We start from the raw sequence: 56,408 nt of genomic DNA, 5'->3' as shown, positions 1-56,408 counted from the left end.
GGGTAGTCAACCGGATCGGTGACGAATCGCGTTGCGTATCGCGCCGAACGACACCGGATAGGTGCCGGCGGAACGACCGGTGGGCTCTGCGCGTATGACCATGTCAGGTCAAGGCTGGATCCAAGCCCACCAGGTCGGCGCTGACGCGCCAGAGTCTGGCTGCCGCGTAGGACGCCGAGCGGGAAGTTTTGGGGCGGCGGTCGACGTGTTAAGCCCGCTGACGCCCTCGACCTCGGCCGCTGACGCCAGGTAGACCGATGTCGCGGCACCCCGGGTGGGGCTTTTCAGGAACGGCCGGACGCTGAACAAGCCCCAGCTCGTCACAGAGAGCCGTGAGGGTACTGAACCAGATCGCCCGGGCTCGGCCGTTCCTGAGCGCCGACAGGTTCGCCAGGCTCAACCCGACCCTGCCGGCCAATGACGAACAGACCCTGACCCCGCACAGTCAGCAGCTGTGTTGCCGCAGCGGGCCGAAAAACGTGCGGACATCGGCCGCGACGAGCCCGGGTTCCTCGTAGGCGAGGAAGTGGCCGCCCGCCGGCAGTGCGTGCCAGTAACGGATGTCGGCGTAGGTGCGCTCGGCGAGTGACCTGGGCATGCCGAGGTCGCCGACCCCGACGGTGATCCCGGCGGGCACGGTGAGCACGGGTAGCGGCAGTTGGTGCGTCCGGTCGAAGTACGGGCGGAACGAGGATCCGATCGTGCCGGTCGCCCAGTAGATCATGATTGTGGTCAACAGCTCGTCCTTGCCGAACCGGCGCTCGACGTCGCCGTCGCAGTCGCTCCAGGCTTGGAACTTCTCCACCAGCCACGCCGCCAGGCCGGACGGGGAGTCCAGCAGAGCCGCCGCGAGCGTGTCGGGACGGGTGGCCTGGATCTCGGCGTAGCCCTCCCCGCCCGCCCATTTCGCGGCCGACCACGCCAGGAACTCCCGCTCGGCGACGGTCAGGTCGGCGCTCCGCTCCGCCGGCGGAAACGCGGCCTGGGCCACGTGGATCCCGATCACCCGGTCGGAGTGCGAAGCGGCGAGCCAGTGGCTGACTCTGCTGCCGATGTCCTCGCCGTAGGTGCCGAAGCGTGCGTAGCCGAGCACCTCGGTCATCAGCTTGGCCCAGATGTCGGCGATCCGCTGAGGCGTCACCGGGCCAAGGCCCGGCAGGGTGGAGTAGCCGTACCCCGGCAGCGACGGAACCACCACGTCGAACGCCTCGCCGGGATCCCCGCCGTGGGCCGCCGGATCGGTGAGCCGCTCCACCAGCGGTAACATCTCCGCGAACGAGTACGGCCAGCCGTGTGTCACCACCAGCGGCAACGGCACGGGACCACCAGCCGCGCGTACACCACGGACGTGTACGAAATGCACCGTCTGCCCATCCACGTCCGCCAGGTACTGCGGAAACGCGTTGAGCCACCGCTCACGGGCCCGCCAGTCGAACCCGTCCGCCCAGTGACCGAGCAGATGGCGAAGGTAGTCCGGGTCCGTGCCTGCGGACCACCGCTCGCCCGACGTACGCGCGGGCAGCCGGGTCCGCGCCAGGCGGACCGCCAGATCGGCGAGTACCGCCTCCGGAACCTCTATGGTGAACGGCGTCATGATCAGCATCATGACACCTGGACCGCCCACCCGCATGACGCGGGCCGGGCCTGCGGCAACCGGCTCGATGACGGGCGGCCTTTCACGCGTTCTCACCGATGATCAACACTGCAAAACGGGCCAAACCTCGACCTATGACCCGTGAACTTGATGCGTTCGTGGGAGGTACTCGGTGATGGTCGAGGATTGCCGATTGTGTTCGTCGACGAGCGCCTCGACGCGATCGGGCTCGGGCCCGCGCCGTGGCCAGGCCCGACGCGTGGCCCGGGCATGTGAAGGCGCTCCGTTGAACAAGCACCTGGTCAGTGTGCCGACTCGGATGGGGTCCGGGCATCAGACGTGGTCGACGCTCGTCGGCGGGTTCGCGGACACGGCGTGCGGCCCGCCCGGCGGTCCGGGAACGGTTCATGCAAGCCAAGAGACGCCTGATGGGGTGAGGCCGGTGCCGACACGGTGGCCCAGAAGTGTTCCCGGCTGGCGACTCGGCCCGGGCGAGGGCAGGTGCGGTGCGTCTGACTTCAACCACCACCTGGTAGAAACCCGGGCTCGGTTCGCCCATGTTCACCGGGCCAGCAGCGCAGGAGCACTGCGACGAGGGGAAGCCGTTGTTGGCCGCCGGCCACGCTCTGCGCGGCGTTGCCGACTCGGGCACTGGACCGGCTGCCGGTGCCGCCATCCGAGGTTCCCGGCAGGTCCGGGGTCGTACCGCTCCGGGTGTCCTGCCGGTCAGGTCAGGAGCTGCCGGGCCAGGACGCCGGCTCCGGCCACGATCACGAAGCAGCCGAAGGCCCGGCGTAGGACCGTCGGGTTCGCTTTGCCTGCCAGGTGGGTGCCTGCGACGCTGCCGGCGACGGCCAGGGCGGTGATCGCGGCGGTGAGTGGCCAGTCGACGGTGGTGGTGTGGAGGTGTCCGGCGATGCCGGCGGTGGAGTTGGCGGCGATGACGAGCAGGCTGGTGCCGACCGCCGCGGGCATGGGCATGGCGGCGAGGATGGCCAGGGCGGGGACGATGAGGAATCCGCCGCCCGCGCCGAGGAGGCCGGTGGCCAGCCCGACGCCCAGTCCGGCGGCGACGATGAGGGGCACGCGCGGCCGGTGGGCCGGGTCTGCGGAGGCCGCCCGGTGGCGTGGCCGGAGCATGGCTGCGGCGGTGAGGACCATGAGGACCGCGAAGCCGGTGAGCAGGAGCTGCGCGGGCACGTGTGCGGCGAGACGGCCTCCGGCGTACGCGCCGATCATGCCGGCGGCGGCGAAGGGCAGTCCGGTGCGCCAGCGCACGTGCCCGGCGCGGGCGTGCGGGACGAGCGCCACGGCGGCGGTGACCCCGACCACGATCAACGACATCGTGACCGCCCCGTCGAGGGGAACACCGGTGACGTAGACGAGGACCGGCAACGTCAGGATCGACCCGCCGCCGCCGAGCCCGCCGAGGGTCACGCCGATGAGCACAGCGGCGGCCAGCGTGGCGAGAACCACGGTGGTCACGGCGTGGCCCCGCGCAATTTGGTGAGACTGTGGGCGATGTCGACTCGACGGCTGGGCCGGTTGTGGGGCAGCTTCGACAGTGCCGTGCCCATCGCGCAGGTATCGGTGAGGGCCGCTACGGCAAGGCCCGCGCCGACCAGCCCCGCCAGGTAGCGGGCCGGCGGCCACCACACACTGGCCAGCACGGCAGTGGCGACGAGACCGCCGGCCAGGAGGCGGACCTGGCGTTCCAGGCCCCAGCGTGCGCGGCCCCGGATGACGGGCGCGTCGGTGGCCGTCCAGGCGTTCATTCCGCCGGCTACGACCAGGGTGTCGGTGAGTCCGCCCGCGGCGAGTTTGCGCTGGCAGGCGTCGGCCCGGGTACCGGCCTGGCAGACGAGCAGCAGGGTGCCGCCGGCGTCGGCGACGATACGTTGCAGGTGTGGATCGACCTGGTCGAGGGGCAGATTGATCGCGCCGGGGATGTGGGCGGTGTCGAACTCGCCGGGAGTGCGCACGTCCACGACGAGCGCGTCGGGGTAGACCTCCAGGAGTTTCAGGGCGGCGGTGACGGTGATGCTGGACATGGCGTATTCCTCACGTGGTGATCGGCTGGCCTGCGGTCCGGTCGTTCGGGCAGCTGACGTCCGGGTGCCGGGGTCAGGCGGGCTTGGAGCCGCGCACCACCCGGCCACCGGCCGCCTTCCACCCAGCCGTGCCGCCGGCCACGGACCACGCGTCGCGGCCGGCGCCGCGTAGGATCTCGGCACCGATGAGGCTGCGCTGCCCGCTGGCACAGATCACGTACACGCGTCCGGCCGGCACCTCCGCGAGTCGGGAGTCCACTTCGCGGAGCGGGATGTGCAGTGCGTCGGGGACGTGTCCGGCCATGTACTCCAGGCTGCCGCGCACGTCGATGACGACGGCACCGGCGGTGTGCGCGGCGGTGAACTGTTGCGGGGAGACCTCGATGTTCAACTGCTCGTCCTTCCAGTTCTCAGGGTCCATACCCCTGGGGGTATGTGGGGATGAGGGTGCGGCGCCTGTCGCCGACCCTGGATCTCAGGTCGCGGACCGGGCGGTGGCCGCGCAGGCCGTCGCCGGGGCGTAGGCGGCGTACCCGCCGATCAGGTCGGAGACATCGGTGTGACCGTGGGCTCGTAGCAGGCTCGCCGCCGTGGAGGAGCGGTAGCCGCCCGCGCAGTGCACGACGGTCGGCCGATCTGTCGGCACGTCATCGATGCGGGCGAGGAGTTGCTGCAGTGGGATGTGCAGCGAGCCGGGGATGAGCCCGCCCTCGCGTTCGGCAGCGCCTCGCACGTCCAGGACGGTCACGGAGCCGGTGGACAGTTCGCGCAGGTGGGCGGCGGTGATCCGGCTCGCGGGGGTGATCCGGTCGACCATCTCCAGGAACGCCGCCTCGGGCCGGGCGAGGTGGCCGGCGACGTGGTCGAACCCCACCCGGGCGAGGCGCACCACCGCCTCGGTCTCGCGGCCTTCCGGCGCGACGAGAACGACCGGCACGTCCGGGCGCAGGACCGCGCCGACGGTCTCGGAGAACCGGCCGTCGAGGCCGACGTTCAGCGAGCCCTCGATGTGCGCGGCGGCGAAGTCCGTGCCGTCGCGCACGTCGAGGACCACCGCCTCCCCCGCGACCTTCAGGAACTCCTCGACCGTCAGAGCCGGCACCACCGTGTCGAGCAGGGCGTGGTGCCGCTGGTTGAGCAACGCGTCGTGGCCGAAGTAGGCCGGGGCCGGGGGCTGGCCGGCCGTGACGAGGGCGACGAACTCCTCGCGCGGCATGGGCCGGCACGCGTAGTTGGTGGCCCGCTGTTCCCCGATCGTGGAGGACAGCTGCGTCGACAGGTTCTTGCCGCACGCCGACCCGGCGCCGTGGCCGGGCAGCACCCGCACCTCGTCCGGGAGCGCCATCAGCACGTGGTGCACGGACTCGTAGAGCATGCCCGCGAGGTCGCGGGCTGCGTGCCCGGCCGACGCGAGGAGGTCGGGTCGGCCCACGTCGCCGATGAACAGGGCGTCGCCGGTCAGCACGGCGTCGGGCACGGTGTCAGTGGCGTGGGCGAACACCAGCAGGCTGATCGACTCCGGGGTGTGCCCCGGCGTCTCGAGCACCTCCACCACCACGTCGCCCAGGCTGATCCGGTCGCCGTGGGCCAGTGCCCGGGTCGTGAACTCCGTGCGCGCGGCGCGCCCGTAGCCGATCCACGCGCCGGTGGCCGCCGCCAGTTCCAGGTGCCCGGAGGCGAAGTCAGCGTGCACATGGGTGTTGATCACCCCTTCGATGCGCACGCCCCGCTCGGCCGCCGCGTCGAGGTACACCTGCACGTCGCGTCGCGGGTCCACCACCAGCGCCCGACCCGTCGTCTCGTCGGCGACCAGGTAGGACGCCTGCGACAGGCAGTCCAGGTACAACTGCTCGACCAACATCGGTCCCCGCCTCTCCACATACCCCCGGGGGTATGCGATCGTGATAAGAAAACGCCCGACCCACGCGGCCGGGCGCTCGTCAGGCCAGCGCCATGAACAGCTTCTCGAACTCTTCCTCGGTCATCGGGGGCTCCTCGCCGCGCTCACGGGCCGCGTTGCAGTGCCGCAGCCCCGACGCGATCAGCTTGAAACCGGCCCGGTCGATCGCCTTGGACGCGGCCGCCAACTGCGTGAGCACCTTCTGGCAGTCGTCGCCGTCCTCGATCATCGCCACCACGGCCGCCAACTGTCCCTGCGCGCGCTTGAGACGCACCAGCGCGTCGCCAGCCAGAGCCTCGGTCATCCTCATGACCCAACCATACCCCCCGGGGTATACGTCCGCCACGAACGTGACCGGTACCACCGATCCGGAATGTCCGGCCGACTGGGCTGACCTCCGTGGATCTCGCAGGGAACTACCAGGAGTTACGCACCGGTTCACGGTTTTGCCCACATAGTGGCAGGGCTCGGGCCGACGGTTGCGGGAGCCAGGTGGTCGGCGAGGGCCTGACCTGCCGGACCTCGGGGCACTGGTTGTTAAACGCCGGACATCGGGCGGATGTTCCGGAACCGCATCGACCCCGGGCCGGGGTGAGCCGGCCGGGCGCGGTGGGCGTCACCCAAGGGCAACGGAGGTCTTCTACGAGAGGCGAGTCAGGCGCAGTCAAACGAGTTGGCGCATGTCCGCGACGGTCGCGAGCGCGCGGTGGTCAGCGCGCCAGCTACTACTGGTGGGTGGCTGCGAGGTAGATGCGGTTGGCGACCTCGCGGGCGGCCTGGGCGAAGGCGCGGATGCGGGGTGAGTTGTTGGCCCGCAGCCAGATGGGGGCCCAGTCGATCGGTGCGGCGTCGGAGAATGGGAGATAGGCGACGTCGGGCCGGGTGTAGAAGCGGGTGACCTGCGCGCCGACGATCATCGCGCCGTTGCCGGCGCCGATGAGCTGTAGGGCCTCCTGGAAGGTCTCGAAGGCGGGGCCGCCGGGTATGGTCCGGCCGCTGGGGGTGTGTTCGGGCCAGCGGTCAGACGGCCAGTCGCCCGGCAGGGCGCCGGCCAGCCGCAGAAGCCGGACGTCGGCGAGATCCTCCATCGTCACGCTGGTGCGGCCCGCGAGGGGATGGTTCGCGGGGACTGCCAGCATCCGGGGCTCGGAGATGAGGACCGGGCCGATGACCAGGTCGGGTCCGGCGATCGGGAGGCTGAGCACGGCGACGTCCACGTCGCCGGCGCGCAGCGTCGCGACGGCACTGGCGACCTGCGCTTCGCGGACCTGAACCAGCCAGCCGGGTTCGCGCTGGGCGAACAGGTCGGCGGTCTGGTGGGCGACCTGGCCGGCTGCGGCGCCGACGAAGCTGACCCGCAACGCGTCGCGGGCCTGGCGGACGCTGACGATCGCGCGGTCAAGGCCGGCCCGGATCTGCTCATAGGCGGGACGGAGGTCCTCACGCAGTTGGTGGCCGAGCGGAGTGAGTCGGACGCTACGGTTGGTGCGGTCAAACAGCGGCGCGCCGACCTGGCGTTCGATCTTCTTGATGGTCTGGCTGATCCGGCCGGTCGTGACGTGCAGACGCTCGGCGGTACGCCCGAAGTGCAGCTCTTCGGCAAGGGTGAGGAACGCCTCCAGCTCCAGACGTTCGAGCATCGCGCGACCTCCTTCTGTGTTGAACCTGGTTAAACACGGGTTTCAGTATCACTCGTTGTTTGGCTGATCTTGGCCGGGCAGGCTGATCACGACGGCGCGGAAGCCTCTGCATTCAGCCGATTGATCCATATTCCGAGGAGCCGGCTGTGAGCAAGATCGTCGCCCTGACCTTCGTGTCGCTCGACGGCGTGACGGACAACCCCACCTGGACCGGCCCGTACTTCAACGCCGACCACGCCCGCTACGCCCACGGTCAGCTGTTCGCAGCCCATGCCCTGCTGCTGGGCCGGGTCACCTATGAGGGCATGGCCGCCGCCTGGCCGCGGATGGAGGAGTCCGAGGGCGAGTTCGCCGTCCGGATGAACACCATCGCCAAGCACGTGGTGTCTGCGACCCTGACCGAACTGGGATGGAACGCCACCGTGGTCCGCGGCGACCTGGCCACCGAGGTCTCCAAGCTCAAAACCCAGGGCGACCTTCTGGTGTACGGCAGTGGCGACCTGACCTGCTCCCTCATCGAACTGGGCCTCGTCGACGAGCTCAAGCTCTGGGTCCACCCCGTCGTCGTCGGCCAAGGCAAGCGCCTGTTCGGCGAGGGCTGCCCGGCCAGCTCGTGGACTCTCGCTGGCACCACGACCTTCAGCACCGGCGCGGTGGTCCTGGATCTGCGCCCACACGGCAAGGAATAGCCGATGTTCCACCAGGACAGACCACGGGTACCCATCGCATACGCGCGCCGAGGACGGGAACCACCCAGGTCACCCTACCCGCAAACCTAACGACCAACTATTCGTACCAGACGAGAAGGCACCACCATGAAACTGACCGCGACCACGTTCGTCTCCCTTGACGGTGTCCTGCAGGGCCCCGGAGGCCCGACGGAGGACCCTACCGGCGGCTTCGACCTCGGTGGCTGGCTGATCCCCTACGCCGATCAGGGCTTCGGCCGGATCGTCGTGGAGTGGTTCGCCGACGCCGACGCGTTTCTCCTCGGCCGCAAGTCCTACCAGTTGCTGTCCTCACACTGGCCGAACGTCACCGACCCGCACGACCCGATCGCCGCGAAACTCAACACCCTGCCCAAATACGTGCCGTCGAGCACGCTGACCACACTGGGCTGGGCGAATTCGCACCTGCTCACCGGCGACCTCGTCGAGGAGGTCACCAAGCTCAAGGCCCAACCCGGCCAGGCGTTGCAGGTGCACGGCAGCGGCCGACTCCTCGGGACGCTGCTCGCCACCGGGCTCGTCGACGAACTGCGATTGCTCACCTTCCCTGTCGTTCTCGGCAAGGGCCAGCGGCTCTTCGAGGCCGGCACCGCCCCAGCCGCATGGCAGCTCACCGACGTCCAGTCCACCGCCGCCGGAGTCATCGCCCACACGTACACCCACGCCGGCAAACCCGCCCTCGGCAACATCGTGATCGGAGCCGACGGCCAGGAAGAACTGGTACTACCGGAAAGCACCAACCAGTAGTGAGACGGGCCGGGCGCCGATGAGGCCGCCCGGCCCATCGGCGTATCGCTCGGGGCTTCGCAATCGGGACGAAACCCTCAGCAGCTGGACAACCGAGGTTCAGTAGAAGGCTCTGACCCCGCCCTATCGCCTTTGGTGTATCAGGTCTACAGCTAGGCGCCCCGGCACTCTCCAAAGCTCCTCGCAATGGCCGTCCGGGCCGTCCCGCAAACACTCAGCACGCTCCACTACCCGTGGCTACCAGGAGCCGGCCCGAATCGAGGTGCTGTTCCGGTCGCTGGTGCCGGCGCGTACGACGCTGAGGGGCTGCTCGCGGTGATCGGGAGTGTCGGTTCGGGCCTCACCGAGGCGCAGACAGATCAGCGGTCCGGACGGCTCGCTGTCGCCAAGCGATACCTCTCCGCTGGACATGTCAGTCGCCGATCTACGCTCGGCCCGGGCATATTGCCACAACCTCTTGCCCTTATCGCTGGTCTCACGGTCGGGGCTTCGCCATTTCCCGTCCACGAGAAGACGTCTTGTCTCAGTCTGGACACTTCAGAGCGCCCATTCCGATGGCGTCAGAACGCTGACTTCCCAGGGACCTGCAGGTCGCTGTCCTGCGCCTGGTCGAGCTGCTCAGCTGTGGCCCGCAACCCGACCGCACCGGCGGGAGAATGGCGTGCCGCACACGGCCTCGCAGTCCCCCGCCACATGGGTGAGGCCTGTAGCCGAGATGGTCGTCCGTCTCGCCCTCGATCGCCTCCTTTGTCAGCCGGGCCAACAATCCGCCTCCTCCGCGTGCCGCAGCCCTCCAGCCCGGGCCCGGTCCGCCAACGGCCGCACCAGCAAGGCATCGGCGGCATTGATCCCGCCAGGTCCGAGTCCAGCTCCGTGAACTTCGCCCATTGTCAGATCAGACATCGGATGCTCCCCCGTTTCTGGCGATCCCCCAGATTCCTCGGGAACCAGCCCCCGGGCTAACGGACCAGATCAAGGGCAGGCGGTGGACGTGTCCGGGAGCGTGCCCGTCTCGCTGGACCCGACGGACCCGGTTGACTTGAAGCCGGGGCCCTGGGGATATACACCTCTCCCGCGGTTTCCGGGGTTCGGCCGGGAACGGCGTATGCGGCCCCACACCACCTGTTGTGGGGCCGCATGCGGGCCGGCGTGTTCCCCGCTGTACGGGTACTTTCTTCAACTCGTCCCACTGGGTTATACCCCAGCAGGCCGGAGTAGTACCTCGGAGGCGGGGTACCGGCGTGGCCCGCTTGTGGCGGGTGAAGATCAGATCATGTCCGTCGGGGTTCGGCGACTACCCCCTCAGTCGCCCTTGTCGTCGAACGTGGTGAGGTAGCTCAGGTCCGCGTAGGGGCGCCGGGCGAACGGGCGGGTTCGGGCGCGGCGCTACAGCCAACCGGCGGGCGCGTTGACCGGATCGACCCGATCCAGGAGAGTCCTGGTCGCGAACACCTCGCCGTGGGCGACGGTGATCACGCACTTTCCATCACCTGACGGTCAGAGCCCCCACTTTCAGGCCGAACCCACCAGTCCGTCAAGAGTGAACCTCAATCCCCCACGGACGTGACGCCCGCGGCCTCCACATAGGCGCAGCCGGCATTCACACCCACGCCCGGCCGTGACCACAATGAACGGCCCGAGCAGGGGCACACATCCCGCGCACATCCTCCGGCCGGCCGCCGTGTAGACCCCCGGCACCCCAGCGGCCCGCCGACTTCGACGAGGCACGGGATTGCGGCGACCGCACGCCTCCCGCGCGAGGGGAACCGGGGTGTATCCGCCGCGTCTCGTAGGCTGACTTATCGACCACAATCGACATTGCGGGAAGGGTGACACATGATCGACGAGGACGAGCCGCGCGAGACCGCCGGGGCCGATCACCAGTTCAACATGATCGACATCATCGACGCGTTCGCCGAGCACGACCATGTCGCGTTGCGGGAGCTGACCCCTACCGCGAGGTCCGCCCAGCTCGCCGCCCGCCAGGCGCTCTACAACTACTTCGACATCTTGTGGGAGGCGCCCAGGTCCGAGACGTTCCACCCGGCCGACGACGCCGACCCCTACGGCGGGATCGCCGCGGTGCGCGACCTGGCCTCCGCCCTGGTGGCCCAGGTCGAGCTGGTCCAGGACGAGGTCGGCGACGACGAGTGAGCCAGCCCCGAGCCTTACGGCACATGTGCCGGCGCACCGGCCGCGGCCGAACGGGGACGACGCCATCGACGGCATGGACGGGCATCGCGTCAGCGCCCGGTCGATCTCACGGGTCCGGCCCTGTTCCACCCGCGCCGAGCGATCGCGACGACCAGATCCTCGCCGCCGTCGACATCGACGACCACCGGAGACGTCAGAGTGTTCCAGTGAGCCGGCTCCCGCCGGGCTGGTGGTTCGTCCGGCGGTTCGCAGCACGGTGACGACCTCCGACAACTCTGCACGGTCTTCCCGCGCACCGCCGCGGTGCTGTTCGTGATCGTCCTCGGCTACTGCGTATCACCGTTCGCCTGAACCCGACCACCCGGCTGCCGACAGCCACCACGAACCACGGGGCCGAGACATGACGGCACAAGATCAAACGCCCAGCCTGTTCGCGAGCGGGCCTTTGCGTCAGCGGCGGTGGCATCGTGTTCGGTAGTCGAGCGTGATCTGGATGAAGACGTCGTCACCGCCTACGACCCCGACGGCACCCTCGCCGAGGCGATGGAGGCACTTGACCCGATCGTGTTGACCACCGAGTCAGGCTTCTAGGCCCTGCTCTTGTATGGCCCTTTTCGTGATCTTGGGGTTGTCGCGAGGAATCCGGCACTTCCCCTGACTACTGCCGCAGTGGTCATCCGACATTGTCTTCCGGGCGCGAACATTGACACCGGGTCGCCTATGTGATCGCCACCGTGCCCACGGCGTAGATGTTCGGCACAGTACCCAGACCGAGGAGGCAGAGGGTGATGTTGGTGCTCGGGCCCGTGAAGTTCTGCACGATGGTGTCCCCTGCGAACAGTCCGGACGTGATGGTACCGGTCTCCACGACGACGAACGCGGCTCCGGCGACCGTGGCGGTGAAATTGGTGGTGATGGCACTGGTCTGGCCGGTGTTCCAGGTGATGGTGTAGGTGATCGTGCCGGAGCCGAGCAGGTCGTTGCAGCCGTCGGCGACGGGGAACGAGGTCTGGCGCAGGCCCGAGACGATGGCGGGGTGCGACGCCGACACGCAGGGTCCGTAGGCGACGGTGGTGTCGACCTGGACGGTACCGGTCGTAGACAGGGTGAGCGGCGGATTGTAGGAGGTCACGTTGCTACTCGGCGGCGCGCAGGTCAGGTCGAGCGGGGCGGCGTGGGCGGGGCCGGCAGTGAACAGGCCGGCGGTGACGGCTAGTGCGAGTGTGCAGAGGAGTGAGGGGATTCGGCGCGACATGGCTACTCCTTGTATTGACCAGTTCTACTATGGTCAAGGCATCCGACAACAATTCGCCGCTATCTATCGGGTATTGGTCAAAAGCGCTGTGTTCGCCGCTCCCGGTGCGGCTCGCGGCTGCCGCTGGCGGGCTACTGCTCGATCCGGATTTTGCCCCAGCCTCCGGTGGCGACGGGGGCGCAGCCGCCGTCTGCGACCGTGGCTGGGATCGTTGAGTGGGGAGCAGATGGTCAGGACCCGCTTCTTGGCGTTGCCCCACACAATCACGTTGTTCCAGAGTAAGCCGTCGTGATGGGTGAACCGGGAGCTGGCGCGCTCGCACGTCGACGGCAGTGACCGCGCGCACGCCGCCGTCGAGGATCTGCGCTGGCCGCTCCTTGCCGACCATGCCGCCAACGCCCGAGACCGCGCCGGCCGTCGCGACGAACGCCATCGGCGCGGGCCCGGTACCCGACCCAGCTTCTGACCGCAGACCCTCAGACTCGAGCAGCGTGGGCCGGGTCGCTAGCGGGTTTCGGCCGTGCCGGGCGTGGCGTGTCCCCGGCCCCGTAATCGTCGGCACCGCCGGCGGCGATCAAGATTCGGTGAGTTGACTTTGTTGTCGTTGATCTGCCACCTTTGCAGATCACCTTGTGAAGTTGTTCGATATACGCTGTGTCTCGGCTGTTAATGGCCCGGACAGTATCGACGTGACGGCGAAGGCTGTGGTCTTCCCCTTCCTGATGCCCAGGTCGTTCCTTACTGGCGGCCGGTTGCGTGTCGTGATGTGCGGGGCCAGCCGCGTCAACCCCATCACGACAAGGGAGTCACATTGAGATTCTTCTTCGCCGCCGTCCCGGTATCACCACGTGGACGACTGTCCCGCCGTATCGCCCAGGCGGGTGCCACCGCGGCGCTCGTCGTGGCGGCCCTGGTCGTCACCGCCGCCCCAGCGTTGGCGACGGTCACAGTCTCCCAGCCGACCGTGCCGACCCTCGCCCGCGGAACGTCCGGCGAGGTCACCTTCATCCTCGGTTCCGCGAGCGACCAGGTCAGTAAGATCACCTTCACGGCGCCGGGGAACACGACCTTCAGCCGCGACTCCTACACCTACAACGGCGGCCCGGGCGCCATCCCGTGCGGACTCAGCGGTGATGCCAAGGCCCTCACCTGCCCCGAAACCGGCACCAGGCCCGGCTACTACTGGCCCGACGGCTCCACCATCGGCGTGCGGCTCCTGATGGACCCCGCCGCCCCCGCCGGCACGGCAATGACCTCCGGCTCCGTCGTCAACTACGACTGGAACGGCGTCCAGAACGGCCAGGGCACCTACACCGTCCAGACCCCGGCCACCGCCGACATCGTCACCACGGTCACCGCCCAGCCCCACCTGGGAATTCTGGTGCCGTACCTGACCTACACCCTCACCGCCCACAACGACGGGCCCAACAACGCCGACTACGCCACACTGACCGCGTCCCTGCCCGCCGGCGTGACCGCCACCAACCCCTCCTCCGGCTGCGCCGCCTCGACGGGCACCGTCGTCTGCGCCTTCGGGCCGGTCAGTAGCGGAACATCGGCGAACAAGTCGTTCCGGGTACCGCTGCACCTGCTGTCCCTCGGGCAGGTCACCGTCACCGGCGTCCGCACCCTGTCCGCGCCGACCGATACCGATCCAGCCAACGACACCGACAGCGCCACGTGCAACGTCCTGTCAGTCATCCTGGTCACCTGCACCTAGCACCGCTCGAACCATGCCTCGCTCGGCCGTGTGCGGCATGTCAGTGCCGGCTCAGACCCTCAACTGGGTGCCGGGCGGTTGCGCGAGTGGAGACGGTAGGACCTGGCTGCCGCCCTTGACGGTCGCGACCGCAGACCGGGCCGAACCCGGATGGAGGAAGTCAACTTCCAGGTACGGGCAACAGAGGAACGGGCGAATTATCCCCCGACGGAGGTCCGCAGGGAACACCGTGTTCACTGGTCCTGGTCCCGCTTGACGAACGGCGGGCGACTGGCGGTCAGCGGGCTGTCAGCGCTTGGGAGGCTGCCGGGTCCTCACTGGAGTGCAACCACCTGGTCGCCGTCCGGGCTGATGCCGATCGGTTACGCCGCAGTGTGTGGGTGTAGGCATGGCGATAGGCAACAGATGCGCTGAACATCCCGCAGCAACCACTTCGCGCGCCAGCCCGCCGCAGGGGGATGAGGGCGGATACGCAGACGCATCGGTTGCGGACAACGGTACTGCCCCACATTGCTGGCACGCAGATCCTGCGCTGCGGAAGGCCTTCAACGCGCGGACTTCTGTCGGGTTTTCATCAGCAGAACACCTCTTGTCTGAACGATCACGCTATGAACAGATGTGTGGGTAACAGCCGGGCATACATGGACATGTTCCTGGCGCCTGGCCTCGTGGACCCCTGGCACACCCATGGAGGATCGATGACTGAGCTCAAGTACGGCGACCGGGTGCACCTTCAGAACGGCTACAACGCCTGGGCCGGCGGCTACCTGGACACCAACAACCACAGCACTGAGACCGGCGGGAAGTACCGGGTCTCCACCACCGCCACCCCCACCCGGGGCCAGAGTACCGGCACCTGGGAGATCCTCTCCGCCACCGGACAGGCCGCAGGCCAGCCCGTTGTCAGCGGAGACCTGATCCACCTACGCAACCTCTACGGCGGAGACGGCGGCTACCTCGACACCAACAACCATGCCAGCGCCGCCCAGAAGACCGCCGGCGCCAAGTACGACGTGTCCACCTCCGCCGCCCGCGACCGCGCACCCGGCACCGGCCGCTGGCGGATCTTCGCCCAGACCTCCTCTCCCGGCGACCAGAACATCCGCCTCGGCGACGTGATCCTGCTGTGGAACACCTACGGCGACAACGGCGGATTCCTGGAGACCAACAACGTCAGCACCGAAACCAACGCCCTCTACGACGTATGCACCAACGCCTACTTCAACCGCTCCAGCGACGTCACCTTCTGGAAGACGATCAAGGCGTAGCCGCCACCGCCAGGCCCCGCGCGCCACCCGCAACGCCTGCCGAAGGCGGGGAGAGGCGGACGCCACGGCGAACCGGGACCAGGAAAGCTACGCGGTTGGCACGCCGTTGGCTGACATACGCTCAGCTGACCGGTGGTCGCCAAATCCGACGGGGTGCCGGGCCAGACCTGAAATCGGACCTGGCACCCTTCCCGGATGGATCTTCGACTCGCTATCGCAGGCAGCGGGAACTCCAGGTCCGCCACCAGGACGGCCCCGGCGATCACGCCCCCATTCACCACCTGGTGGCTAGCAGGTAGGCCCCGCCCCTGCCCGAACGACGTGAAGCTCGTCGGCCAGGAACCCGGCTGATACGTCGACCTCCCGTCCGCGTCGACCCCCGGCGTCCTGGCGGCACTGTCTCCGGCAGCCGAATTTGATGTTTCCCCATCATGGGTCCGCCACATGATTACGATACGCATACATGTCATTACTTTGGGTGATGCTGGTCTGCGTCCACGGGAGACTCGCACGCCCCGATCCGAGAGGCGAACTCTATGGATTCGAACGTGCACCGACGGCCCCTGATCACAGGTCTGGTGGCGCTCCTGGCCACGGTGGGCACCCTGGCGTTCTCCGCCACCGGCGCCTCCGCGCAGGAGGGCCGCGTCAAGGCCTGGGGCAACAACGCCAACCTGCAACTGGGCGACACCAGCGGCACCGCCACCCGTCTGACCCCGGCCACGGTGGCCGGGCTCACCGGCGGGGACGTGTCCGCCGTCGCCGCCGGCTTTTACCACTCGCTGGCGCTGCTCTCCAACGGCACCGTCGAGAGCTGGGGACGCAACGCCGAAGGCCAACTCGGCAACGGCGCCTCGGCCGCCTACTCCGTCCCCGGTACCGTCCAGAATCTCACCGACGTGGTCGCCGTCGCCGCCGGCGTGCAGCACAGCCTGGCCCTACTGTCCGACGGCACGGTGCGGGCGTGGGGCTACAACGGGTACGGCCAACTCGGCGACAACACGCTGACCAACCGGTACAACCCGGTGACCGTCGCCGGGCTCACCAACGTCGTGGCCGTCGCCGCCGGCAACCACCACAGCCTCGCACTGCTCGCCGACGGCACCGTGAAGACCTGGGGCTACAACGCCAACGGCCAACTCGGCGACGGCAGCGTCACCAACCGCTCGACGCCCGTGACCGTCACCGGCCTCGCCAACATCCGGGGCATCGCCGGCGGAGCCAGCCACAGCCTCGCCAGACTCGGGGACGGCACCGTGCGGTCCTGGGGCTACAACGCCAACGGCGAACTCGGCGACAACACCGCCACCCAGCGCACCACACCGGTCACCGTGGACGGGGTCACCAACGTCCGCGACATCGTCGCCGGGGCCAACCACAGCCTGGCACTTCTGGGCGACGGCACGGTCAAGACCTGGGGCTACAACAACTACGGCCAACTGGGCGACGGCACCACCACCAACCGTCCCACCGCCATCTTCCTCGACACCGTCACCAACGTCCGCTCGATCGCCGCGGGCAGCCACCACAGCCTGGTCCTGACCCGCGACGGCCGGGTCCGCAGCGTCGGATACAACGCCTCAGGTCAGCTCGGCGACGGCTCCACGAGCAACCGGACCGTGATCACCGGGCCCCTGACGGTGCTCAGCAGCGTCTCGCTCATCGCCGCGGGCGGAGAGTTCAGCATCGCAGGCTGAGCCCACGAAACCCGACGGTGGGAATTACCGGCCCGACCACATGGTCCTGGCCTCAGGGTGACATCCGCAGTACTGCGGATGTCACCCTGAGAACCCTCCAACTGGACGCTCGTGGTCCCCGAGCTCGCCGCCGTCCCACCCGAGCGGCTCCCGCTGCCAACGTCGACCACCATCGCGGCCCTGCACCGACGAGTGCATGAAGTTCTGGCCTCACGAGCCTGACCGGCTCGACGGCCCGACGCGCGCCTCCGCCGCGAAGATCCGCGCCACCACGTAGAGCACCCCGGCCACCGTCGCAGCCCTCACCCTCGATCTGATCGCCGCCAGCGCGCACGCCTAGGTCCTCACGTCCGTGCGCTGCGGCGAGCTGGGGACTGTCCGCGTTGAACGCAACGTCCAGACCGACGACGTCACCATGGTCGCGGGCCAACGAATCCGCGTCGGACGCACCCGCAGGTGGGCTCGGGTATCGATGCCCACGTGGTCAACCCGAACCTGCCGGACGACGAGCCCGTGAACAAGGTCGACTCCCCGTGGCAGGGCACTGAAGCGAATCGCCGGTCGCCGCGTCGCCCCTGCAGCCTTCTGCTTTCAACGGGCAACACCGCTGCGTTCGTTTATAGTGGTCGCGCTCGGGGTTGTGTTCTCGGGCCGGCCTATTTGACGAACAAGGTGAACTCGTGACGACCCCTCGTGGACGACTCCTCTCGATCTTGCAGGGCCCTTCGGTCGCCCAGGCGTGCTACGCCCTGGCCAAGCTGGGGATTCCCGACCTCCTCGCCGACGGCCCGCGACCGGTCGGGGAACTCGCCGAGGCGTGCGGGGCCCAGCCCCGGGCCCTGCACCGCCTGCTGCGCGTCCTGGTGTACCTGGATCTGCTCGAACAGCCCGAGCCCGGCAGCTTCGCGCTCACACCAGTCACCGAGCTGCTGCGCAGCGGCACCCCGAGCTCGATGCACGGCACGGCCATGATCTACGGCGAGGACGTGTTCCGGTCCCTCGCCGAGATCATGCACCCGCTGCTGCACGGACGCTCCGGGTTCGAGAAGGTCAACGGCAAACCGATCTACGACTACCTCAACGACAACGTCGAGGCCGCCCGGACCTTCAACAAGTCGATGAGCCGCAACCACATCCCCGAGATCATCGACACCTGCGACCTGGCCGGGTCCAAGGTCGTCATCGACGTCGGCGGCGGCACGGGCCGGCTCCTCGCCCAGGTCCTCACCGACAACCCGCACCTGCGCGGCGTGCTCCAGGAACTGCCCACGGCCGTCGAGCAGGCCCGCGAACTGTTCACCGACGCAGGCCTCGCCGACCGCGTCGACCTCGTCCCCGGCAGCTTCTTCGACGCCGTCCCCGAAGGCGGGGACACCTACATCCTCGCCCGGGTCCTGCACAACTGGAACGACGCCAACGCGCTCACCATCCTGGGCCGGGTCCGCGCGGCCATGGAGCCGGGCGGCAGGCTCCTGGTCGTCGAGGACCTCGTCACCGACGACGTGAACCTCGTCGACCTGCTGATGCTCGTGCAACTCGAAGGCCACGACCGCACCGAGGAGGAGTACCGGGCGCTCCTGCACGCGGCGGGCTTCGACGTACTGGACGCCCGCCGCCTAACCGACGGCCCCCGGCACGTCCCCGGCGTCATCGAAGCCACATCCAACGCCCGAGACAGCCGCAAGAACCAGCCGCCGAATAGCCCGCACATCTAACGATCGTGTGCGCAACAGGGTACGTGGCGTGGTGCCCCCAGGGGGGTGATCCTGTGTGGATGCATCTGCGTTGGGCCCGTCGGATGTTCAGTCATGCGGCGTTTACTGGGATCTCGCGGCGGCACCTGCGTTTGCTTCTGGCCGAGGTCGGACCGGGGTGGGCCGCTGACCGAGAGGGGCGTTTGCACGCGCGGCGGGGCGGCGGCCGGGGACGCTCGGCTGGAGCCGGGCGGCGGTTGCCGCTGCGACAGGCGGACCGGGTGGTGATCACGCGCGCCCACTTGCGGACGGGTTTGTCGCACAAGCCCTCGTGGTCGCGCTCGGGTTGACCGGACCACCGTGACCAGGGCTAACGGGCAGGTCCGGCCGCTGTTGGCCGGACGCGGGTCGCCGCCGCGACCGGGGTGCGGCTGCGGACCCTGGCTGATGTGTTCGCCTTCGCCGCAGCCGAAGGCGTGACGCTGCGCATGGACCCTACCGAGATTAAAGTCCGCCGCCCCAGGCGGGCCGTGGCGGGCGCAAGGCGTTCGTGTTAGGCAAAGCCCGCCAGAACACGATCAAGACCCGTCATCAGTGACGGCGCCGGCGCGACACTGTGGTGTGGTGCGCACCGGCCCGGTCGCGTGCACGACCACACCGCGGTGCGCATGGAGGGCATCGACGCCCTGCTCGACGCCTACCAGCATGTACGGATCCTCGTCGACGCCGGCTACCAGGGCCTGGCCAAAAGCCACCCCAACTACTCCCGACACCATCAACGCCGTCGCAACCCTGGTCTCCGACCGCACCATCATCTGGTAAAACACCCCAGACCAGCTCACCACGCACCCCGTGAGCTCGTCCCTGTGGGGGTCGAGGTGTCCGGGAGTGTGATCGTCTCGTTGGACCCGACGGGCCTGGTCGGCTTGTGGTCGAGGGTGTACATCTCCAGCGTTTCCGTGGTTCGGTCGGAAAAGTGCAGGGCGCCCCACGTCAGGTGATGTGGGGCGGCCTGTGGGGCGGCGTGTTCCCCGTTGTACGGGTACTTTCTTCAACTCGTCCCACTGGGGTTATACCCCAACTGCCCGGTGTCGGTACGTCGGAGTCGCGACACCGGCGGGCCCGCATGGGCGGGTGATGATCAGGTCGTGTCCGACCGAGTTCGGCGGCTGCCCTCAGTCGGTCTTGTCGTCGATCGTGGTGAGGTAGCTCAGGTCCGCGTCGGGGCGCCGGGTGAACTGGCGGGTTCGGGCGCAGTAATACAGCCAGCCGGTGGGCGCCCTGACCGGGTCGACCCGATCCAGGAGAGTCCTGGTCGCGGACACTTCGCCGTGGGCGACGGTGAACACGGTGGTTCCGTCACCGTAGGGGTCGGGGTACGTGCCAGGTTCGGCCCGGGCTCGCAGGTCCTCCCGGTACCGGTGGGGACCGATGGCGCGAAACCAGGCCCTCTGGCTGGCGGAGTACACATCCGGGCCGGCCCCGGTGCCGGTGCGGGCGGTGGACGCGTGCGACATCGAATCCTCCTGCGGGAATCGAAAGACAGGCCAGGTCGCCGCTCGATGGTGCGCTGACCGCCCAGCAGACATGCCTCCAGAGGCTCTCCTGAGGCAGGCGCGCACCTGCGGAGAAACCCACCCTTTCCGCTATTTGACGTTCAGACCTACCCATCATTCATGCCGGACCCACCGGCATGTCAAGAGCGAACCTCAGCCCTCCAGTTCAACATGATCAACATTATCGACGCGTTCGCAGAACACGACCAGGTCACGCTGCGGGAGCTGAACGGGCGGGGCGTCAGCGCCCGGCCGATCTCACAGGCCCGGTCCTACACCGCCCACGCCGCGTCGAACACGACGACCAGATCCTCGCCGCCGTCGAACGCGACGACCACCGGCACCGCCACGGCCGGAGACCTCTGAGTGTCCCAGTGAGCCGGCTCCCGCCGGGCTGGTGGTTCGTCCGGCGGTTCGCAGCACGGCGTCATCTCGACCCCTCGAAGAGACACGTTCCGCGCTGCGGCGCAGACCCGACCAGGCCGCGCGAGCCACCATTACACCCCTGGTGACGGAAGATCACCGAGAACCACGACGAACCCTCGACGAGGTGGCGTGAGGTGTCAGACCCCACGTCGAGCGTGACCCGACAGTCGGCCTCCACACGTGACCGCGCCGGCCCCGAACATCGCCACTGTGCCGTGAGTCGCGGCCGGCGACGCCACCACACCGCACACCTGATCGCTGTCGCCCACACCCACGCCTTCACCCATCGATGGTCACGATGGCGACGCCGCCGCCAGTGCCGGGCGAGAACCAGCCACTACCCGCGAAGACACTCCCGCGGGCCTGGGCGTTCGTGGGCGCGTGGGCGGGTTGGCGTAGGTAGACCATCCGGAAAGAAGCAACGTATTTGTGATCTTAATTTGATCGTGGGTCGCGAGCTGGTCGCTGGCTCGTCCAGCCGTCGGGGGGAAGCTGACTGCCTGCGGCGAGGTCGGTGGATTCGGTCCGTGTCGGGTGCGGTGGGCTACCAGACTCCGGCGGAGACCCTGGACCGGGTCAACCTCGCCGTGCTGCTCGCGGCGACCGCGCTGATCGTGGCGGCCGTGCGGAACCTGGTCGGGATCCAGCCCGGATGACCGTCAGGTGCCGGGCGGGCAGCAGGCCGCCAGACGGACCTGGAGTTCGTCGAGGGCCGCGCGGATGCCGTCGGGGTCGGCGCGGTAGTTCACCGTCTTACCCTCGCGGTCGGCGCGGACCACGCCGCCTCGGCGCAGGAGGGCGAGCTGCTCAGACGCCGTGGACTGTCCTATGCCCAGTTCGGTGGCGATCTCGCCGACCGAGCGGGACGAGCCGTCGGCGAACAGGAACACGATCTGCATCCGGGTGTCACTGGCCAGGGCACGCAGGAAGTCGCGGGTCGAGTCGGTGAGCCCCGCCGCAGTGTCCACGTTTCCCCCTTCGGTGTCCGGTGCCGATCCTAACCCCACGATCATATCGTCATTTCCCGAAGTGACGATATGATGGTGGGTATGGAACTCCTCGACACCCTGATCATCGGCGGTGGCCAGGCAGGCCTCGCCACCGCTCATCACCTTCGCCGCGCCGGCCTCACCGCCCGGATCCTGGAGGCCGATGCGACGCCGACCGGGTCGTGGGGCCGGTACTACGCCAGCCTCACCCTGTTCTCGCCCACCCGCTACAGCAGCCTGCCCGGCAAGCCCTTCGGCGGCAACCCGGGCCGGTACCCGACACGCGATGAGGTCATCGCCTACCTCGCCGAGTACGCCGCCGGCCTCGACGTGCCGATCGAGACCAACGCGACCGCCATCTCCGTCGCCGCCACCGGCGACGTGTTCGCTGTTGACCTGGCCGACGGGCGGCGGATGAGCGCGGCCAGCGTGGTCTCCGCGACCGGCGGCTTCGGACGTCCCCACCTTCACGCCCTCCCGGGACTCGACACGTTCGGGGGCGTGGTGCTGCACTCGGCCGACTACCGCTCCCCGCAGCAGTTCGCCGGACGGCGGGTCCTTGTGCTGGGGGCCGGCAACTCCGCCGTGCAGATCGTCGTCGAACTCGCCGACCACGCCCATGTCACCCTGACCTCGCGGACCCCGGTGAGGTTCATTTCCCAACGGCCCCTGGGTGTGGACGTGCACGCCTGGCTGCACTGGTCCGGCGTCGAACGCCTCCCCCTGGGCGAACGACTGGCCGGGCGGCCCGTCTCGGTCCTCGACGCCGGTGCCTACCGTGCGGCTCTGGCCGCTGCCCGTCCCGGGTGGCGGCCGATGTTCCATCACCTCGACGCGGGCGAGGTGGTGTGGGCGGACGGTACGCGCGAGCCGGTCGACGCTGTCATCCTGGCCACCGGCTACCGCCCCTCCGTCGAGCACCTCACCGATCTGCGCGGGCCCGACGGACGTGGCCCTCTCGATGACGCCGGCCGCCCTCTGCACCGCCGGGGCGTGTCCACGACGGTGCCGGGCCTGGCGTACTGCGGGCTGGAGTGGCAGTACGGCTTCGCCTCGGCCACCCTGCGCGGCGTCGGCCACGACGCCCGCCGCATCGCCACCGCTCTCCGCCGCCATCTCACCACCCGCACCGTCGACCGCCAGACTCCGGCCCGGACCTGAGCCGGCCAGCCTGGCCGGAGAAGGATACGAGGAGCACGATCGTCAATCGGCGATGAACGATGATGATAGGGGGCGTGTGGTGGAGTTGCTGGCCAGGGCTACGGCGGAAGAGTACGCGTCATGGTTTCGGGCGCTGTCGGATCCGACCCGCATCCAGATCCTGGAGTTGCTCGCCCGTCACGGCGACGCGTTGAGCGTGGGTAAGATCGTCGCGGTCGTCGGCGTGGCGCAGTCGACGGTGTCGCAGCACCTGAAGATCCCGGCCGATGTGCGGTTCGTGCTCGTCGAGGCGGTGGGCAACTCCCGCCGGTACCGGGTGAACACCGCCTGCGTGGACCAGTTCCCGACCGCCGCCGACGTCGTGATGGGCCGCCCCGGCGGGTGCTGACGTGATCGCCATCCGGCTGATGCTTGCCACCGACGCGGCGGCGGTCCTGGGCATCTTCCAGGCTGGCATCGACACCGGTGACGCCACCTTCGAGACCACCGCCCCCACCTGGGAAGCGTTCGACGCGGCCCGCCTGCCCGGGCACCGACATGTCGCCGTCGACACGGACGGAAAGGTGTTCGGATGGGTGGCCGCCGCGGCGACCTCGGCCCCCCGGTCTACTCCGGCGTCGTCGAGCACGGCATCTACGTGCACCCCGACGCACAAGGTCGAGGGGTGAGTTCGGGCTTGCTCAACGCGCTGATCGCCTCGACGGAGGCGGCGGGGATCTGGACGATCCAGTCGGGGATCTTCCCGGAGAACACCGCCAGCCTTGCCCTGCACGCCCGCGCCGGGTTCCAGGTGATCGGCACCCGGGAGAAGGCCGGCATCCACCACGGGCGGTGGCGCGACGTGGTCCTGCTGGAGCGCCGCAGCCGAACCGTCGGCACCTGTACGAGGCTGAGGTTGGCACCAGAAGCCCTGTCAACCCGCCAGGACGTGGGCCCAGGCCGTGTCGATGGTGGGCATCGGCAGGGTTTCGCCCATGCCGGTGACGGTGAGGGCCTATGAGCCCCAAGGCCACATCCCGGCCAGGACGATGTGCCCGCCGCCGCGCGCCTTGCGCATGACGCGCACCAGGACGCCGATCGCGACGAAGTCACAAACGTGAATCCGGGTTAGTGTTGAGAAATTTCAAATGTTAGTCCAATATGGACTCAGCTACGTCAAACATCGCCAATGCTCAATGACTCACCCCGATCCAACCGCGGTCGCTCCACGGACTACAGAGCCCGTTACCAAGCCGCCCGTCCGGCGTTCCCCTGCCTGGTACCGCACGCCCCGACGAAAGGACAGCACCCATGAACCTGCACCCCGCCCTCCTCCGAGCCGCCGTAGTGCTCGCGGCCCCTCTCGCGCTCGCCGGGACGGTCGCGACCCCAGCCGGCGCCCACGCCGTCAGCGGGCCGGCCTTCACCGTGCAGTGCGGCAACGACAGCAGACTGAACATCCGCTGCTACCTCGACCATTCCTCACCCGACGCACCGACGATTCGCTGGAGTCACAACGGAACTCCGTGGCCCCGGTTCAACGACGCGACTTCCGCCGCAATCGGGTGCTCACTGGGCCACCGCGGCACCATCCGGGTCGACTTCACCAACAGCCAGGGAACGAGCTCGGCCACGAACTACTACCTTTGCACCGGTGTGTCAGACCTCTGACCAGCCCGCGGACTCTCCGCACCGCTGACCGCTCACCGTCCGGCAAGTCTCGACAACCATCGGGATCACCCTGACTGCCGCACGGTCAGGTCCGCAGCTCCTGCCGAGGCCGGACTCCCAGCCTTGCCGGGCAGACGCGCCCCACGCGCCCGCAGGGCACAGACGGGACTGCCCCCGGTTTGGTTGACCTTCGGGGTTAGCGCATGTCAGGCCGGGTGTGTGGCCTTGTGTAGTGTCTCAAACTCGATCGGGGTGAGGTGTCCGAGGCGGGTCTGACGTCGGCGTCGGTGGTAGGTGCGTTCGATCCAGGTGATGATCGCCAGGCGCAGCTCGGCCCGGCTGGCCCAGCGTTGCCGGTCGAGCACGTTCTTCTGTAGGAGCGCGAAGAAAGACTCCATCGCGGCGTTGTCACCGCAGGCTCCGACCCGTCCCATTGAGCCGGCGAAACCGTTGCGGTGTAACGCGTTGACGAATTTCCGGGACCGAAATTGGCTACCGCGGTCGGAGTGCACCACGGTGCGGATGGCCGGTCGGCGGGAGGTGACCGCGTTGTTCAACGCGGTCACGGCGAGGCTGGCTTTCATCCGGTCGTCGATGGAGTAGCCGACGATCCGGTTGGACCAGATGTCCTTGATCGCGCACAGGTACAGCTTGCCCTCACCGGCTTGGATTCCAGCAGTCGTCGCAACGGTTGGGTTATGAGGCTTCCAGTAAAGCAGCCAGTCGTTCGGTGGGGGTGTCCCAGTCGAGTGACGGTCGCGGCCGGGTGTTGAGCTCGTCCGCGACCGTCTGAAGCCGTGCCAGGTCGTGAGCCTGGAGGTCGCTGTTGCGGGGAAAGTACTGGCGTAGCAGGCCGTTGGTGTTCTCGTTGCTGCCCCGCTGCCAGGGCGATCCCGGGTCGCAGAAGTAGACGTTCATGGCGGTCGCGGCGCTAAACGCCCGGTGTTCGGCCATCTCGGCGCCCTGGTCCCAGGTGAGGGTGCCGCGCAGCGCCGCAGGGAGATGAGCGACGGTGGCGATGAGGCTGTCGCGCAGCGTGTCAGCGCTGCGCCCGGACCCGAGGTGCCCGAGCATGACGAAGCGGCTGGCCCGTTCGACCAGTGTCGCGATCGCGGATTTGCCTCCGGCCCCGATGATCAAATCGCCTTCCCAGTGGCCGGGCGAAGTGCGGAACTCGACGTCCGGTGGCCGCATCGTGATCGGCGTCATCGGGTCGATGAATCTCGGGCGGCGTGCGTCGGAGGCCCTGCGGGGCTTGCGGGCGGCGCGGCCGCGGCGTAGCTGTCGGGCGAGTTCTCGCTTGAGCTCGTGGCGGGCGTGGATGTAGATCGCCTGGTAGATCGTTTCGGTACTCACCCGCATGTCCGAGTGATCGGGGAAGTCCCTGATCAGGCGGTGGCTGATCTGCTGGGGCGACCATCTCATGGTCAGCTTCGCTTGGACATACTCGCGCAGTCGCAGGTTCGTCAGGAGCTTCGGCTCTCGCGGTCGTGACCGGCGCTGAACAGACGCCCGGTGCGCCGCGTGGGGCAGATACCCGCGCGAGGACACCGTGTTGCGCCGCAGCTCACGGCTGATCGTCGACGGTGAACGCTGAAGCTCAGCGGCGATCTTCCGGATCGACACCCCCGCCCGATGCTAGTCATGGAGCTGCTCGCGTTCGAGCAGACTGAGATAGCGCGGATGGATCACCTTCTCGACACGGGCGAGATCGACTTTCCCTCCCACGACGTTGGCCATGCGCGGCGAATTCACGTCAGCCAGTATCGGCTCCGGGTAGCGCACGACCCTACCGTCGGGATAGACGCGTCCTCGATGGACGATCGTGATGCCCTTGTCCCAGTCCGCCGCGGAGCGCTTGTCGGCACGTACCCGCTCGGCCGCCTGACCACGTGTCAGTCCCTCGGCACGCAACCGCAGAATCCTCGCGTCGCGGGTTCACTCGCCTGGCCTCGCTCGTGAACACGCCCGCTTGGTGGGCCCACTTGTAGCACGTGACGCGCGTGAAACCGAGCTCGCGCGCCACCGCCGACACGTTCCCGCGTTCAGCAAGCAGCCGGAAGAACCGGGCTTTCTCCGCCTCCGAGTACACCCTCGGCGTCTCTCGCCGCGTCGTGAGACCAGCCTGCCGCAACCACGTGTAAGCCGCATCAGGATGCACGCCAACCGCCACGGCCGCTGCCCGAACCGTGCCCCCACGATCAACCAGATCGAAGAACCTCTGCTTCTGCTCCTCGCTGTACTTGCGACCTGCCACCGCAACGACCTCCTACGAGTGTTGCGACGACTGCTGGAATCCAAGCGGTGGGGTGCTCGGTGATGTCGGTCAGCCATACGGTGTTCGGTGCCTGGGCGGTGAACCGGCGAGCCACCAGGTCGTCGTGGACCGGCGGCCCGGACCGGGTGGTGCAGCCCTTCTTCTTGGCGAACACCGACCAGATCTGCTGCGCCGAGCAGAGCCGGGCGACCCGGTTACGGCCCGCGGCCAGGCCGGCGGCGGCGAGTTCGTCGGCGATGAACCGGTATCCGAAGGCCGGGTCGTCGCGGTGAACGTCGAGGGCGGCGTTGATCAGGTGGGCGTCGTCCCAGTCACGCTGACTGACGGGTTCGGCCTTCCACTGGTAGAACGCCTGCTTGGAAAAGCCCAACACCCGGCAGGTCACCGCTACGGGGATATCGTCGGCGGCGCAGTCAAGGACCAGCGGGTAGATCATTTTGGGGTGATATCGCGGGCGAAGTACGCGGAAGGTCGCCGCTGCCCTGGTGGTGCTAGCGAGCATGGGGCTCACCCCGGCGGACCTGGTGGAGGGTGCCGCCGCCAACCGGCCGGCGATACCCACGTTCGCGGAGTTCGTTCCCAAGGTCGCCGCGACGGTCAGTCCCGGCGTGCTCAGGACCTACGGGACGTACTGGAAACGGATCGTGGAGCGGTGGGGTGACCGACGCCTGGACGAGCCGACCCCGTTGGAGTTCGAACGTCTCGGTGCGCAGATCCGGGAAGAGCGGGTCACGCGCAAGAACGGACGGGACGGCCGGGGCGCGGTGGAGAACTACGTCGCGGCGATCCGGTGCCTGTACAAGAAGGCGGTCGCCGAGGGTCTGATCGACGAGGCCGATGACCCCGCACAGAAGGTCGCCAAGCCCAAGCGGCTCCCGAGCACGCGAAGGGCCTTGCAGGACCATCGCCTGTCGGAGATCAACGAGATCGCCGCGACGACAGGTGATGACCCGGCCCTGGATTCGTTGATCTTGCGGCTTCATACGGAGACGGCCTGCCGTCGCGGTGGCGCTCTGTCGTTGCGGCCGTCGGACCTCGACGAGGAGCAGTGTCTGATCCGGCTGCGGGAGAAGGGCGGCACGGTGCGCTGGCAGCCGGTGTCCCCGACGCTGATGGCCGCCCTGGTCGATCATGGCAAGGAGCGTCGGGCGCCGGTGGACGGGCAGTTGCTGCGGTACCGGGACGGGCGGGCGATCACGTACCGGCGTTATGACCACCTGTGGGTGCGCGTTGCCCGGCACTTGCCGTGGGCGGCGGCGCAGGGGGTGAGTACCCACTGGTTGCGGCACACGGTGTTGACGTGGGTGGAGCGCAATTTCGGGCACGCGGTCGCGCGCGCCTACGCGGGCCATGCGGAGACGGGTGGAGATACGGGTAGCACGGGCGTCTATGTGAAGGCTGATCTACAGGAGGTCGCCGTCGCGCTCTCCGCGTTGACGGGCGAGAAGCATCCGCTGATGTACTGACGGAGGACTGCCTGTGGAGCGACCGTTCGTTGCGGAGCCCAGGGCACTATTCAAGGCGCAGTAGGCCCCTCGACTTCTCAGTCGACGGGCCTACTTGCCGGAGCTCTTCGGAACTCCAGCCGCCTTCGCTGGTAGTCGACTCAGGTGATCGCACGGGGTGCGCTGGCTGGGAACCCGGAGCCGTCTGGGACGAGGGGGTGGGCTTCGCCGGCGAGGGTGGCCAGGGCGAGGGCGACTTCGTAGACGTCGGCGCGGACGTAGGTGGCGGTGCTGCCGCTGTCGCGGCGGCCGTTGTGTCCGGCGTAGGCGCGGGCGACGGCGTAGCCGAAGGTGCGTTCGACCCATGTGAGGGTGGTGTAGCGGATCCAGTGCATGGTGACCTGCTGGGTGGCCACCCAGGGCAGGTGCTTTCCGATGCGGCCCCAGAGGTGGTCGTAGCGGCGGGCCGTGATCGGTTTGCCGGTGTCGTAGCGCAGCAGTTGCCCGAATGGGTCGCCGTCGCCACGTTTGCGTCCGTGGTCGAGAAGGCAGCCCATCAGGGTGGGGGTCACCGGCTGCCAGCGCTCGGTTTGCCCTTTCTCCCGTAGTCGGATCAGGCACTGCTCTTCGTCGAGGTCGAACGGGCGCAGCGCGAGTGCGCCACCCCGGCGGCAGGCGGTCTCCGTGTGGGTCCGCAACAGGAGCGTGTCCAGGGCCGGGTCGTTGCCGGTGGTGGACGCTACTTCGTTGATCTCGGCGAGCTGGTTATCCAGGAGTGCGCGGCGGGTACTGGGAAGCCTGCGGGGTTTGTCGACGCGACTTGCGGGGTTGTCGCGTTCATCGATGAGCTGGTCGAGTTCGGCGTAGTGGTAGAGACACCGCAGAGCGGCGATGAGGTGCTCTGCGGCGCTGCGCCCGCCTCGGGCGTTGCGGCGGATGACGACCTCGGTTTTGACCTGTTCGGCGAGTTGGTGGATCTCCAGCGCGGTCGGTTCGTCGAGACGCCGGTGTCCCCAGATCTCACAGGTTCGATTCCAGTAGGTCTCATAGACCCGTCGCGTTCCGGGAGTGACGGCCTTGGCCACGCGTTGGACGTATTCGTAGACCGTCGGCATTGGCACGGCTGCCCGAGCGGGGCCGTCGAACAGTTGCTCCGCAGTGACACCCAGGCGCTCAAGGAGCAGCTTGACCGCCTGGACGTCAGCGGGTGCGCCCGTGGGGTTGTCATCGGCCATGTGGGGCGGCCGTGTCTGTGAGTGTGGCGCTGTAGGCCAGGAGCATGGCTTCGACTGCCCTGTTGGTGTAGATGAGCACCAGATCGTTGTCGGGCAGCGCGACGACGAAGAGCCTCGCCCCAGGTTCAAGTTCGCAGGCGTGTTGGATACCTGCCGGAAGGCGAAGCAGACCCCTGCGGGTGATGGACAGCGGCCCGCCGCGTCGGACGAGGATCACCTGCGCTGCGATGTTGGCCGCGATCTCCACCGGCGTCCCAGCCGGCCATCTCAGAGCCTTGAGCGGGGCGCTGTCGGATAGCCGGCCCCCGTCGTCCATGGTTGTGCAGGTGAAGTACATCGGCGCCGCAGTCCGCGATGGGGCGAACATGGCCATCGGAAGTCCCACAGGGCGCGGCCGGGTCGGTTGCGGCACTCCGAACCGGTGGAAAGCGGCGATACCCGTGCGCGCGGCGTCACCCTGCAGAAGATCATCCTCGGAGCCCCGAGTTGCGACCTCTCTCGTAGTAGATGCGGCCGTAGCGGCGGGGTTCCTGCTGATCGGATCGGGCTGGTCCGGGCTCGCGGCGCGCTGTTGGATCATGGTGACAACGCTGCCCTGTGAAAGTCGCGTCAGGTAGGGGGCAAGCAGGGGCACCTGACCCCCCGCCTAACGCCAAGATGATCTTGCAGGTTCGCCTGCCCGTGCCCCGCAACCAGGCGTGAGGCGCGCGTAGGTCGTCGTTCGCGTCGGTGGCCGGGAGGTCACGGCCGACCCCTGGACCCTGCCAGCGAGTCCGGCCGCCGTCGTATTCGTGAATAGGGTCGGGCGTGGTATTACCTTGTGGTGCCCGACTATGACCTGAACCGCCTTGGCTCGCGTGCCTTCGAGCAGATGATCGTCGCGCTGGCTCGGTTGGAGATCGGGCCCGGGGTCCAGGTCTTCGGTGACGGCCCCGACGGGGGCCGTGAGGCCACGTTCGACGGGACCATCGACTGGTCGGCCACGGTCAAGGCGGGGTCTGGCCTCGAAACCGTGTGGACTGGCTACACGGTGTTCCAGTCGAAATTTCAGGTCAAGCCGAAGCCCACCCCGCACGACAACGCGGTATGGCTGCAGAACGAGATCGGCGGCGAGATAGCGCGGTGGCTGAAGGCGGCTACTCGACGCACCCGGTCAAGGCTGCCCGACTATCTGATCTTCGTGACCAACATCGACCTGTCCGCAGTCGCCGAGACCGGCGGCATCGACCTCCTCAACACCTTCATCGACAAGAAGCTCGCCGACCCGGACGTGGTGAAGTCAAGGCTCAACATCAAGGGTGTCAGGATCTGGCATGCGGAGCAGGTTCGGAGCATGCTCGACGGCCATCAGAGCGTCCGGTGGGCGTTCCCGGGCTTGATCACCGTCGGCGACGCCTTGGCTCTTGCGGGCGCTAGCTCTGAGATCGGCACGATGGAGTTCGAGGATCCTCTCCGACAGGAACTTCTGCGTTCGCTGCGGCAGGACCGCTACGTCCGACTGAGCCAGTCTGGGGGATCCGGCGACTCGAAGCTGTGGCTCGACGACATCGCAATCGACCTTCCCGTTTACATCGATTTGGTCGATGGGGCCGGGCAGTTCGACATGGCCGTGCGCCACGTTCTCGAGCTCGGGGATCAGGTGTTGCGGCAAAGGCAGCCTGACCGGGCAAAGCGGCATGGCGTGGTGCTGGTCGGTGGTCCCGGGCACGGCAAGTCGACGTTGAGCCAGCTCATCGCCCAGGCTTACCGTGTCGCGATTCTCGCCGACGCCGACGTGGGCCCGCAGGCACAGGAGATCATCGACAGCACCACGCGGGCCCTTGCCGGTTTGGGTCTGCAGGTGCCGGGCAACCGGCGGTGGCCGGTGCGGGTCGACCTGGCCAAGTACGCCGAGGAGCTCAGTTCCGGCAGTGACACTAGTCTGCTGCGCTGGATCTCCACGATCATCCTCAACCGGACCGAGCAGGACATCCAGCCAGCGCAGCTGCTGCGCTGGCTGCGGGCGTGGCCGTGGGCGCTGATTCTCGACGGCCTCGACGAGGTGCCGTCTATCGAGTCGAGGCGCCTGGTGTACCAGCGCATCGAGGGCCTGCACGCCACGGCTGAGGATCTCGACGCCGACCTGCTGACAATCGTGACGACCCGGCCCACCGGATACGACGAACGCCTCCCCGATACGGCATTTGAGCACGCCGCTCTTCAGCAGTTGTCGACGGGGGCCGCAGAGTCGTTCGCTCGACGCATCACCGACAAACGCCTCTCCGGCGACGACGAGATGCGCCGTAAGGTTGCCGAGCGCATGCGGGACGCGGCTATGGACCCGGCGACGGCCCGGTTGATGCGTACGCCCCTGCAGGTGACGATCATGTCCTTCATTGTGGAGAAGTTCCCACACCTGCCCCCGGACCGATTCAGTCTGTTCAACCTGTACTACACCACCATCTGCGAGCGGGAAGCCGCCAAGGAAATCCCGATCGCCCGCTATATCGCTGCCAACCGGTCCCAGATAGACCGGCTTCACCAGGAAGTCGGCTTGGTCCTGCAAGCCCAAGCGGAGTCAGGAAGCGGAGCCGAGGCAGTCCTCGCCCCCGAACGGCTCGGTGAGATCGCCTCACAGCAACTGCTGGACCGCGGGTTCAACGCCGCCGCCGCCGCCAGGGACGCCTCCCGTCTCGTCGAAGCGGCAACTAAACGCCTCGTACTTCTCACGCCCCGCGACGGCGGCATCGGGTTCGAGGTCCGCACGCTGCAAGAGCTCATGGCCGCCCGCGCGATAGCGGAGGGCGCAGACGGCGACGTCCTCGAACGCCTCAGGGTCATCGCTCACCATCCGCACTGGCGTAACACCTGGCTTCTCACCGTAGGTGACCTGCTCGGACGCTCGGAACGGTTCCAGAAGCTGGTCCTCAGGCTGCTCCGCACCCTGGACACCGACACCCGCCGGCTGGCCAGCAGATTCCCGTCCGCTCCCCTACTCACCGCCGATGTCCTGGCCGACAACCTCGCGGCACGAAACCCCAACTTCGAACGCGCCCTGATCCAACTGTTCCTCACCGTGCTCGCCCGCCCTCTCCCCCGCGGCGATCGGGACGCAGCAGCGGCCATGAACTACCTGGCCCAAGTCCACCGCAAGATCGTCTTCGACAAGTTGGAGTCGTGCGCCACCGAAAGCGCAGCTAGTCGCGCGGCCGCCACTCTAGCTCTGATGGACATGGAGTCCATGACGCGGGACCACTACTCCCACGAGTCCCGAATCCGGCAAGCCGTCGAGCGGATCTCACTCAGCGATCAGGAGAAGCTCGCCGTCTCGTCGTGGCTCGGCGTACCTGGACGCGGAGCCGAGTTGTGGGTCGATGGCGTCGCGGTCGACCCGGCATACCATCTCGTCGTAGACCGGCTGGCGACTATCGCTGCAGAAGCCGGGCTCGCTGAGCCAGCGCTTGGCACATTGCGGGCTGCGCTCGAACGAATCCTCGGGCGGTCGGAGTACCGGACGACCATCGGCGAACCCAGCTATGCGTTCCTGGTCGGCCAAACTGCGCTCGACGACACGGAGCCGATCCTGCAGGCCCTCGCAGACGACGACACCGCCAGTGCGCTCGAACTTGCTCTCGGCAGTCTGGGAAGCACCCACTGGACCATCGAAGCAGCCCTCGGGTACGCGCTCAAGCCGGCGCTGGATCGCCTTCCGGCAGCCGAAGCGCTGCTCCTGTTGATCACCGAGTCGCGTAAGGACGAGACCAACCTGGACTGATCGGGATCGGGATGACCGCTTCGAGTCCAATCGGGCCAACACATCAACCCACAGCTGTGCCCATTGGGACGCCCGAGGCGATGAGGTCCCGCGGATTCTGCTTCCGATTGTCCCTGCCCAGCAGCCCAGCTAGCCTCGCGCAGGCCACATCAACGTGCGCCTGGATCTGGCCGGACTTCGCGTTGGTAAGGCAACAGCATTGGTGTCCCAGTAGCCTCATGCTTCCGGCTTTCGAGCACGTCAAGGGTCGCGACCACGTACAGGAATGCCGACCTAGCGATGGATAGCGCGTGGCGGGTTGCCTTGATCGCCCGGTGCACGGTGATCGGCACGAGCGCCTCGGTGCCTGCGATGTCCTGCCTTCCCAGGTGTGCTAGCGGAAAGCGGTGTGTCGCCGCGTGGCGCAGTTCTTGGGCTTGCATGTAGAGGCCATCTTTGCCAAGGTCGCCGGCGAGTTCGGCTAAAGGCTGTTCCGTAACCGTGTGAGGGGTGGCTGTTCGGGTTGTCTGGCGTTGCGTCTTATCCGGCGAGGGCTAGGTTGTGGAACCGGGCGATGCCGGCCGCGGCCCAGTAGACGCCTCGTCCTTTCCGGCGGCAGTCTCGCAGGATCTTCCAGTTCTTCATGCGGGCGAACACGTGCTCGACGCGGGCTCGGACTCGGCGGTGGGAAGCGTTGTGGTCTTCCTTCCACCCTTCGAGCCGGTCCTGACCGGCGCGTCTTCGATGGGGCATGACGCAGTTCGTGCCCTGGTAGCCGCCGTCAGCGACCACGGTGGCCCGCCCGGCGGTGGCGGCGATGCCGGACTCGGCGTAGGCGGTGCAGTCGTTGCGGTTGCCCGGCATCGGCTCACCGACCGCGAGGACCAGGCGCTTGTCTGCGTGGATGAGGACCTGCAGGTTCACCGAGTGCCTGTAGTTCTTGCTCGATGCGGCCATCCTGCGGTCGTGGACCGGAACGAGCGTGCCGTCGACGATGCAGATCTCATCCGGGCCCATCCTGCGTACTGGTTCGGTGTCCAGCAGCGGCGCGAGCCGGTCGATGATCCGATGCGCCGCGGTGGTGGACACACCGAACAACAACGCGACCTGACGCATGTTCAGGTTCGTCCGGTAGTACACCGCCAGCAGCAAGACCCGATCTGCCAGCACCAACGTCCACTGCCGTCCCGGCCGACGATCGGCGATCACCGGCCCGCCCCGCCGCCGAACCACGGCGACCACCCGCTTGAACTGGCGAGGCGTCAACCCCGTGAACGGATAGATCCACTCCGGGCACTGCGACGTGATGGCCTGCACACAGTACTCAACCGCCAACCACACGACCGGTTACGGAACAGCCTTTAGCGACGAGGCCCAGTAGATCGGCGTCGACTTGCTGTCCGTCCAAAGCTTCGGGGTGGTGCTCTTCGAGCGCGGTCTTGATGCGCTTGGCCGAGGTTAGCTTCGCCCAGTCCGTCGAACTGAACGGGTGACTGGTGATCCAGGCGAACTCCCGCCGAGCATCCTCACCGTTCCTGCGGTCCTGCGCCGTGATGGTGTAGGCGTTCGCCAGGAACTCCCAGTATTCGGTCCCCTGCTTTCCGCCCGCCGAGTTGTAGTCCTTCACCTCGACGTACAGCGGAGTAGGCGACTCTCTATGAATAGACCCGAACAGGTCATATCGCTTACGTTTGCCGTCCAGTCGGGTCAACGTGCACACCGGGGCGTTGTTGTAGACGTCGAACGGGAGCTCAACCCACGTGGTGCTCTCCAGCCACCGCTTCACCAGGTAGGCGCCATCCATGCCTTGCTTCTGCACGGTCTCGGCGGGCGACATCCAATCATCGTAGAAGCCGAACGGCCTGCGGGAGCGCCTCCTGGCGTTCGTGTCCAGTGAAGCCTCTGCAGCCCCCGTCCAGCGGCTCGCGGGCGGTGAATCCACGGTCACACCATCGCCTCGCGCTGCTGAACGTTTGACCGCTGAGGTAGGAGGCCTCCTCCACACGGGATTCAGTCGAACCCACGCCAAGATTGGTCATCCTGGCAGGCATCACGCGGCGCAACCTGCAGGGCGTTTGAACGAGCAGCTGTGTCGCATATCCGTCAGGGTTTGCTCACCTGGCGTTTCATGCCCCCCAGCACCGGGCAGTCCGGGGTCAAATGAGGGTCAAATGATCAAGGCCCGGCTTTCTGATCTCCAGAAAACCAGGCCTGACCTGCTAAAATACTGTCGGGCTGACAGGATTTGAACCTGCGACCCCTTGACCCCCAGTCAAGTGCGCTACCAAGCTGCGCCACAGCCCGCTATCACCACCACGCACCAACCCCGCAGCAGCCGACATAGCGTAGCGCACCCCCCGACCGGCACGCTCGCGGGTATCCGCCCATCGCCCCACACCCACACCACCGCCAGCCAGACCCGGACACGACCCGAGGCACCGGCGACAGGCCACCCACCCGCACCCACCCAAGCCGGACGCAACCAGAGCCTCAGACCACACGACCCGAGCAAACCCACCGCAGCCCGAGTCAAACCCAGCCCCACCCGAGCAGCCCCAGCAGACCCGCCAGACCGCCTCCCAGCCGCCAACAAACCCCACCAACAGCCAACCTAGGCCACAACAAGGCAACGGGCCCGCAGGCAACCCACCCCCACGAACCCGACACCACAAAACGCGAGAAGAACCTACTTCTCGCCCTTCTTCTTCCGGGCCTTCACCGTCACATGGATCGGACTCCCCGGGAACCCGAAGTCCTCCCGCAACCGCCGCTCCACATACCGCACATACCCGGCATCCAACTGCCCGGACGTGAACAGCACGAACTTAGGCGGACACACCCCAGCCTGCGTGGCAAAAAGGATCTTCGGCTGCTTCCCACTCCGCACCGGATGCGGATTGGCCTGCGTCAACGCGGTCACGAACTGGTTCAACTGCCCGGTCGGGATCCGCTGCTCCCAGCTGTTCAACGCCACCCGCATGGCCGGCGCCAGCTTGTCCACGGCCCGCCCGGTCAGCGCCGAGATGTTGACCCGCTGCGCCCAGGGAATCCGCTTGAGCTCCCGCTCGACTTCCTTCTCCAGGTAGTACCGCCGGTCGTCATCGACGAGGTCCCACTTGTTGAACGCCATCACCAGCGCCCGCCCGGCCTCGGTCACCATGGTCAACAGCCGCTGGTCCTGCTCGCTGATGATCTCGCTGGCCTCGAACAGCACCACGACGACCTCGGCGGCCTCGATGGCGGCGCTGGTGCGCAGGCTCGCGTAGTACTCGGTCCCGCTGGCCTGACCGACCTTCTTGCGCAGCCCGGCGGTGTCGACGAGCTGCCAGACCTCCCCGTCGATCTCGACGAGGCTGTCGACGGGGTCGACGGTCGTCCCGGCCACGTCGTCGACGAGCGCCCGGTCCTCCTTCGACAGCTTGTTCAGCAGGCTGGACTTGCCGACGTTCGGCCGGCCGACCAGCGCCACCCGACGGGGCCCGCGCGGGGCCTCCTCGATGATCGCGGGCGGTTCGGGCAGCATCGACAGGATCTTGTCGAGCAGGTCACCGGCGCCACGGCCGTGCAGCGCGGACACCGGGAACGGCTCACCGAGGCCGAGGCCCCACAGACCGACGATGTCGGCCTCGATCCGGTCGTCGTCGGCCTTGTTGGCGACGAGAAGAACAGGCTTTCCGGTACGCCGCAGCATCCGCACCGCGGCCTCGTCCACGTCGGTGGCCCCGACCCGGGCGTCGACCACGAACAGGATCGCGTCGGCGGTCTGGGTGGCGATCTCGGCCTGGGCGGCGATCCGGGCGGCCCGGTCCTTCGCGTCGGGCTCCCAGCCGCCGGTGTCGACGACGGTGAACCGGCGGCCGGTCCACTGGGCGTCGTAGGCGATCCGGTCGCGGGTGACGCCGGGGATGTCCTCGACGACGGCCTGGCGGCGGCCGATGAGGCGGTTGACGAGGGTCGACTTGCCCACGTTGGGGCGGCCGACGACGGCGACGACGGGGGCGGGCGCGTGGACCTCGTCCTCGGCCACCCAGTCGCTCAGGTACTCGGTCACAGGTTCTCCCCCGCCAGCAGCTTCAGGAGCGCGGCCACGACCTCGTCGATGGACAGCGCGGTGGTGTCGAGCTCGACGGCGTCGTCGGCCATCCGCAGCGGGTCGGCCTTGCGGCCGGAGTCGTGCGCGTCGCGGCGTTGCAGGTCGGCTGCCGTGGCCTGGTGGTCGGCGTCGGTCTCCTGGCTGCGGCGGCGGGCGCGTTCGGTGACGTCGGCGGTCAGGTACACCTTGAGGCGGGCGTCGGGGGCGACGGCGGTGCCGATGTCGCGGCCCTCGACGACGATGCCGCCGGCCGAGGCGATCAGGGCGCGCTGGGCGTCGACGAGCAGGGTGCGCACGCCGGGGACGGCGGCGACGGCCGACACGGCGGAGGTGACCTGGGGGCCCCGGATGGGGGCGTCGACCCCGACGCCGTCCACGCTGACGTGGGGGGCCCGGGGGTCGGTGCCGATCTCGATCTGGGCGGCCTCGACGACCTTGAGGACACCGTCGGCGTCGTGCGGGTCGACGCCGGCCTGGAGCACTGCCCAGGTCGCGGCGCGGTACATGGCGCCGGTGTCGAGATAGGCGGCGTCCAGTGCCTCGGCGAGGCGACGGGAGACCGTCGACTTCCCCGAGCCGGACGGGCCGTCTACCGCGACGACCCCTTGAAACGTACTCAACGTGTGCTCCTATTTTTGGAATGACTCAACTGTCAATCATGCCCGGTAACGAATACCCGCGTTCGGGCAGCCCTGAAGAGCGCGGCGCAGGTCTCCCCCGCCGAGCCGGACAGGCCGGCACAACACACCGGTGAACCGGACGCGGCGGGGGAAACGGCGCGCGGAATCCTGCCCGAAAGGGCCGGTGACCTGGGGAGTTCAGTCCCGAGACTCATCCCGAAGGCCCATAGCCGATTCACAGGATTAAGAGTCATTCTCATGATATGCCCCTTTCCCCATCCTGGGCGGTCACGACGCGGCGCACGGGCCTCGTCGCCGGGATCCTCGCGGTCGTCACCCTGGTGACGCTCGCGCTGCTGCCCGCCTCCGACGGGGTCGAGCCGCCCGCGCAGGCCGGGGGCACCGGGGCACCGGCCGCCGTCCCCCGCCCGGGGAGCACCGCGCCGGCCCCGGACAGTGCCGGCGTCGTCGTGGACCGCGAGGGCTGGAACTCCTGGACCCTGCTCGACCTGGACACCGGCAAGCGCCGGGGCTCGGCGAACAGCGTCACCGAGACCAACAACACCGAATCCATGGTCAAGGTCTGGATCGGGGCGGACTACATCGCCGGGGCCGAGGCCGAGGGCCGCGCGCTCACCGACGAGGAGTGGGCCGAGATCGGCGCCATGATCCGGTACAGCGACGACGACGCGGCCGAGACGCTGTGGGCGGCGCGGGGCGGCGACGCGGTCATCGAGCGCCTGATCGGCGAGTGCGGGCTGACCGGCACCGCCGTGTCCCCCGAGTGGTGGTCCTACACCCAGATCACGGCCGGCGACGCGGTCACCATGCTGCAGTGCGTGCTCGACAGGGCCAAGACCTCGACGGGTACCGCGAAGCTCGTCGACGAGATGCGCGCCGTCGACCCCTCCAACGCGTTCGGCATCCCCGCCGCGTTGCCGGCCGGGACCCCGGTGGCCGTCAAGAACGGCTGGACGCTCCAGGAGTCAGAGGACCTCTGGCACGTCAACTGCCTGGCCACCTGGGGACACTGGGCCCTGTCGGTCCTGACCTGGTACCCGGGGGAACTCGGTCAGGACTACGGCGCCGCCACCTGTGGCGACGTCACCCGACAGCTACTGCTCCACGGCCTTGAATAGCGCGGCGATCTCCGGCTGACCGAGCTTGCGGATCCGCCCGGACTTGGTGTCCCCGAGATGGATCGGACCGATCGAGACCCGCACCAGCCGGAACACCTCGTGCCCCATCTCGCCCAGCAGCCGCCGGACGATGTGCTTGCGCCCCTCGTGCAGGCTCAGCTCCACCAGGGTCCGGCCACCCGCGCTGGTGACGACCTTGAACGAGTCGGCCTTCGCGAAGCCGTCCTCCAGTTCGATCCCGGTCATGATCCGCTTCTTGAAGCCCTGCGGGATCGAACCGGCGACCTCCGCCAGGTACGTCTTGGACACCTCGAACGACGGGTGCGTCAGCTTGTGCGCCAGGTCGCCGTCGTTGGTGAGCAGCAGCAGGCCCTCGGTCTCCGCGTCGAGCCGGCCCACGTGGTAGACCCGCTGCGCGAACCGGCCCACGTACTCCGCGAGGGAGATCCGGCCCTTCTCGTCGCTCATCGTCGACATCACGCCGAGCGGCTTGTTCATCGCCAGGTACACCAGGCGGGTGTCGGTGACCAGGCGCTCGCCGTCGACGTAGATCTCGGCGGTCTCCGGGTCGGCCTTGTCGCCCAGCTTGGCGACCTCGCCGTTCAGCATGACCCGACCCTCGGAGATCAGGTTCTCGCAGTCGCGCCGCGAACCGATCCCGGACGCCGCGAGGACCTTCTGGAGCCGCTCGGCCCCGGACATGTCCGCGATCGGCGTCTTGGCCCGGCCCGCCGAGTTGCCCCGCCCGGCCCGGGTGTCCGGGCCGCCGATCCGACCGAGGGCGCTGATCGCGTCGCGCTGGGAGACGCCGTCGCGGCTGACCGCGCCCGGCTCCTCGCGGCGGCCCCGGGGCTTCGCGGCGGTCTTGCCCGCGGCCTTGCCAGCGGCCTTCCCCGCACCGGCCTTGCCGGCCGCGGGCTTGCCGGCGGCAGGCTTGCCGGTGCCGGCCTTGCCCGCCGCGGCTCCGGTCTTGCCGGCCGCCGGCTTCGCGGTGCCGGCCCGGCCGGTCGCGGCCTTGCGCGGGGTCACGGACTTACCGGGGGTCGAGGCGTTGCCGGCCGTGTTGCGTCGGGGGTTAGGACTGGTCATGGGCATCCGCCAAAGCTTCTATGTCGTCGGGCAGGTAAGGGGCGAGGGACGGCAGGTCCTCCGGGGAGTTGATGCCGAGCTTCTCGAGGAACAGGGTGGTCGTGCGGTACAGGTACGCGCCGGAGTCCGGTTCGCTGCCGCACTCCTCGACCAGTCCCCGGGTCAACAGGGTGCGCAACACCCCGTCACAGTTCACACCACGGATGGCGGAGATCCGCCCCCGGGTCACCGGTTGCTTGTAGGCGACCACCGCGAGGGTCTCCAACGCGGCCTGGGTCAGCTTCGTCTGCTGCCCGTCGAGCACGAACTTCTCCACGTACGGCGCGAAGTCCGCCCGGGTGTACAGCCGCCAGCCACCGGCCGCCCGGCGCAGTTCGAAACCGCGCCGCTCGGCCGCGTAGGAGGCCGCGAGCTCGACCAGGGTGTCGGTGATCAGCTGGGTGGGCTGCTCCAGTACCTGGGCGAGGACGATCTCCGCGACCGGCTCGTCGATCACGAGGAGGATGGCCTCCAGCGCGGGCCGCAGCTCGACGGGGTCGAGGGTGGTGAACTCGGGATCCGCCTCGGTGACCGACGCCCCCTCGGGTCCGTCGTCCAGCCCGTCCAGGTCCCCGGCATCCGGCTCAAAGCCCGGCCCGGCGTCCGCAGGCTCGACCCGGGTGCCAGGCTGTTCAGCCCCGTCGGCCCCGGTCGTCGGGTGGGCGCCCTCGGGCGCCCCGTCCTGCGAGGTGTCCTCCGGCGCCTCGGGCTCCGGCTCGCGCGCCCACGGCGGCGTCCAGGCGGCCACGCCCTCGGCGAACTCGCGCTCAGCTGGCGTCGTCACGCGCACTCCTCGTCCGGTCCCCGAAAATCGCCGACTCCCACCGGCTACCGGCGGCAGCCCGCGGCGGCACCACGTCGCCCTCGACAGCCGCAGCGCCCGCCTCCGCGTCGGAAGCACCGCCGTCAACCACCTCGACGCCCGCCCCGAGGACGGATCCCCTCAAGGCGTCGTCATCAGGCCGAGCGACTTCCGCCTGTGCCCCTGTGGCTTCTGGTTCCCCACCGGCACCCGCCTCGGAGGGAAGCCCGATCGGAGCGTCCGGGTAGCCACGGGGAACTTCGATGCCTTCCGCCGCCGCAGTGAGATCGGTCGCGGACACCTGGCCGAATCCGCCGTCAACCGTCGTGGTCGAGGAGGGAACCACAAGTTCCTGGCGCACTCCGCCGCCGTCGAAGTCGACCGAGGGTTCCCCGTCGTAGCCGTGGCGAGGTTCGTCGTCGTGCACCCCGGCCGCAACGGGTCCCCCACCGGCACCCGCCTCGGAGGAGTGGCCGATCGGAGCGTCCCAGTCGTCCAGGTCATCGTCGGCCGCATCCGGCGCGTACCCGTCGAGTGGTTCTTCGGACGGCTCGTCGTCGAGGTCGGAGTCTTCGTCGTCCGGGTCCGACCCGTCCTCCGGGGCGGCGAGGTCCACGCCCGGCAGGGTCGACTCGCCCGGCATCCGGCGCACGAACTTCTTCTTCCGCCCCCGGGGTGCCTCGTCCTCCTCGACGGCGCCCTCGTACTCCTCCACGTCGATCTCCGCGACGTCCTGCCCGGCGATCCACCGCACGTTGAGTTCGCCGAGCGCCTGGACCTGGTCGAAGCCGATCAGGTTCTCCCGGTACAGCTCCAGCAGCGCCAGGAACCGCGCCACCACCTCGAGGGTGCTCTCGCAGTCGGCGGTCAGCACCCGGAAGCTGGCGGTCCCGACCCGCATCAGGTGGTCGCGGATCCAGGCGGCGTGCTCGCGGACGCTGACCTTGACGTTGTGCACGTGCGTGATCGACACCGTGGGCGGGATCTTGGGGGTCATGGCCCGGGCGGCGAGGCGGGCGAACCGTTCCGGGGTGATGCCGAGGATGAGTTCGGGCAGGGCCTGCGCGTACCGCTCCTCCAGGCCCACCGAGCGGGCGAACCGCTTGTCCCCGCCGACGATCAGCCCGGCGATGTGCGCGGCGGCCTGCTTGAACGCGCGGTACTGCAGGAGCCGGGCGAACAGCAGGTCCCGGGCCTCCAGCAGCGCCAGGTCCTCCTCGTCCTCGACCTCGGCGGCGGGCAGCAGCCGGGCGCACTTGAGGTCGAGGAGGGTGGCGGCGATCAGGAGGAAGTCACTGGCCTCATCCAGGTCCCATTTGTCACCCATCGCACGGATATAGGCGATGAAGTCGTCCGTCACGGTGTGCAACGCGACCTCGGTGACGTCCAGCTTGTGCTTGCCGATCAGCTGGAGCAGCAGGTCGAACGGGCCCTCGAAGTTGGTGAGCTTGACCTGGAAGCCCGCGTCAGGCGCGGTAGCTTGCTCGGTCACGGTCACCGCAAGATACTACCTGAGCGTTCGGGCGGGACAGACCGGATCAAAACCATCCCCTTCACGGGTACGCCGACCACCCGCCGTCACCGGCACCCGCCCCTGTGGGCACGGGGGCCGGGCATGCCACCGGTGAGCGTCGCGCGGTCCGGTCCCGCGCGCACCCGTCGCCCGGCCCGACCGCCCGGCGTCAGCCCGCCCGCAGCGCCGCCAGCCGCAGCAACCCCGCCACGGTGCTCGCCTCGTGCAGCTCCCCCGCCGCCAGCAGGTCCGGCACGTCCCCGAGCGCGATCCACTCGATCTTCGAGGCCTCGTGCGGGTCGACCGGCTCGCCGACCCGGGTGGCCCGGTCGGTCCAGAACAGGTGGTGCACGCAGTCCGTCAGCCCGGCGCCGATGGTCACGGACAGCAGCGGCCGCAGGTCCACGGGCCGCCAGCCGGTCTCCTCCTCGGCCTCCCGGGCGGCGGTGTCCACCGGTTCCTCCCCGGCCTCGGCGACCCCGGCGGGCAGCTCCCAGCCCCAGGTGCCGGTGATGAACCGGTGCCGGAAGATCATGAGTACCCGGTCGCGGTCGTCGAGGATCGCCGTCGCCCCGATCGGCCGCTGCCGGAGCAGGTAGTGGTCGAGGTGCCGGCCGTCGGGCAGCTCCACGTCGGCGAGGTTGACCGTCAGCCACGGGTTCTCGTAGACGGTGCCCTCGCTGTGCACGACCCATTCCATGCGACAAACCCCCAGTTCCAACACCGTCGACGGGTACGCGCGCCCTCGTCGGCGCTCAGGCGGGAGTGATTAGCGCGGAAGCCAGTTCGGGGGCCGCTCTGGTCACCAGGACCTCGGTGACCTCGTGCCGGGCGATCCCGTGCACGGCGAACGGGTCCGCCGCCACGATCTCCTCGACCTCGGCCCGCGATCCGGCCACCGCCAGGATCACGCCGCCGGTGCGGGGTTCCTTGCGGCCGGAGGCGAGGAACACGCCCGCCCCGTAGTGCCGGTCGAGCCAGGCCACGTGCTCGGCGAGCAGCGCGTCGACCCGCTCCAGCGGCACCAGGTACGTCAGGGACACCACGAACATGCCCCAACCCTATGCGAGCCGCCGCGCCCGCTGATCCGCGCGCCGGGCGCCCGTCCGGCGGCGCGTACCCGGATGGTGGGTCTAGCGGTCGGTCTGGGCGGAGATGACCTCGCGGGCGAGCTGGCGGTAGTTGCGCGCGCCCGCCGACGCCGGGTCGATCACGGTGATCGGCACGCCGGCCACGGTCGACTCGGGGAACTTGACGGTCTTGGTGATCACCGTCTGGTACACCTTGTCGCCGAAGGCCTCGACCACGCGCTGGAGGACCTGCCGGCAGTGCGTGGTGCGGCTGTCGTACATGGTCGCGAGGATGCCTTCGAGCTCCAGGTCGAAGTTGAGGCGCTCGCGGACCTTGTCCACGGTGTCCAGCAGCAGGGCGACCCCGCGAAGACTGAAGAACTCACACTCGAGGGGTACGAGGACGCTGTGCGCGGCCGTCAGCGCGTTGATCGTGAGCAGGCCCAGGGAGGGCTGGCAGTCGATCAGGATGTAGTCGTACTCCTTGAGCACGGGGCGTAACAACCGGGCGAGGGTCATCTCGCGCGCGACCTCGTTGACCAGCTGGATCTCGGCCGCCGACAGGTCGATGTTGGCCGGCAGCAGGTGCAGCCCGTCGATGTTCGTCTTGTAGGTGACGTCGCCGATGCTGACGTCGTCCTGCATGAGGAGGTTGTAGACGGACAGTTCGAGGTCGTGCGGGTTGACGCCGAAGCCGACGGACAGGGCGCCCTGCGGGTCGAAGTCGACCATGAGCACCTTGCGCCCGTACTCGGCGAGGGCGGCGCCCAGGTTGATCGTCGTGGTCGTCTTGCCCACGCCGCCCTTCTGGTTGGCCATCGCGATGATGCGGGCGGGGCCGTGCCGGTCGAGCGGGTCGGGCTGCGGGATGGGGCGGCGGTCCAGCAAAGTGGCAGGGTCGACGGCGCCGAGTTCCGTGCCCAGGGTGGTGTCACCACCGAGGGAGCCCCAGTTGTCGCTGTCGTTCGCCATGCTCGTACGCCCTTCCCCAAATCGGCGCTGCCGGGGCAGCGGGGCGGACCTGCCCCGACTGTAACCCACCCTTGCGACGCGCCCATGCCTGCGCACTCCGGCGTGTCGTACGCCGAGCGTGCCCCGGACACGGTACTGGACAGATCAAGCGAGTGCTCGTGGATGCGCCGAGGCGTACACCTCGCGGAGCCGCTCCACGGTGACCAAAGTGTAGATCTGTGTGGTGGTCACGGAGGCGTGACCGAGAAGTTCCTGGACGACCCGGACATCGGCCCCGCCGTCGAGCAGGTGGGTGGCGTAGGAGTGCCGGAGCGTGTGTGGACTGATATCGGAGGAGATTTCAGCTTTTTCCGCCGCCTTACGCAGGATCGTCCACGCCGACTGCCTCGACAGTGGAGTCCCACGGGCATTCAGGAAGAGTGTCGGATTTCCGCGTCCGGCCGCCGCGAGGGTCGGGCGACCCCGGACGAGGTAGGCGTCGAGGGCCCGGCGGGCGTACCCGCCGACGGGGACGAGGCGGGTCCGGCCGCCCTTGCCGTGCAGGGTCGCGACGCCGGCTGTCAGATCCACGTCATCCACGCAGGAGCCCACGATCTCGGAGATCCGGGCGCCGGTGCCGTAGAGGAGTTCGAGGAGCGCCCGGTCGCGCAGGCCGCGCGGGGTGTCGTCGCCGGCGGCCGCGAGGAGGCGTTCGACGTCGCCGACCGGGAGCGCCTTCGGCAGCCGGCGGGGGGTACCGGGCGGCTTGACGTCGCGGGCCGGGTCCACGGCGGACAGCCCGTCGCGCACGGCGAACCGGTGCAGGCCCCGCACGGCGCTCACAGTCCGCGCGGCCGACGACGCCGACAGCTTCGGGTGCTCGGCGTCACCCTCGCGCAGCCGGGCCAGGAACTCGGTGATGTGCGCCTCGGCGACCTGGGCGAGGTCGGTGACCCCGACGGCGTCCAGATAGGCGGTGTAGCGGGTGAGGTCGCGCCGGTAGGAGGACAGGGTGTTGGCGGCCAGGGCGCGCTCGACGGTGAGGTGGTCCAGATAGCCGGACACCGCCCGGGACAGTGCCCCGGGCGGTGTCGGTTCGATCATGCGACGAGGGTACGTCATCCGCCGCGTCCGCACGCCGTGCTCGCCGGGCGGGGTGGGGATGACGCGCGCCCGGCCCGTCCGCCTCACCGGAGCGAGGTGGACGGGCCGGGCGCGTGGTGCCGGTACCCCGATGGGGGTGTCGATCCGGCTCTTAGGCCAGGGCGTCCTCGAGGGTGAGCAGGCTCATGCCGGTGGCCTCGGCGACCGGGCCGTAGGTGACGTGGCCGGCGTGGGTGTTGAGGCCCAGCGCGAGGGCGCGGTCGTCGCGCAGCGCCTGCTTCCAGCCCTTGTTGGCCAGCTCCACCGCGTAGGGCAGCGTGACGTTGGTCAGCGCGTAGGTGGAGGTGTGCGGCACGGAGCCGGGCATGTTGGCGACGCAGTAGAAGACCGAGTCGTGCACGCGGTAGACCGGGTCGGCGTGCGTGGTGGCCCGGGAGTCCTCGAAGCAGCCGCCCTGGTCGATGGAGATGTCGACGAGCACGGAGCCCGGCTTCATCCGGCTGACCAGCTCGTTGGAGATCAGGGTCGGGGCCTTGGCGCCCGGCACCAGCACGGCGCCGATGACCAGGTCGGCCTCCAGCACGGCCTTCTCGATCTCGAACGCGTTGGACGCCACCGTCTGCAGGTGACCACGGTAGATCTCGTCGGCCTGGCGCAGCCGCGCGATGTTCTTGTCGAGGAGGGACACCTCGGCCTGCATGCCCAGCGCGATCGTCGCGGCGTGCTTGCCGGAGACGCCGGCGCCGATGACGACGACCTTCGCCGCGTGCACGCCGGGGACGCCGCCCATCAGGACGCCGCGGCCGCCGGCCGGACGCATCAGGTGGTACGCGCCGACCTGCGGGGCGAGCCGGCCCGCGACCTCGGACATCGGGGCGAGCAGCGGCAGGGAGCCGTCGGGCAGCTCGACGGTCTCGTAGGCGATGCCGGTGACCTTCTGGGTCACCAGCGCGTCGGTGCACTCCTTGGAGGCGGCCAGGTGCAGGTACGTGAAGAGGACCTGCCCCTCGCGCATCCGGTGGTACTCCTCGGCGATGGGCTCCTTGACCTTGAGGATCAGGTCACCGGTCGCCCACACGTCGTCGGCGGTGGGCAGGATCGTGGCGCCCGCCCCCGTGTACTCCGCGTCCGTGATCGACGAGCCGGCCCCGGCGCCCGCCTCGATGTACACCTCGTGCCCGTTGCGGACGAACTCGTGCACACCGGCGGGAGTGATAGCCACCCGGTACTCGTGGTTCTTGACCTCGCGCGGGATTCCGACCTTCACCTGACAGCCCCTTCGATCTTGGACACGGCGTCATTGCCGCCTGTAACTGCGGAGTCTAGGACTCAGGCGGCCCGGCAACCCGTGACAGACCGTAACCTTCTTGGGGTTGAGCTTGTCGATGTGTAGCCCTCGTCCAGATCAACTTCGCAGTTCCAGCATATCTTGCCCAAGATTGTCGGATATTAGGTGAGCCCGTGCACCCTGATATCACACGTACGGTGGAAGCGCCGACCGGAGAAATCCCCTAAGGTCATCCCCCGTGACCGTTCCTCCGTTCGGGGACGAGGACACATCACCACACACTTCGGTCGTCACGAGGTCACACTCAGTGACGACACCTGACCTCAAGGATTCACTGTGACTCAGCCCGCTGGCAAGGACAACACCCAGCTCTTCGGCATCCTCGGCATCGTGTTCGCCTTCTGCTGCTCGCCCGTCGGCGTGATCTTCGGTTTCCTGTCGATCAACCAGGCCAAGAAGACCGGCGGCTCGCAGACCCTGGGCCAGGTGGCCATCGGCCTCTCGGCCGTGCTCTTCGTCCTGAGCCTGGTCTACAACTTCGTCATCCGCTAACCCGCGGCACACGAAACGCCGGTGCCGGCGACCCCTCCGGGTCGCCGGCACCGGCGTTTTCGCCTCCCGGGACGCGTTCCCGAGCGGGGCGCCCGTCGGGAACCCCGGGGCCGCGCCCGCGCTCCACCCGCTCCCGCTGGTACAACAGTCCTGTGCGCACGAGGCAGCCCTACTGGCAGAGCTACTGGTACGACCTGCGCCTGCGCGACGAGGGCGCCGCGTCGTTCGACCCGCTGGGGCCCGGCTGGCCGCAGCGGATCCCGAACACGTGGCTGGCGACCCGCTCGGTGCACGAATTCGCCACCCGGGTTCTCACCGACGCCGTGGACGAGCTGGACGACCTGCGCGGCGAGCTACGGATCCTCGTCTACACCGAGGCCACACCCGGGCCGGACACCGAACCGGTGCTGGTCCGCTCGATCGAGCTGCCGGGCCGGGCCCGGGGGCGCCACTGAGCGGGGTTGTCACGCGGCCCCGGCGCGCCACTCCCCGACGCCCAGCCGGTACAGCACGTGCGGGCGTACCCGGCTGCCCTCCGGCACCATCGGGTGCTCGAAGTCCTCCGCCGGGTCGCGGTGCATCCCGAGCCGGCGCATCACGGCCATCGAGCGCTCGTTCGACCAGGCGGTCACGGACACGATCTCGGCCAGCCCGCCCTCGGTGAACCCGAACTCCAGCGCCGCCCGGGCCGCCTCGGTCGCGTACCCGAAGCCCCAGCCGTGCCGGGCGAACCGCCAACCGACCTCCACCGCCGGGGTGAACGGGGCGGCGAACGTCGCCGGTTGCAGGCCGGTGAAACCGAGGAACTCCCCCGACCCCCGCAGCTGCACGGCCCACAGCCCGTAGCCGTTCGCGTCGAAGCCGCCCTCGATCCGGTCCACCATGGCGTCGCTGGTGGCCCGGTCCTGCACGGACGCGAAGTGTTCCATCACCTCCGGGTCGGCGTTGAGCGCCGCGAACGGCTCCCGGTCGTCATCCCGCCACCGCCGGAGCAGCAGCCGTTCGGTCGTCAGCTCAGATCCACGCATCCGACCAGGCTAGCCCCGCGGCCACCGCGCGTGGGGTACCCGAGGGCCGCCCAGTCCTGGAAACCGCCGATCAGGTCGGTCGCGTCGAGCCCCAGGGCGCGCAGGCTCGCCGCCGCCAGGGAGGACGCATACCCGCCGGAGCAGAACACGATCACCGGGCGCTCGTAGGAGGCCTCCGGCAGCCGGGCGTCACTGCGGGGGTCGAGGCGCCACTCCAGGACGTTGCGTTCGATGATCAGCGCACCGGGGATGTGCCCCTCGGCGGCGCGCTGGGCCACCGGGCGGATGTCCACCAGCAGCGCCCCGCGTTCCACGGCGTCGGCGGTCGCGGCGGAGTCCAGGCGGCGCAGGTCGGTACGCGCGGCCGCCAGCAGCTCGTCGATGCTCACCACGCCTCCCCCTCGCGGTCGACGCCGAGTACCCGCAGGCCGTCGGCGTCGAGTTCGTAGCGGGTCATGGTGGTCAGGCGCGGGGCGTAGACGTGCACGGACAGGGCCGGCTCGGTGCCGCGGTTGGTGAGGCGGTGCACGTGGTGGGGGCCGAAGTCGACCGTGGCGCCCCGGCTGTGCGCCTCGACGGTGAACAGACCGCCGTTCGGTCCGGCCCCGGGTCGCGGCCCGGCCTCGGCCGGCAGTTCCTCGGTCAGGGTGCCCGCGACGACGGTGAACGCGCCGGCCGCGCCGCCGTGGTCGTGCAGGTCCGTGCCCTGCCCGGGGCCCCAGGTGATCAGCCACACCTCGTGGTGCTCGTCGGCGGCGATCCGGGAGTACCAGCGCTGGTCGGGGTCGACGCGGGGTGTCACCGGCCAGGTGGCGGGGTCAGCCGCACAGGCGCGGGCGAGCTCCGCGAGGTCGAGTACCGATGTGCTCATCCACCTGCCCCTTTCCGCCAACGATCTCCGTAGCGGAAAGAGTAACCCATAATCCCTACCGAAGAAGTAGGGAACTCGGGAAGAAAAGGGAGGGCCAGATCACGCGGCGGATGCCGGGGCCGCCATCATCGGCGGGTTGCGCCCGCGATGGTCGACCTGTGGCCTCCTGGCGTCGGATTTCCCGCCGACCGCCCCACTACCCTCGACGCGTGGACACAGCACCCCTGCCGCCGGAGTTCCAGGCCCGGCTGGCCGGTCTGGAGGCGTTCGGGCGCACGACGACCCGGCTGCACCCCCGGCCCGGCCCGGTCACCGCCGCCGACAGCCACGTCGGCGGGCCGCTGCTCTGGCCCTCCGACGAACCCTGGCCGGTCTGCGACATCCCGCACCAGGAGCTGGAGGACGTTCCGCTGCCGGCCGAACTCCTGGAACGGCTCGCGGCGGCCGAGGCGCGCCGCACCCAGCGCCACGTGCTCGCCGACGGCGAGTCCGCGTTGCTCGACGAACTCGCGCGGCTGGTCGGCCCCGGGTACATCGGTTGGGGCACCGGGGGCGACGGTCCGGCGGTCGGCCACCGGTACGCGTCGCGGGCGCACGTCCCGCCGAATCCGCTGGTCGCGGTGGCCCAGTTGCGGGCCGCCGACATCCCGGACCTGCCCCGACCGGGTGGCGCCGACCTGCTCCAGGTGCTGTGGTGCCCGTTCGACCACCCGCACGACGGGATCGTGGGGCCGACGCTGCGGCTGCGCTGGCGCCGCGAGGCCGACGTGCGGGGGGAACCGGCCGAGCCGCCGGTCGGCGCGTCCGGCGAGGAGGAGTACCTGCCCCGGGCGTGCCGGCTCCACCCGGAACAGGTCGTCGAGTACCCGGATCCGAGCCACCTGCCGCCCGACCTCCGCGCCGAGGTGGCGTCGTGGCCGGAGGACTACGGCACCGCCCTGCTGGCGCCCGGCTGGAAGGTCGGCGGGCACGCCGCCTGGACGACCACCGACCCGGTGCCGACACCGTGTCCGCGCTGCTCCGGGCCGACCGGCCTGCTGCTGGTCATCGCGTCGGCGGAGTACGACGGCGGCACCCGGGACCGCTGGCGACCCGTCGAGGAGCGGCACATCGACTGGGCCCACCCCGACCGGCTCACCCTGCAGGAACCCACCGGGGTACAGGTCGGCCGCTGGGGGTCACTGCGGCTGTTCGCGTGCCTGACGTGCCCGGACACGCCACTCGTGCTCAACCTGCAGTAGAGAACGTGAACGTGGGGAAGGGCCCGGCCGTCCGGGCCCTTCCCCACGGCGTCAGACCGCGCGCAGCGGCTTCCAGTCCAGGTCCCGGGCGCGGGCGGCGGCCAGCACCCCGGCCAGGCACGCGCCGTTGGTGATCTCGCCGGACAGGGCCATCGCGCACGCCTCGTCCAGGTCGATCCAGTGCGTGGTCATGCCGGCCTCCTCGTCCGTGCGGACGTGCCGCTCGGACTCGGGCACGGCCGACAGGCCCCGGGCCAGGAACAGCCGGATCCGCTCGTCCGAGCAGCCCGGGGACGGGTTCAGGTCGACCAGCAGCGCGTAGTTCGCCGCGACCAGGTCGGCCTCCTCCGCGAGTTCGCGGGCCGCCGCGTCGACCAGGGGCTCGCCGGGCACGTCGATCAGCCCGGCCGGCAACTCCCAGAGGACCTTCGCGACCGGGTGCCGGTACTGGCGGACCAGGAGGACCCGGCCCTCCTCGTCCACGGCGACGACCCCGACCGCGCCGACGTGGCGCATGTAGTCCCGCTTGGCGACCCCGCCGCCGGGCATCCGGACCTCGTCGGTGACGACGTCGAACATCCGGCCCTTGAAGTGCTCGACCTGACCCAGTACCTCGAAATCGGTCATTTCTTGCCCTTGGCCGGAGCCGCCGGAGCCGCAGCCGCAGCCGGGGCGGCGGCCGGGGCCGGCGACTGGTAGGCCAGCGCCGCCGACACGAACGCCGTGAACAGCGGGTGCGACCGGGTCGGCCGGCTCTTGAGCTCCGGGTGCGCCTGGGTGGCGACGAAGAACGGGTGCAGCTCGCGGTCCAGCTCGACGAACTCGACCAGCTTCCCGTCCGGCGACGTGCCGGAGATCCGCAGGCCGGCCTTCTCCAGGGTGTCGCGGTAGGCGTTGTTCACCTCGTAGCGGTGCCGGTGCCGCTCGGACACCTCGGTGGTGCCGTAGGCCTCGGCGACGAGGGATCCCTCGGTCAGCACCGCCGGGTACGCGCCGAGGCGCATCGTGCCGCCCAGGTCACCCTTGCCGGCGACGATGTCCTCCTGGTCGGCCATCGTGGAGATGATCGGGTCGGTGGCGTTCTCGTCGAACTCCAGCGAGTTGGCCCCGGCCAGGCCGGCGATGTCGCGGGCGACCTCGATGGACATGCACTGCAGGCCGAGACACAGGCCCAGGGTCGGGATCCGATTCTCCCGGGCGTAGCGGATCGCGCCGAGCTTGCCCTCGATGCCCCGGACCCCGAAACCGCCGGGGATCAGGACCGCGTGCACGCCCGCGAGGGCCTTCTTCGCGCCCGCCGGGGTCTCGCAGTCGTCCGAGGCCACCCAGCGCAGGTTCACCCGCGCGTAGTTGGCGAACCCGGCGGCGCGCACGGCCTCGGACACCGACAGGTACGCGTCCGGCAGGTCGATGTACTTGCCGACCAGCGCAACGGTGACCTCGTGCTTCGGGTTGTGCACCCGGTCGAGGAGGTTGTCCCACGCCTTCCACTTCACGTCCCGGAAGGACAGGTTGAGCCGGCGCACCACGTACGCGTCGAGGCCCTCCTTGTGCAGCACCTTCGGGATGTCGTAGATGCTCGGGGCGTCGGGGGCGGCGACGACCGCCTCCTGGTCCACGTCGCAGTACAGGCTGATCTTGTGCTTGAGCTTCTCCGGGATCTCCCGGTCGCTGCGGCACACGATCGCGTCCGGCTGGATACCGATGTTGCGCAGCTGCGCCACCGAGTGCTGGGTCGGCTTGGTCTTCAGCTCGCCCGACGGCGCCAGGTACGGCACCAGCGACACGTGCAGGTAGAAGCAGTTGTCCCGGCCGATGTCGTGCCGGATCTGCCGGATCGCCTCCAGGAACGGCAGCGACTCGATGTCGCCGACCGTCCCGCCGACCTCGGTGATCACCACGTCGGGGGCCTTGCCCGTCTCGTCCGGGTCGGCCATGGCCCGGATCCGGGCCTTGATCTCGTTGGTGATGTGCGGGATGACCTGGACGGTGTCGCCCAGGTACTCGCCGCGCCGCTCCTTGGCGATCACCTCGGAGTAGACCTGGCCCGTGGTGACGTTCGCGCCCCGGTAGAGGTCGCGGTCCAGGAACCGCTCGTAGTGACCGATGTCGAGGTCGGTCTCCCCGCCGTCCTCGGTGACGAAGACCTCACCGTGCTGGAAGGGGTTCATCGTGCCGGGGTCGACGTTCAGGTACGGGTCCAGCTTCTGCATGACGACCCGCAGTCCGCGGGCGGTCAGGAGATTGCCGAGACTCGAGGCGGTGAGGCCCTTACCGAGCGAAGAGGCGACGCCCCCGGTGACGAAGATGTGCTTGGGCGTGCGAGCCGTAGCGGCCAAGACCTGCTCCCGTGGTCGTATCGGGCGCGGTTCGGATCCGCGCATCCCACGGGGTTTCAGCCTAGCAGTACCTCGCTGATCAGGGGCTGAGTGGTCGACGCTCGGCCGGATGGGGTATTTCCACCGGTTTAACGGCAGGTTGCTCGCCGGTATGCGGCTCCTCGACGTGACGAACGACGCGCAACCCGGCCAACAGGAGCACCGGCACGACCGTCGCCGCCGCCGCGCCGGCCGCCATCACGCCCCCGCCGTCCAGGAGGCTGCCCAGGAGCGCGGCGGTCATCGCCCCGTACACGCCGCCCCGGACGGCCGGATGGAGCCCGTACACGCGCCTGAGGCCGCCCCACGGGCGCAGCAGGACGAAGTAGCCGTACAGCCCGGCCGCCAACGCCAGCACCGTCAGCGGACTGGTGACGAACGCCACCACGTTCGCGCTCCCGAGCCGCTGGAAGATCACCTGGCCCTGGCCGGCCTCCGCGAGCAGCCGGCCCACGTTCCCGCGCTGCTCCGCCGGCCGCGACAGGTCCACCGCCACGAACAGCACCGTCACCACCGAGCCGGCCAGCACCGCCCCGGCCAGCCGGGAGAACGTCAACCAGCCGCCCCGGGCCAGGGTCGCCGCCACGCACACGCCGACCATCAGGGCCACCGCGCCGCCGGGGTCCGAGCCCAGCGGGGGCGCGCCGACCAGCAGTACCCCCGCCAGCCCCACGCCCAGCACCACCCACGCCCGCCGCCGGCGGGGCACCAGGCGCTGCGCCAGACACGCCGCCCCCAGCAGCAGCCCGGCCGCGAACACGCCCAGGCCGATCGTGCCGATCCCCGCGTAGCGCACCCCGGCCAGCGTCGAATAACCCGCCACCCCGTTGAGCTGCAACCGCGAACCGGTCAGCACGTCCACCCCGACCACCGTCGCCGCGATCGCCGCGACCAGCGCCAACGGCCCCAACGGCCGCCGGCCCCACTTCGAGAACCACACCGCCGCCGTCAGCCCGGCCAGCACCACCAGGCCGATCAGGGCGAACCACCGGTCCGGGTTCGCCGTCCGCCACCACGGCACCAGGTCCGCGACCAGCGCCGCCGGGATCGCCAACGCCGAAGCCAGCAGCGCCACCTCCAGCACCCGCAGCAGCCCGGCGGGCGGGGGCGGCGACGGATGCCGGCGCCGGGTCCGCCGCAACCACCGCAGGATCGGCACCATCACGACCATGAGCAGCAGCTGCACGCCCACCAGCGTCAGGAAGAACCGGTCGGCGACCCTGCGCTGGGCCCCCGCCTCCCGGTCCGCGTCGTCGAGGTCGCGCACCGCGTCGGCCAACGCCGCCGGCCGGTCGTCGCCCGCGCGGGCCACCGGCTGCCCGATGAACAACGTCGCCGGCCGCGCCCGGCCCAACATCCGCAGCACCGTCGGCGCCACGTCCACCAACTGCAGGTAACCGGGCCGGTTCGTGCTCGGCGACACCAGCCAGCCGCCGCCGAAGCCCGGGCCGTCCACGATCGCCACGTGCAGCCGGGACGGCGCCTGGGTGTCGGCCACGCCCACCACCGTCACCAGGGCCTTCGCCGGCCGGGCCGCCAGTACCTTCGCCGCCGTCGCGTCCACCTTGCGCGCCGCGGCCTGCCGTTCAGGACCCTCACCGGCCACCGTGCCCGCGTCCACCACCGACAGCACGCACTGCGCCAGGGCACGCTTCAGGTCGGCGGGCGGCTCCGCCGCGTACCGGTCCACCCGGCCCGCCGACCGCGCCATCGCCACGGCGGCCCCCGGCCCGATCGCCGTACTGCACCGCACCGACTCCGCCAACGCCCCCGGCCGCGCGCCCCACGGCCGTCCCGTGTTGTGCTCGTCGACCGCGATCTGGTCGGCCACGAACGCGCCCTCGCCCTGCACCTCCAGCGGCACCGACCACGCCGGGCAGGCCGCCTTGTCCGGCGACAGCGGCGGCCGTTCGGCGAAGTTGCCCGCCCCCAGGGTCAGCCAGCCGTCCAGCGGACAGGTCAGCGACCGGGCCGAACGCGCCGACAGCGCCCCGATGGAACCGCCCTCCGCGAGTTTCCACAGGGTGGGGGTGTCGGTCGGGTTCAGGTCGTCCCAGCGCAGGCCGGCGGCGCCGATCACGACGGCGTACTCGACCTCGGCGGGTTCGGCGGCGGCCGGCGACGGCACACCGACCAGCACGGCCACGGCGGCGAGCACGGTCAGCGCGAGCCGGCGCAACGGGCCGGAGGGTCGTGGCAGCGTCATCAGGAGCCGGTCAGCTCCCGGTAGCAGGCCTCGGCCTGCGCGACGGTGTCGGCCTCCGACGGCCAGGTCGCCGCCCGGACCCTGCCGCGTTCCACCTGCCGCCCAGCTTTGTCCGCGTCCCCCAGCAGCCCGGTCACGGCCCGGTCGAGCGCGTCGACGTCGCCCGGCGGGATCAGGGTCGCCCCGTCACCGAGCAGCCCTGGCAGCCCGCCGACATTGGTCGCCACCAGCGGCACCCCGGCCCGCAACGCCTCCTGGGCGAACAGCTGCCGCGCCTCCCACACGCTCGTCACGACGGCCAGGTCGGCCGCCGCGAGCAGGTCGGCCACATCGCCACGGTGCCCGAGCAGCGTCACCGGCGCACCCGCCTCCGCGATGGCCGCGCGCAGTTCCGCCTCCGCCGGGCCGGAGCCCGCGATCAGCACCCGGGTGTCGGGCCAGCGCCGGGCCGCCTCGATCAGCGTCGGGTAGTTCTTCTGCGGGTGCAGCCGCCCCACAGACAAGATCACATTCTTTTCCGGGTACTCCTTCCGCAGAGCGGTACCCTCCCCCACCGGCAGCGGCGGCGCCCCCACCGGCGCGAGCCGCACATCGCGGCCGCCCAGCTCCAGCACCCGGGCCACCAGGTCGTCAGACACCCCGAGGGTCATGGTCGCCCGCCGGGCCACCACCCGCTCCAGGGCCGCGAGAACCTTCGCCTTCGGACCGGTCTTGTCCAGCACCTGGTTGTGCCACGACACCACCAGCGGCCTCGCCCCCGCCAACGCCGCGACCAGCCCGGCCCGCAGCCCGTGCGCGTGCACCACGTCCGGCCGCATCGCCCGCAGCTCCGCGCGCAGGTTCCACACCGCGACCGCGTCCTTCGGGTGCGGGCCGGCCGAGATCTCCACCGGCCGGAACAGCGGGAACCCGAACCGCTCCCCCACGGCGCGCGGGCCGAACACGACCACCCGGTGGCCGGCTGCGGTGAGGCCTTCGACGAGGGAGGCGACATGCTTGCCCACCCCGCCGGTACTGGTCGCGAGCACGAGCGCGATCTTCACGACGGACTTCTCCTCCGTGTTCGATGGGGACCATGGACGGCCCGGGGTGCTACGGAGCCCCGCCGAACAGCATGCCCGGTCCGGACGCCCGATCACGGCCCGGGGTCACCCGACGCGCCCGGAACCCGATCGACCCGGGCTCCGGCGCACCACGAACCAGCAGCCGGCCCATCGGATTGCCGCACCGCCGGCTGACCGGATCCGACTCCCCTCCCCACCGACTTTCGCCCCGCCAGAACCCCGGTTCATGACACGGGGTAGTCCGTGGCGGGTTCGGCGGGAGAGAGAAGAGCCTTTGACTCTCTCCCACCGAACCCGCCACGGACTGTTTCCAGCAGCACGCGAGAAGGCCGTTGGGTTTGGGTACGAAGGGAGTCAAAGGCTCTTCTCCCTGACGAAACCAAACCCAACCCCGCCCCAAAAAAGGGTATAAAAAAACCCCCCCGAAGGCTGGCCGCCG

General features: G+C 69.4%; 52 protein-coding genes, 1 tRNA gene and 5 pseudogenes. 20 read left to right on the top strand and 38 right to left on the bottom strand.

Going from position 1 to position 56,408, the window contains the following annotated elements; translation table 11 throughout:
- Window positions 1-208: 208 nt before the first annotated feature.
- The 8 genes from AB0M43_RS35925 to AB0M43_RS35890 form a co-directional block, all read right to left on the bottom strand.
- Complete coding sequence (locus AB0M43_RS35925; RefSeq protein ID WP_363731450.1) at window positions 209-418, bottom strand: helix-turn-helix domain-containing protein; 210 nt, start codon at window positions 416-418, stop codon at window positions 209-211.
- A gap of 27 nt (window positions 419-445) precedes the next feature.
- Complete coding sequence (locus AB0M43_RS35920) at window positions 446-1,594, bottom strand: epoxide hydrolase family protein (RefSeq protein ID WP_363731447.1); 1,149 nt, start codon at window positions 1,592-1,594, stop codon at window positions 446-448.
- A gap of 726 nt (window positions 1,595-2,320) precedes the next feature.
- The gene (locus tag AB0M43_RS35915) at window positions 2,321-3,079 is read right to left on the bottom strand and encodes a sulfite exporter TauE/SafE family protein (RefSeq protein WP_363731445.1); all 759 of its coding nucleotides are present in this window, start codon (window positions 3,077-3,079) and stop codon (window positions 2,321-2,323) included.
- On the bottom strand, window positions 3,076-3,645 hold the full coding sequence (locus AB0M43_RS35910) for a rhodanese-like domain-containing protein (RefSeq protein WP_363731442.1): 570 nt from the start codon (window positions 3,643-3,645) through the stop codon (window positions 3,076-3,078). Before AB0M43_RS35910 ends, AB0M43_RS35915 begins: the two co-directional genes overlap by 4 nt.
- 73 nt (window positions 3,646-3,718) lie before the next feature.
- Complete coding sequence (locus AB0M43_RS35905) at window positions 3,719-4,066, bottom strand: rhodanese-like domain-containing protein (protein ID WP_363731439.1); 348 nt, start codon at window positions 4,064-4,066, stop codon at window positions 3,719-3,721.
- A gap of 54 nt (window positions 4,067-4,120) precedes the next feature.
- Window positions 4,121-5,506 (bottom strand): MBL fold metallo-hydrolase, encoded by a 1,386-nt coding sequence (locus tag AB0M43_RS35900; protein ID WP_363731437.1) that lies wholly within the window; start codon window positions 5,504-5,506, stop codon window positions 4,121-4,123.
- Between the two features lie 79 nt (window positions 5,507-5,585).
- Complete coding sequence (locus AB0M43_RS35895; RefSeq protein ID WP_363731435.1) at window positions 5,586-5,855, bottom strand: metal-sensitive transcriptional regulator; 270 nt, start codon at window positions 5,853-5,855, stop codon at window positions 5,586-5,588.
- 415 nt (window positions 5,856-6,270) lie between these two features.
- Window positions 6,271-7,185 carry a LysR family transcriptional regulator gene (locus AB0M43_RS35890; protein ID WP_363731432.1) on the bottom strand — a complete coding sequence of 305 codons (915 nt, stop codon included), beginning with the start codon at window positions 7,183-7,185 and terminating at the stop codon, window positions 6,271-6,273.
- A gap of 146 nt (window positions 7,186-7,331) precedes the next feature.
- Between AB0M43_RS35890 and AB0M43_RS35885 the strand changes: the two genes are divergently transcribed.
- From AB0M43_RS35885 to AB0M43_RS35870, 4 genes are all read left to right on the top strand, one after another.
- Window positions 7,332-7,874, top strand: a complete 543-nt coding sequence (locus AB0M43_RS35885; protein WP_363731430.1) for a dihydrofolate reductase family protein — start codon at window positions 7,332-7,334, stop codon at window positions 7,872-7,874.
- Between the two features lie 126 nt (window positions 7,875-8,000).
- Window positions 8,001-8,660, top strand: coding sequence for a dihydrofolate reductase family protein (locus AB0M43_RS35880; RefSeq protein WP_363731428.1), 660 nt, complete (start codon window positions 8,001-8,003; stop codon window positions 8,658-8,660).
- Between the two features lie 1,836 nt (window positions 8,661-10,496).
- Window positions 10,497-10,814: a hypothetical protein gene (locus AB0M43_RS35875; protein ID WP_363731425.1), complete on the top strand. Its 318-nt coding sequence runs from the start codon at window positions 10,497-10,499 to the stop codon at window positions 10,812-10,814.
- Between the two features lie 459 nt (window positions 10,815-11,273).
- Complete coding sequence (locus AB0M43_RS35870; RefSeq protein ID WP_363731423.1) at window positions 11,274-11,405, top strand: hypothetical protein; 132 nt, start codon at window positions 11,274-11,276, stop codon at window positions 11,403-11,405.
- A 127-nt stretch (window positions 11,406-11,532) separates the two neighbouring features.
- Here the strand turns inward: AB0M43_RS35870 and AB0M43_RS35865 are convergent, their stop codons facing one another.
- The gene (locus AB0M43_RS35865) at window positions 11,533-12,069 is read right to left on the bottom strand and encodes a hypothetical protein (RefSeq protein ID WP_363731420.1); all 537 of its coding nucleotides are present in this window, start codon (window positions 12,067-12,069) and stop codon (window positions 11,533-11,535) included.
- Between the two features lie 811 nt (window positions 12,070-12,880).
- Between AB0M43_RS35865 and AB0M43_RS35860 the strand changes: the two genes are divergently transcribed.
- From AB0M43_RS35860 to AB0M43_RS35845, 4 genes are all read left to right on the top strand, one after another.
- The gene (locus tag AB0M43_RS35860) at window positions 12,881-13,789 is read left to right on the top strand and encodes a hypothetical protein (RefSeq protein ID WP_363731417.1); all 909 of its coding nucleotides are present in this window, start codon (window positions 12,881-12,883) and stop codon (window positions 13,787-13,789) included.
- Between the two features lie 698 nt (window positions 13,790-14,487).
- Window positions 14,488-15,057: a hypothetical protein gene (locus AB0M43_RS35855; protein ID WP_363731416.1), complete on the top strand. Its 570-nt coding sequence runs from the start codon at window positions 14,488-14,490 to the stop codon at window positions 15,055-15,057.
- Window positions 15,058-15,605: 548 nt separating this feature from the next.
- Complete coding sequence (locus tag AB0M43_RS35850) at window positions 15,606-16,754, top strand: hypothetical protein (protein ID WP_363731413.1); 1,149 nt, start codon at window positions 15,606-15,608, stop codon at window positions 16,752-16,754.
- Window positions 16,755-17,434: 680 nt separating this feature from the next.
- Complete coding sequence (locus tag AB0M43_RS35845) at window positions 17,435-18,469, top strand: methyltransferase (RefSeq protein WP_363731412.1); 1,035 nt, start codon at window positions 17,435-17,437, stop codon at window positions 18,467-18,469.
- A gap of 557 nt (window positions 18,470-19,026) precedes the next feature.
- Here AB0M43_RS35845 and AB0M43_RS35840 read toward each other — a convergent pair.
- On the bottom strand, window positions 19,027-19,275 hold the full coding sequence (locus tag AB0M43_RS35840; protein ID WP_363731410.1) for a hypothetical protein: 249 nt from the start codon (window positions 19,273-19,275) through the stop codon (window positions 19,027-19,029).
- A 348-nt stretch (window positions 19,276-19,623) separates the two neighbouring features.
- On the bottom strand, window positions 19,624-19,965 hold the full coding sequence (locus AB0M43_RS35835) for a hypothetical protein (protein WP_363731408.1): 342 nt from the start codon (window positions 19,963-19,965) through the stop codon (window positions 19,624-19,626).
- A gap of 210 nt (window positions 19,966-20,175) precedes the next feature.
- On the opposite strand from AB0M43_RS35835, the gene AB0M43_RS35830 reads away from it, so the two are divergent.
- On the top strand, window positions 20,176-20,370 hold the full coding sequence (locus tag AB0M43_RS35830) for a hypothetical protein (RefSeq protein WP_363731406.1): 195 nt from the start codon (window positions 20,176-20,178) through the stop codon (window positions 20,368-20,370).
- Window positions 20,371-20,957: 587 nt separating this feature from the next.
- Window positions 20,958-21,086: a hypothetical protein gene (locus AB0M43_RS35825; protein ID WP_363731403.1), complete on the top strand. Its 129-nt coding sequence runs from the start codon at window positions 20,958-20,960 to the stop codon at window positions 21,084-21,086.
- 3 nt (window positions 21,087-21,089) lie between these two features.
- Here the strand turns inward: AB0M43_RS35825 and AB0M43_RS35820 are convergent, their stop codons facing one another.
- Complete coding sequence (locus AB0M43_RS35820; RefSeq protein WP_363731401.1) at window positions 21,090-21,398, bottom strand: metalloregulator ArsR/SmtB family transcription factor; 309 nt, start codon at window positions 21,396-21,398, stop codon at window positions 21,090-21,092.
- Between the two features lie 81 nt (window positions 21,399-21,479).
- Here AB0M43_RS35820 and AB0M43_RS35815 point away from each other — a divergent pair, with 81 nt between their 5' ends.
- From AB0M43_RS35815 to AB0M43_RS35800, 4 genes and pseudogenes are all read left to right on the top strand, one after another.
- Complete coding sequence (locus AB0M43_RS35815; RefSeq protein WP_363731398.1) at window positions 21,480-22,580, top strand: NAD(P)/FAD-dependent oxidoreductase; 1,101 nt, start codon at window positions 21,480-21,482, stop codon at window positions 22,578-22,580.
- 52 nt (window positions 22,581-22,632) lie between these two features.
- Window positions 22,633-22,968, top strand: a complete 336-nt coding sequence (locus AB0M43_RS35810) for a metalloregulator ArsR/SmtB family transcription factor (RefSeq protein ID WP_363731397.1) — start codon at window positions 22,633-22,635, stop codon at window positions 22,966-22,968.
- A gap of 19 nt (window positions 22,969-22,987) precedes the next feature.
- Window positions 22,988-23,445 (top strand): annotated as a pseudogene (locus AB0M43_RS35805) (N-acetyltransferase family protein); the annotation flags it as partial.
- Window positions 23,446-23,870: 425 nt separating this feature from the next.
- Entirely contained in the window at window positions 23,871-24,230 is a 360-nt protein-coding gene (locus AB0M43_RS35800) for a hypothetical protein (RefSeq protein ID WP_363731396.1), read from the top strand.
- Between the two features lie 206 nt (window positions 24,231-24,436).
- Here the strand turns inward: AB0M43_RS35800 and AB0M43_RS35795 are convergent.
- The 4 genes and pseudogenes from AB0M43_RS35795 to AB0M43_RS35780 form a co-directional block, all read right to left on the bottom strand.
- Window positions 24,437-24,889: pseudogene (locus AB0M43_RS35795) on the bottom strand (IS3 family transposase); the annotation flags it as partial.
- Window positions 24,890-24,926: 37 nt separating this feature from the next.
- Window positions 24,927-26,129 (bottom strand): annotated as a pseudogene (locus AB0M43_RS35790) (IS30 family transposase).
- Complete coding sequence (locus tag AB0M43_RS35785; RefSeq protein WP_363731394.1) at window positions 26,020-26,487, bottom strand: helix-turn-helix domain-containing protein; 468 nt, start codon at window positions 26,485-26,487, stop codon at window positions 26,020-26,022. Before AB0M43_RS35785 ends, AB0M43_RS35790 begins: the two are co-directional and overlap by 110 nt.
- A 46-nt stretch (window positions 26,488-26,533) precedes the next feature.
- Window positions 26,534-26,953 (bottom strand): annotated as a pseudogene (locus AB0M43_RS35780) (IS3 family transposase); the annotation flags it as partial.
- 55 nt (window positions 26,954-27,008) lie between these two features.
- Here AB0M43_RS35780 and AB0M43_RS35775 point away from each other — a divergent pair.
- Window positions 27,009-27,974, top strand: coding sequence for a site-specific integrase (locus AB0M43_RS35775; RefSeq protein ID WP_363731392.1), 966 nt, complete (start codon window positions 27,009-27,011; stop codon window positions 27,972-27,974).
- Window positions 27,975-28,114: 140 nt separating this feature from the next.
- On the opposite strand, the gene AB0M43_RS35770 is transcribed toward AB0M43_RS35775, so the two are convergent.
- The gene (locus AB0M43_RS35770) at window positions 28,115-29,188 is read right to left on the bottom strand and encodes a tyrosine-type recombinase/integrase (RefSeq protein ID WP_363731390.1); all 1,074 of its coding nucleotides are present in this window, start codon (window positions 29,186-29,188) and stop codon (window positions 28,115-28,117) included.
- A complete protein-coding gene (locus AB0M43_RS35765) occupies window positions 29,178-29,435 on the bottom strand; it encodes a hypothetical protein (protein ID WP_363731388.1) in 258 nt (85 codons plus the stop codon). The genes AB0M43_RS35770 and AB0M43_RS35765 overlap by 11 nt, the downstream gene beginning before the upstream one ends.
- A 576-nt stretch (window positions 29,436-30,011) precedes the next feature.
- Between AB0M43_RS35765 and AB0M43_RS35760 the strand changes: the two genes are divergently transcribed.
- Window positions 30,012-32,942, top strand: a complete 2,931-nt coding sequence (locus AB0M43_RS35760) for a hypothetical protein (protein ID WP_363731386.1) — start codon at window positions 30,012-30,014, stop codon at window positions 32,940-32,942.
- Between the two features lie 519 nt (window positions 32,943-33,461).
- On the opposite strand, the gene AB0M43_RS35755 is transcribed toward AB0M43_RS35760, so the two are convergent.
- The 5 genes from AB0M43_RS35755 to cmk form a co-directional block, all read right to left on the bottom strand.
- Window positions 33,462-34,238 (bottom strand): transposase, encoded by a 777-nt coding sequence (locus AB0M43_RS35755; RefSeq protein WP_363731383.1) that lies wholly within the window; start codon window positions 34,236-34,238, stop codon window positions 33,462-33,464.
- A gap of 7 nt (window positions 34,239-34,245) precedes the next feature.
- Window positions 34,246-34,758 (bottom strand): hypothetical protein, encoded by a 513-nt coding sequence (locus AB0M43_RS35750; protein ID WP_363731381.1) that lies wholly within the window; start codon window positions 34,756-34,758, stop codon window positions 34,246-34,248.
- Window positions 34,759-35,151: 393 nt separating this feature from the next.
- Window positions 35,152-35,225: transfer RNA gene (locus AB0M43_RS35745), tRNA-Pro, on the bottom strand.
- 382 nt (window positions 35,226-35,607) lie between these two features.
- On the bottom strand, window positions 35,608-36,972 hold the full coding sequence (der, locus tag AB0M43_RS35740) for a ribosome biogenesis GTPase Der (protein ID WP_363731379.1): 1,365 nt from the start codon (window positions 36,970-36,972) through the stop codon (window positions 35,608-35,610).
- Entirely contained in the window at window positions 36,969-37,634 is a 666-nt protein-coding gene (gene cmk, locus AB0M43_RS35735; protein WP_363731377.1) for a (d)CMP kinase, read from the bottom strand. Before cmk ends, der begins: the two co-directional genes overlap by 4 nt.
- 263 nt (window positions 37,635-37,897) lie before the next feature.
- Between cmk and AB0M43_RS35730 the strand changes: the two genes are divergently transcribed.
- Window positions 37,898-38,773, top strand: a complete 876-nt coding sequence (locus AB0M43_RS35730; RefSeq protein WP_363731375.1) for a serine hydrolase — start codon at window positions 37,898-37,900, stop codon at window positions 38,771-38,773.
- Here the strand turns inward: AB0M43_RS35730 and AB0M43_RS35725 are convergent.
- The 8 genes and pseudogenes from AB0M43_RS35725 to ald form a co-directional block, all read right to left on the bottom strand.
- Complete coding sequence (locus tag AB0M43_RS35725; protein ID WP_363731545.1) at window positions 38,750-39,475, bottom strand: pseudouridine synthase; 726 nt, start codon at window positions 39,473-39,475, stop codon at window positions 38,750-38,752. The genes AB0M43_RS35730 and AB0M43_RS35725 overlap by 24 nt on opposite strands.
- A 373-nt stretch (window positions 39,476-39,848) precedes the next feature.
- Entirely contained in the window at window positions 39,849-40,685 is an 837-nt protein-coding gene (gene scpB, locus AB0M43_RS35720; protein ID WP_363731372.1) for an SMC-Scp complex subunit ScpB, read from the bottom strand.
- Between the two features lie 715 nt (window positions 40,686-41,400).
- Window positions 41,401-42,201: pseudogene (locus AB0M43_RS35715) on the bottom strand (segregation/condensation protein A); the annotation flags it as partial.
- Window positions 42,202-42,385: 184 nt separating this feature from the next.
- Complete coding sequence (locus tag AB0M43_RS35710; RefSeq protein ID WP_363731369.1) at window positions 42,386-42,916, bottom strand: NUDIX hydrolase; 531 nt, start codon at window positions 42,914-42,916, stop codon at window positions 42,386-42,388.
- 55 nt (window positions 42,917-42,971) lie between these two features.
- Window positions 42,972-43,268 carry a YciI family protein gene (locus AB0M43_RS35705; protein ID WP_363731366.1) on the bottom strand — a complete coding sequence of 99 codons (297 nt, stop codon included), beginning with the start codon at window positions 43,266-43,268 and terminating at the stop codon, window positions 42,972-42,974.
- Between the two features lie 81 nt (window positions 43,269-43,349).
- Window positions 43,350-44,258 carry a ParA family protein gene (locus AB0M43_RS35700; protein ID WP_363731364.1) on the bottom strand — a complete coding sequence of 303 codons (909 nt, stop codon included), beginning with the start codon at window positions 44,256-44,258 and terminating at the stop codon, window positions 43,350-43,352.
- A gap of 144 nt (window positions 44,259-44,402) precedes the next feature.
- Entirely contained in the window at window positions 44,403-45,341 is a 939-nt protein-coding gene (gene xerD / locus AB0M43_RS35695; protein WP_363731362.1) for a site-specific tyrosine recombinase XerD, read from the bottom strand.
- 151 nt (window positions 45,342-45,492) lie between these two features.
- On the bottom strand, window positions 45,493-46,608 hold the full coding sequence (gene ald / locus AB0M43_RS35690) for an alanine dehydrogenase (protein ID WP_363731360.1): 1,116 nt from the start codon (window positions 46,606-46,608) through the stop codon (window positions 45,493-45,495).
- 357 nt (window positions 46,609-46,965) lie between these two features.
- Here ald and AB0M43_RS35685 point away from each other — a divergent pair, with 357 nt between their 5' ends.
- Window positions 46,966-47,181: a DUF4190 domain-containing protein gene (locus tag AB0M43_RS35685; RefSeq protein ID WP_363731357.1), complete on the top strand. Its 216-nt coding sequence runs from the start codon at window positions 46,966-46,968 to the stop codon at window positions 47,179-47,181.
- A gap of 152 nt (window positions 47,182-47,333) precedes the next feature.
- Window positions 47,334-47,636, top strand: a complete 303-nt coding sequence (locus AB0M43_RS35680; RefSeq protein ID WP_363731354.1) for a hypothetical protein — start codon at window positions 47,334-47,336, stop codon at window positions 47,634-47,636.
- Window positions 47,637-47,645: 9 nt separating this feature from the next.
- On the opposite strand, the gene AB0M43_RS35675 is transcribed toward AB0M43_RS35680, so the two are convergent.
- Genes AB0M43_RS35675 through AB0M43_RS35665 form a run of 3 tightly spaced genes read right to left on the bottom strand, consistent with a single transcriptional unit; the run spans window position 47,646 to window position 49,080 of the window.
- The gene (locus tag AB0M43_RS35675) at window positions 47,646-48,209 is read right to left on the bottom strand and encodes a GNAT family N-acetyltransferase (protein WP_363731352.1); all 564 of its coding nucleotides are present in this window, start codon (window positions 48,207-48,209) and stop codon (window positions 47,646-47,648) included.
- Complete coding sequence (locus tag AB0M43_RS35670) at window positions 48,191-48,598, bottom strand: rhodanese-like domain-containing protein (RefSeq protein WP_363731350.1); 408 nt, start codon at window positions 48,596-48,598, stop codon at window positions 48,191-48,193. Before AB0M43_RS35670 ends, AB0M43_RS35675 begins: the two co-directional genes overlap by 19 nt.
- Entirely contained in the window at window positions 48,595-49,080 is a 486-nt protein-coding gene (locus AB0M43_RS35665) for a cysteine dioxygenase family protein (protein ID WP_363731348.1), read from the bottom strand. The genes AB0M43_RS35670 and AB0M43_RS35665 overlap by 4 nt, the downstream gene beginning before the upstream one ends.
- A gap of 209 nt (window positions 49,081-49,289) precedes the next feature.
- On the opposite strand from AB0M43_RS35665, the gene AB0M43_RS35660 reads away from it, so the two are divergent.
- A complete protein-coding gene (locus AB0M43_RS35660) occupies window positions 49,290-50,321 on the top strand; it encodes a hypothetical protein (protein WP_363731346.1) in 1,032 nt (343 codons plus the stop codon).
- 51 nt (window positions 50,322-50,372) lie between these two features.
- Here the strand turns inward: AB0M43_RS35660 and AB0M43_RS35655 are convergent, their stop codons facing one another.
- From AB0M43_RS35655 to AB0M43_RS35640, 4 genes are all read right to left on the bottom strand, one after another.
- Window positions 50,373-50,948 (bottom strand): NUDIX hydrolase, encoded by a 576-nt coding sequence (locus tag AB0M43_RS35655; protein WP_363731343.1) that lies wholly within the window; start codon window positions 50,946-50,948, stop codon window positions 50,373-50,375.
- Window positions 50,945-52,660, bottom strand: coding sequence for a CTP synthase (locus AB0M43_RS35650; protein ID WP_363731340.1), 1,716 nt, complete (start codon window positions 52,658-52,660; stop codon window positions 50,945-50,947). The genes AB0M43_RS35655 and AB0M43_RS35650 overlap by 4 nt, the downstream gene beginning before the upstream one ends.
- A gap of 79 nt (window positions 52,661-52,739) precedes the next feature.
- A complete protein-coding gene (locus AB0M43_RS35645) occupies window positions 52,740-54,905 on the bottom strand; it encodes a hypothetical protein (protein WP_363731337.1) in 2,166 nt (721 codons plus the stop codon).
- Entirely contained in the window at window positions 54,905-55,948 is a 1,044-nt protein-coding gene (locus tag AB0M43_RS35640) for a glycosyltransferase family 4 protein (protein WP_363731335.1), read from the bottom strand. The genes AB0M43_RS35645 and AB0M43_RS35640 overlap by 1 nt, the downstream gene beginning before the upstream one ends.
- Window positions 55,949-56,408: the final 460 nt, after the last annotated feature.

This window comes from Longispora sp. NPDC051575 (assembly GCF_040681875.1).
Lineage (GTDB): Bacteria > Actinomycetota > Actinomycetes > Mycobacteriales > Micromonosporaceae > Longispora.
This window is presented reverse-complemented; position numbering and strand designations above follow the sequence as displayed.

What these genes read in the sequence shown, in the direction of transcription:
- AB0M43_RS35920 (WP_363731447.1), bottom strand. Translation starts at nt 1,594, where the DNA reads ATGACGCCGTTCACCATAGAGGTTCCGGAGGCGGTACTCGCCGATCTG.
- AB0M43_RS35910 (WP_363731442.1), bottom strand. Translation starts at nt 3,645, where the DNA reads ATGTCCAGCATCACCGTCACCGCCGCCCTGAAACTCCTGGAGGTCTAC.
- AB0M43_RS35905 (WP_363731439.1), bottom strand. Translation starts at nt 4,066, where the DNA reads ATGGACCCTGAGAACTGGAAGGACGAGCAGTTGAACATCGAGGTCTCC.
- AB0M43_RS35900 (WP_363731437.1), bottom strand. Translation starts at nt 5,506, where the DNA reads ATGTTGGTCGAGCAGTTGTACCTGGACTGCCTGTCGCAGGCGTCCTAC.
- AB0M43_RS35895 (WP_363731435.1), bottom strand. Translation starts at nt 5,855, where the DNA reads ATGAGGATGACCGAGGCTCTGGCTGGCGACGCGCTGGTGCGTCTCAAG.
- AB0M43_RS35890 (WP_363731432.1), bottom strand. Translation starts at nt 7,185, where the DNA reads ATGCTCGAACGTCTGGAGCTGGAGGCGTTCCTCACCCTTGCCGAAGAG.
- AB0M43_RS35880 (WP_363731428.1), top strand. Translation starts at nt 8,001, where the DNA reads ATGAAACTGACCGCGACCACGTTCGTCTCCCTTGACGGTGTCCTGCAG.
- AB0M43_RS35875 (WP_363731425.1), top strand. Translation starts at nt 10,497, where the DNA reads ATGATCGACGAGGACGAGCCGCGCGAGACCGCCGGGGCCGATCACCAG.
- AB0M43_RS35865 (WP_363731420.1), bottom strand. Translation starts at nt 12,069, where the DNA reads ATGTCGCGCCGAATCCCCTCACTCCTCTGCACACTCGCACTAGCCGTC.
- AB0M43_RS35855 (WP_363731416.1), top strand. Translation starts at nt 14,488, where the DNA reads ATGACTGAGCTCAAGTACGGCGACCGGGTGCACCTTCAGAACGGCTAC.
- AB0M43_RS35835 (WP_363731408.1), bottom strand. Translation starts at nt 19,965, where the DNA reads ATGTCGCACGCGTCCACCGCCCGCACCGGCACCGGGGCCGGCCCGGAT.
- AB0M43_RS35830 (WP_363731406.1), top strand. Translation starts at nt 20,176, where the DNA reads ATGATCAACATTATCGACGCGTTCGCAGAACACGACCAGGTCACGCTG.
- AB0M43_RS35815 (WP_363731398.1), top strand. Translation starts at nt 21,480, where the DNA reads ATGGAACTCCTCGACACCCTGATCATCGGCGGTGGCCAGGCAGGCCTC.
- AB0M43_RS35810 (WP_363731397.1), top strand. Translation starts at nt 22,633, where the DNA reads ATGAACGATGATGATAGGGGGCGTGTGGTGGAGTTGCTGGCCAGGGCT.
- AB0M43_RS35800 (WP_363731396.1), top strand. Translation starts at nt 23,871, where the DNA reads ATGAACCTGCACCCCGCCCTCCTCCGAGCCGCCGTAGTGCTCGCGGCC.
- AB0M43_RS35775 (WP_363731392.1), top strand. Translation starts at nt 27,009, where the DNA reads ATGGGGCTCACCCCGGCGGACCTGGTGGAGGGTGCCGCCGCCAACCGG.
- AB0M43_RS35770 (WP_363731390.1), bottom strand. Translation starts at nt 29,188, where the DNA reads ATGGCCGATGACAACCCCACGGGCGCACCCGCTGACGTCCAGGCGGTC.
- AB0M43_RS35750 (WP_363731381.1), bottom strand. Translation starts at nt 34,758, where the DNA reads ATGTCGCCCGCCGAGACCGTGCAGAAGCAAGGCATGGATGGCGCCTAC.
- AB0M43_RS35730 (WP_363731375.1), top strand. Translation starts at nt 37,898, where the DNA reads ATGCCCCTTTCCCCATCCTGGGCGGTCACGACGCGGCGCACGGGCCTC.
- AB0M43_RS35725 (WP_363731545.1), bottom strand. Translation starts at nt 39,475, where the DNA reads ATGTCCGGGGCCGAGCGGCTCCAGAAGGTCCTCGCGGCGTCCGGGATC.
- AB0M43_RS35710 (WP_363731369.1), bottom strand. Translation starts at nt 42,916, where the DNA reads ATGGAATGGGTCGTGCACAGCGAGGGCACCGTCTACGAGAACCCGTGG.
- AB0M43_RS35705 (WP_363731366.1), bottom strand. Translation starts at nt 43,268, where the DNA reads ATGTTCGTGGTGTCCCTGACGTACCTGGTGCCGCTGGAGCGGGTCGAC.
- AB0M43_RS35700 (WP_363731364.1), bottom strand. Translation starts at nt 44,258, where the DNA reads ATGGCGAACGACAGCGACAACTGGGGCTCCCTCGGTGGTGACACCACC.
- xerD (WP_363731362.1), bottom strand. Translation starts at nt 45,341, where the DNA reads ATGATCGAACCGACACCGCCCGGGGCACTGTCCCGGGCGGTGTCCGGC.
- AB0M43_RS35675 (WP_363731352.1), bottom strand. Translation starts at nt 48,209, where the DNA reads ATGCGTGGATCTGAGCTGACGACCGAACGGCTGCTGCTCCGGCGGTGG.
- AB0M43_RS35665 (WP_363731348.1), bottom strand. Translation starts at nt 49,080, where the DNA reads ATGAGCACATCGGTACTCGACCTCGCGGAGCTCGCCCGCGCCTGTGCG.
- AB0M43_RS35655 (WP_363731343.1), bottom strand. Translation starts at nt 50,948, where the DNA reads ATGACCGATTTCGAGGTACTGGGTCAGGTCGAGCACTTCAAGGGCCGG.
- AB0M43_RS35645 (WP_363731337.1), bottom strand. Translation starts at nt 54,905, where the DNA reads ATGACGCTGCCACGACCCTCCGGCCCGTTGCGCCGGCTCGCGCTGACC.